This is a genomic window from Alphaproteobacteria bacterium (assembly GCA_016699305.1).
Classification (GTDB): domain Bacteria; phylum Pseudomonadota; class Alphaproteobacteria.
The window spans coordinates 114,545-172,215 of record CP064970.1; the positions used below are offsets into that span (position 1 = coordinate 114,545).

The 57,671-nt window shown below is 54.3% G+C and carries 56 protein-coding genes and 1 pseudogene (2 of these 57 running past the window's edge); 36 read left to right on the forward strand and 21 right to left on the reverse strand.

What is annotated here, in order from left to right; genetic code table 11:
- The 9 genes and pseudogenes from IPI58_00575 to IPI58_00615 form a co-directional block, all read left to right on the forward strand.
- Positions 1–790, forward strand: the final stretch of a protein-coding gene (locus IPI58_00575) for a DEAD/DEAH box helicase (protein ID QQR69214.1). The gene continues 872 nt to the left of window position 1, outside the view; the window shows 790 of its 1,662 coding nt (coding positions 873–1,662); its start codon lies beyond the left edge, outside the window; its stop codon occupies positions 788–790.
- Positions 787–984 (forward strand): hypothetical protein, encoded by a 198-nt coding sequence (locus tag IPI58_00580; GenBank protein ID QQR69215.1) that lies wholly within the window; start codon positions 787–789, stop codon positions 982–984. The genes IPI58_00575 and IPI58_00580 overlap by 4 nt, the downstream gene beginning before the upstream one ends.
- Positions 984–1,736: a PD-(D/E)XK nuclease family protein gene (locus tag IPI58_00585; GenBank protein ID QQR69216.1), complete on the forward strand. Its 753-nt coding sequence runs from the start codon at positions 984–986 to the stop codon at positions 1,734–1,736. Before IPI58_00580 ends, IPI58_00585 begins: the two co-directional genes overlap by 1 nt.
- A complete protein-coding gene (locus IPI58_00590) occupies positions 1,733–3,877 on the forward strand; it encodes an AAA family ATPase (GenBank protein QQR69217.1) in 2,145 nt (714 codons plus the stop codon). Before IPI58_00585 ends, IPI58_00590 begins: the two co-directional genes overlap by 4 nt.
- Positions 3,874–4,185: a hypothetical protein gene (locus IPI58_00595; protein ID QQR69218.1), complete on the forward strand. Its 312-nt coding sequence runs from the start codon at positions 3,874–3,876 to the stop codon at positions 4,183–4,185. The genes IPI58_00590 and IPI58_00595 overlap by 4 nt, the downstream gene beginning before the upstream one ends.
- The gene (locus IPI58_00600; GenBank protein QQR69219.1) at positions 4,182–4,664 is read left to right on the forward strand and encodes a hypothetical protein; all 483 of its coding nucleotides are present in this window, start codon (positions 4,182–4,184) and stop codon (positions 4,662–4,664) included. Before IPI58_00595 ends, IPI58_00600 begins: the two co-directional genes overlap by 4 nt.
- Positions 4,661–5,041 carry a helix-turn-helix domain-containing protein gene (locus IPI58_00605; GenBank protein ID QQR69220.1) on the forward strand — a complete coding sequence of 127 codons (381 nt, stop codon included), beginning with the start codon at positions 4,661–4,663 and terminating at the stop codon, positions 5,039–5,041. Before IPI58_00600 ends, IPI58_00605 begins: the two co-directional genes overlap by 4 nt.
- A gap of 252 nt (positions 5,042–5,293) precedes the next feature.
- A pseudogene (locus IPI58_00610) lies at positions 5,294–5,872 on the forward strand (DNA cytosine methyltransferase).
- A 680-nt stretch (positions 5,873–6,552) separates the two neighbouring features.
- A complete protein-coding gene (locus IPI58_00615; GenBank protein QQR69221.1) occupies positions 6,553–7,773 on the forward strand; it encodes a site-specific DNA-methyltransferase in 1,221 nt (406 codons plus the stop codon).
- A gap of 11 nt (positions 7,774–7,784) precedes the next feature.
- On the opposite strand, the gene IPI58_00620 is transcribed toward IPI58_00615, so the two are convergent.
- Together IPI58_00620 and IPI58_00625 are read right to left on the reverse strand one after the other, a co-directional pair.
- Complete coding sequence (locus IPI58_00620) at positions 7,785–8,009, reverse strand: hypothetical protein (GenBank protein ID QQR69222.1); 225 nt, start codon at positions 8,007–8,009, stop codon at positions 7,785–7,787.
- A 194-nt stretch (positions 8,010–8,203) separates the two neighbouring features.
- Positions 8,204–8,350, reverse strand: a complete 147-nt coding sequence (locus tag IPI58_00625) for a hypothetical protein (protein QQR69223.1) — start codon at positions 8,348–8,350, stop codon at positions 8,204–8,206.
- 106 nt (positions 8,351–8,456) lie between these two features.
- Between IPI58_00625 and IPI58_00630 the strand changes: the two genes are divergently transcribed.
- The 5 genes from IPI58_00630 (at position 8,457) to IPI58_00650 (ending at position 12,034) form a co-directional block, all read left to right on the forward strand.
- Positions 8,457–8,825 carry a DUF3489 domain-containing protein gene (locus IPI58_00630; GenBank protein QQR69224.1) on the forward strand — a complete coding sequence of 123 codons (369 nt, stop codon included), beginning with the start codon at positions 8,457–8,459 and terminating at the stop codon, positions 8,823–8,825.
- Positions 8,826–8,938: 113 nt separating this feature from the next.
- Positions 8,939–9,256, forward strand: a complete 318-nt coding sequence (locus tag IPI58_00635) for a hypothetical protein (protein ID QQR69225.1) — start codon at positions 8,939–8,941, stop codon at positions 9,254–9,256.
- Between the two features lie 9 nt (positions 9,257–9,265).
- The gene (locus IPI58_00640) at positions 9,266–9,574 is read left to right on the forward strand and encodes a hypothetical protein (protein QQR69226.1); all 309 of its coding nucleotides are present in this window, start codon (positions 9,266–9,268) and stop codon (positions 9,572–9,574) included.
- A 41-nt stretch (positions 9,575–9,615) separates the two neighbouring features.
- Positions 9,616–10,143 carry a hypothetical protein gene (locus tag IPI58_00645; GenBank protein ID QQR69227.1) on the forward strand — a complete coding sequence of 176 codons (528 nt, stop codon included), beginning with the start codon at positions 9,616–9,618 and terminating at the stop codon, positions 10,141–10,143.
- Position 10,144: 1 nt separating this feature from the next.
- Entirely contained in the window at positions 10,145–12,034 is a 1,890-nt protein-coding gene (locus IPI58_00650) for a phage terminase large subunit family protein (protein QQR69228.1), read from the forward strand.
- Here IPI58_00650 and IPI58_00655 read toward each other — a convergent pair.
- Complete coding sequence (locus IPI58_00655; GenBank protein QQR69229.1) at positions 12,002–13,159, reverse strand: DUF3800 domain-containing protein; 1,158 nt, start codon at positions 13,157–13,159, stop codon at positions 12,002–12,004. The genes IPI58_00650 and IPI58_00655 overlap by 33 nt on opposite strands.
- Here IPI58_00655 and IPI58_00660 point away from each other — a divergent pair.
- From IPI58_00660 to IPI58_00755, 20 genes are all read left to right on the forward strand, one after another.
- Complete coding sequence (locus tag IPI58_00660) at positions 13,158–13,364, forward strand: hypothetical protein (GenBank protein ID QQR69230.1); 207 nt, start codon at positions 13,158–13,160, stop codon at positions 13,362–13,364. The two genes, IPI58_00655 and IPI58_00660, sit on opposite strands and share 2 nt — an antisense overlap.
- A 59-nt stretch (positions 13,365–13,423) precedes the next feature.
- Positions 13,424–14,878 carry a phage portal protein gene (locus tag IPI58_00665; protein ID QQR69231.1) on the forward strand — a complete coding sequence of 485 codons (1,455 nt, stop codon included), beginning with the start codon at positions 13,424–13,426 and terminating at the stop codon, positions 14,876–14,878.
- Positions 14,875–16,116, forward strand: coding sequence for a S49 family peptidase (locus IPI58_00670; protein QQR69232.1), 1,242 nt, complete (start codon positions 14,875–14,877; stop codon positions 16,114–16,116). The genes IPI58_00665 and IPI58_00670 overlap by 4 nt, the downstream gene beginning before the upstream one ends.
- 3 nt (positions 16,117–16,119) lie before the next feature.
- Positions 16,120–16,761, forward strand: a complete 642-nt coding sequence (locus tag IPI58_00675) for a head decoration protein (GenBank protein QQR69233.1) — start codon at positions 16,120–16,122, stop codon at positions 16,759–16,761.
- A 12-nt stretch (positions 16,762–16,773) separates the two neighbouring features.
- On the forward strand, positions 16,774–17,790 hold the full coding sequence (locus tag IPI58_00680; GenBank protein ID QQR69234.1) for a major capsid protein: 1,017 nt from the start codon (positions 16,774–16,776) through the stop codon (positions 17,788–17,790).
- Positions 17,790–18,098 (forward strand): hypothetical protein, encoded by a 309-nt coding sequence (locus IPI58_00685; GenBank protein QQR69235.1) that lies wholly within the window; start codon positions 17,790–17,792, stop codon positions 18,096–18,098. The genes IPI58_00680 and IPI58_00685 overlap by 1 nt, the downstream gene beginning before the upstream one ends.
- Entirely contained in the window at positions 18,095–18,745 is a 651-nt protein-coding gene (locus IPI58_00690) for a hypothetical protein (GenBank protein ID QQR69236.1), read from the forward strand. The genes IPI58_00685 and IPI58_00690 overlap by 4 nt, the downstream gene beginning before the upstream one ends.
- Complete coding sequence (locus tag IPI58_00695; GenBank protein ID QQR69237.1) at positions 18,742–19,170, forward strand: acyl-CoA transferase; 429 nt, start codon at positions 18,742–18,744, stop codon at positions 19,168–19,170. The genes IPI58_00690 and IPI58_00695 overlap by 4 nt, the downstream gene beginning before the upstream one ends.
- Positions 19,171–19,196: 26 nt before the next feature.
- Positions 19,197–20,135, forward strand: coding sequence for a hypothetical protein (locus tag IPI58_00700; GenBank protein ID QQR69238.1), 939 nt, complete (start codon positions 19,197–19,199; stop codon positions 20,133–20,135).
- Positions 20,132–20,479, forward strand: coding sequence for a hypothetical protein (locus tag IPI58_00705; GenBank protein ID QQR69239.1), 348 nt, complete (start codon positions 20,132–20,134; stop codon positions 20,477–20,479). Before IPI58_00700 ends, IPI58_00705 begins: the two co-directional genes overlap by 4 nt.
- A gap of 137 nt (positions 20,480–20,616) precedes the next feature.
- On the forward strand, positions 20,617–20,832 hold the full coding sequence (locus tag IPI58_00710) for a hypothetical protein (GenBank protein ID QQR70111.1): 216 nt from the start codon (positions 20,617–20,619) through the stop codon (positions 20,830–20,832).
- Positions 20,829–23,354: a phage tail length tape measure family protein gene (locus IPI58_00715; GenBank protein ID QQR69240.1), complete on the forward strand. Its 2,526-nt coding sequence runs from the start codon at positions 20,829–20,831 to the stop codon at positions 23,352–23,354. Before IPI58_00710 ends, IPI58_00715 begins: the two co-directional genes overlap by 4 nt.
- Before the next feature lie 2 nt (positions 23,355–23,356).
- The gene (locus IPI58_00720) at positions 23,357–23,956 is read left to right on the forward strand and encodes a DUF2460 domain-containing protein (protein QQR69241.1); all 600 of its coding nucleotides are present in this window, start codon (positions 23,357–23,359) and stop codon (positions 23,954–23,956) included.
- Between the two features lie 3 nt (positions 23,957–23,959).
- Positions 23,960–24,802, forward strand: a complete 843-nt coding sequence (locus IPI58_00725) for a DUF2163 domain-containing protein (protein ID QQR69242.1) — start codon at positions 23,960–23,962, stop codon at positions 24,800–24,802.
- Positions 24,792–25,244, forward strand: a complete 453-nt coding sequence (locus IPI58_00730; GenBank protein ID QQR69243.1) for a peptidase P60 — start codon at positions 24,792–24,794, stop codon at positions 25,242–25,244. The genes IPI58_00725 and IPI58_00730 overlap by 11 nt, the downstream gene beginning before the upstream one ends.
- Positions 25,244–28,459: a phage tail protein gene (locus tag IPI58_00735; protein QQR69244.1), complete on the forward strand. Its 3,216-nt coding sequence runs from the start codon at positions 25,244–25,246 to the stop codon at positions 28,457–28,459. Before IPI58_00730 ends, IPI58_00735 begins: the two co-directional genes overlap by 1 nt.
- A 3-nt stretch (positions 28,460–28,462) precedes the next feature.
- On the forward strand, positions 28,463–29,185 hold the full coding sequence (locus tag IPI58_00740) for a hypothetical protein (GenBank protein ID QQR69245.1): 723 nt from the start codon (positions 28,463–28,465) through the stop codon (positions 29,183–29,185).
- Positions 29,186–29,198: 13 nt separating this feature from the next.
- Entirely contained in the window at positions 29,199–30,227 is a 1,029-nt protein-coding gene (locus tag IPI58_00745; protein ID QQR69246.1) for a hypothetical protein, read from the forward strand.
- A gap of 213 nt (positions 30,228–30,440) precedes the next feature.
- A complete protein-coding gene (locus tag IPI58_00750; protein ID QQR69247.1) occupies positions 30,441–30,719 on the forward strand; it encodes a hypothetical protein in 279 nt (92 codons plus the stop codon).
- An 82-nt stretch (positions 30,720–30,801) separates the two neighbouring features.
- Positions 30,802–31,779 carry a restriction endonuclease gene (locus IPI58_00755; GenBank protein ID QQR69248.1) on the forward strand — a complete coding sequence of 326 codons (978 nt, stop codon included), beginning with the start codon at positions 30,802–30,804 and terminating at the stop codon, positions 31,777–31,779.
- On the opposite strand, the gene IPI58_00760 is transcribed toward IPI58_00755, so the two are convergent.
- Positions 31,759–33,036 carry a DNA cytosine methyltransferase gene (locus IPI58_00760; GenBank protein QQR69249.1) on the reverse strand — a complete coding sequence of 426 codons (1,278 nt, stop codon included), beginning with the start codon at positions 33,034–33,036 and terminating at the stop codon, positions 31,759–31,761. The two genes, IPI58_00755 and IPI58_00760, sit on opposite strands and share 21 nt — an antisense overlap.
- Before the next feature lie 295 nt (positions 33,037–33,331).
- Here IPI58_00760 and IPI58_00765 point away from each other — a divergent pair, with 295 nt between their 5' ends.
- Positions 33,332–33,994, forward strand: a complete 663-nt coding sequence (locus IPI58_00765; GenBank protein ID QQR69250.1) for a structural protein P5 — start codon at positions 33,332–33,334, stop codon at positions 33,992–33,994.
- A complete protein-coding gene (locus IPI58_00770; protein QQR69251.1) occupies positions 33,994–34,233 on the forward strand; it encodes a hypothetical protein in 240 nt (79 codons plus the stop codon). The genes IPI58_00765 and IPI58_00770 overlap by 1 nt, the downstream gene beginning before the upstream one ends.
- Before the next feature lie 179 nt (positions 34,234–34,412).
- Here IPI58_00770 and IPI58_00775 read toward each other — a convergent pair whose 3' ends face one another.
- From IPI58_00775 to IPI58_00855, 17 genes are all read right to left on the reverse strand, one after another.
- Entirely contained in the window at positions 34,413–35,345 is a 933-nt protein-coding gene (locus IPI58_00775) for a cation transporter (GenBank protein ID QQR69252.1), read from the reverse strand.
- Between the two features lie 14 nt (positions 35,346–35,359).
- Positions 35,360–35,638, reverse strand: a complete 279-nt coding sequence (locus IPI58_00780; protein ID QQR69253.1) for a hypothetical protein — start codon at positions 35,636–35,638, stop codon at positions 35,360–35,362.
- Positions 35,639–35,641: 3 nt separating this feature from the next.
- On the reverse strand, positions 35,642–35,968 hold the full coding sequence (locus IPI58_00785) for a hypothetical protein (protein ID QQR69254.1): 327 nt from the start codon (positions 35,966–35,968) through the stop codon (positions 35,642–35,644).
- Positions 35,965–39,210: a CusA/CzcA family heavy metal efflux RND transporter gene (locus IPI58_00790; protein ID QQR69255.1), complete on the reverse strand. Its 3,246-nt coding sequence runs from the start codon at positions 39,208–39,210 to the stop codon at positions 35,965–35,967. Before IPI58_00790 ends, IPI58_00785 begins: the two co-directional genes overlap by 4 nt.
- A 5-nt stretch (positions 39,211–39,215) precedes the next feature.
- On the reverse strand, positions 39,216–40,157 hold the full coding sequence (locus IPI58_00795; protein ID QQR69256.1) for an efflux RND transporter periplasmic adaptor subunit: 942 nt from the start codon (positions 40,155–40,157) through the stop codon (positions 39,216–39,218).
- On the reverse strand, positions 40,144–41,547 hold the full coding sequence (locus IPI58_00800; protein QQR69257.1) for a TolC family protein: 1,404 nt from the start codon (positions 41,545–41,547) through the stop codon (positions 40,144–40,146). Before IPI58_00800 ends, IPI58_00795 begins: the two co-directional genes overlap by 14 nt.
- 773 nt (positions 41,548–42,320) lie before the next feature.
- Positions 42,321–42,680: a hypothetical protein gene (locus IPI58_00805; GenBank protein ID QQR69258.1), complete on the reverse strand. Its 360-nt coding sequence runs from the start codon at positions 42,678–42,680 to the stop codon at positions 42,321–42,323.
- Positions 42,681–42,812: 132 nt separating this feature from the next.
- Positions 42,813–43,715 carry a hypothetical protein gene (locus IPI58_00810; protein ID QQR69259.1) on the reverse strand — a complete coding sequence of 301 codons (903 nt, stop codon included), beginning with the start codon at positions 43,713–43,715 and terminating at the stop codon, positions 42,813–42,815.
- 11 nt (positions 43,716–43,726) lie between these two features.
- On the reverse strand, positions 43,727–44,230 hold the full coding sequence (locus tag IPI58_00815) for a hypothetical protein (GenBank protein QQR69260.1): 504 nt from the start codon (positions 44,228–44,230) through the stop codon (positions 43,727–43,729).
- Positions 44,231–44,397: 167 nt separating this feature from the next.
- The gene (locus IPI58_00820; protein QQR69261.1) at positions 44,398–45,900 is read right to left on the reverse strand and encodes a tyrosine-type recombinase/integrase; all 1,503 of its coding nucleotides are present in this window, start codon (positions 45,898–45,900) and stop codon (positions 44,398–44,400) included.
- 983 nt (positions 45,901–46,883) lie between these two features.
- Positions 46,884–48,311, reverse strand: coding sequence for an HlyD family type I secretion periplasmic adaptor subunit (locus IPI58_00825; protein ID QQR69262.1), 1,428 nt, complete (start codon positions 48,309–48,311; stop codon positions 46,884–46,886).
- 6 nt (positions 48,312–48,317) lie between these two features.
- Positions 48,318–50,480: a type I secretion system permease/ATPase gene (locus IPI58_00830; GenBank protein ID QQR69263.1), complete on the reverse strand. Its 2,163-nt coding sequence runs from the start codon at positions 50,478–50,480 to the stop codon at positions 48,318–48,320.
- Positions 50,481–50,631: 151 nt separating this feature from the next.
- On the reverse strand, positions 50,632–55,875 hold the full coding sequence (locus IPI58_00835; protein ID QQR69264.1) for a hypothetical protein: 5,244 nt from the start codon (positions 55,873–55,875) through the stop codon (positions 50,632–50,634).
- Between the two features lie 25 nt (positions 55,876–55,900).
- The gene (locus IPI58_00840) at positions 55,901–56,161 is read right to left on the reverse strand and encodes a hypothetical protein (protein ID QQR69265.1); all 261 of its coding nucleotides are present in this window, start codon (positions 56,159–56,161) and stop codon (positions 55,901–55,903) included.
- Positions 56,145–56,936: a hypothetical protein gene (locus IPI58_00845; protein QQR69266.1), complete on the reverse strand. Its 792-nt coding sequence runs from the start codon at positions 56,934–56,936 to the stop codon at positions 56,145–56,147. Before IPI58_00845 ends, IPI58_00840 begins: the two co-directional genes overlap by 17 nt.
- A 15-nt stretch (positions 56,937–56,951) precedes the next feature.
- Positions 56,952–57,371, reverse strand: coding sequence for a hypothetical protein (locus IPI58_00850; protein QQR69267.1), 420 nt, complete (start codon positions 57,369–57,371; stop codon positions 56,952–56,954).
- Positions 57,372–57,396: 25 nt separating this feature from the next.
- Positions 57,397–57,671, reverse strand: partial view of a hypothetical protein gene (locus IPI58_00855; GenBank protein ID QQR69268.1) — the end only. It continues 760 nt past the right edge of the window; the window shows 275 of its 1,035 coding nt (coding positions 761–1,035); the start codon falls outside the window, past its right edge; the stop codon is at positions 57,397–57,399.

Here is a 57,671-nt window from a genome sequence, read left to right on the forward strand (position 1 = left end):
CAACGTGGCCGTCCTGACGGAAGGCTGGGATCATCCGCCGACTGGCTGTGTCGTGCTGCTGCGCCCCAGTTCCTATAAATCCACCATGATCCAGATGATTGGGCGTGGCTTGCGCACGATCGACCCCGCAGAATATCCGGACTTGGTGAAGAAAGATTGCGTGGTTCTTGATTTCGGGACATCCACGCTGCTGCATGGATCGCTCGAACAGGACGTCAATCTTGACGACCAGATGGGCGAAGGTGATGCGCCGACGAAGGAATGTCCTGAATGCGGAGCGGAAGTTCCCGCCGCCGTCAAGGAATGCCCATTGTGCGGCTACGAATGGCAGCAACAGGCGGCGCAGCGTGAATTGGCGTCTGGCAGCTTCGTCATGTCGGAAATCGATCTTTTGAAACGATCAAGTTTCCTTTGGGTCGATCTGCAAGGCAACGACAAATATTACCTTGCCACGGGATTCAACGCATGGGGCGGCGTCTTTCTCAAGGACGGCGCATGGCATGCGGTCGGCGGCATTAAAAATCAACCGCCGAAACATTTAGCCGTGGGTGAGCGCATCGTTTGCTTCGCCGCTGCCGACGACTGGCTCAATCTCTATGAAAGCGATGAGACGGCGCACAAAACGCGCTCGTGGATTCATCAGCCCGCCACGTCGAAGCAGCTTCAATATCTGCCCGGACACCGCAACGACTACAACCTGACGCGCTACAAGGCGTCCGCGTTGCTCACGGCGCAGTTTAACCGTGACGGGATCAGCCGCGCCATGAACGCTGTCGGCGGTGCCGCATGATGGATCCGACAGATATCGAGAAACGTTGCATGGAGCGCGTGCTGAAGCCTCTTGGCGAAGTCGTTGCCGAGATCGGCATGGACAAACCGTTGTCGCATTACACACGCGCCCAAATTCTCACGCTGATCGAGGTCGTCGTCGGCAATTACCAGACGTACATGGCCGAGAACAAAGACACAGGGATCCCCTTTTAATGCTCGATTTTAATCACCGCCCCACGATCGCGGACACGATCAATGCGTTGATCGACGTTCGTTTGCAGGAAAAACGGAACGCTGAGCCGGAGCGCGATTATCTGGGCGCCTCGCGGCTCGGCGTGGCCTGCGCCCGCGCGCTTCAATATGAATATGCCAAGACGCCGAAGGATGAGGCCTTCTCTGGCCAATTGCTGCGTATCTTCGAGATTGGCCATGTGTTCGAGACGCTTGCTCTCGATTGGCTCAGGCTGGCTGGGTTCGAGATATTTGCGGAACGCCCCAATGGGCAACAGTTCGGCTTCTCTGTCGCCAAGGGACGTATTCGCGGCCATGTGGATGGGATCGTCAACGCTGCGCCCGCTGATCTTGGCATGACGTTCCCCGCGATATGGGAATGCAAGTCTATGAACGCCAAGTCATGGCGCGATACCGTAAAGAACGGTCTGCATAAGTCGAAGCCGATCTACGCCGTTCAGGTCGCCACTTATCAGGCTTATATGGAAGGCAGCGTCCCCGGCGTTTCACAAAATCCCGCACTGTTTACCGCCGTCAATAAGGACACGGCGGAAATCTATCACGAGTTGGTGCCGTTCGACGCCGCCTTGGCGCAGCAGGCCAGCGATCGCGCCGTCAATGTTATCCGCGCAACGGAGATTGGCGAGATTCTGCCGCGCATCGCCGCCAGCCCCGACCATTTCGAATGCGCCTTTTGTCCTTACCAGCAGCGTTGTTGGAAGGAGGTCGCATGACAGGCTCGTGGCAGGATTTCAGCGATGCATCCGATCAGGCGCAGGCAAAGCCAGAAGAACGGCTGACGGCAGAAGATATCAAGGCGCGGTTGTTATCGCGTCTGCGCGAGGTTTTGTATCATCTGCTGCCCACCGGCAAAATCCAAAACGGACGGTTCACCGTCGGGGATACGCAAGGCAGCAAGGGCAAAAGTCTTGTAGTCGATCTTGCGGGCGAAAAAGCTGGTGTCTGGCATGATTTCGCCACGGGCGAAGGCGGCGACATTCTTTCGCTGTGGGGAGCCGTCAACGGCTGGGATCATCAGGCGCAATTCCCTGCGATCATAAGTTCGGTGCAGGAATGGCTCGGCATGCCTGCACGTCCTGTCCCAAAGGCTCAACCACAGACGGAAAGCGACGACCTCGGCGCTCACACCGGAAAATGGGATTATCTCGACGCGCAAGGCAGTCTCATCGCCTGCGTCTATCGTTACGACACACCGGAAGGCAAAGAGTTTCGTCCGTGGGATGTCAAAGCCCGCAAGCGTAAGGCACCGGAGCCACGCCCGCTTTATAACCAACCAGCTATGTCGATCTCGCCAGCCATCGTGTTGGTCGAAGGCGAGAAATGCGCTGACGCACTGAACAAACTTGGCACCTGTGCCACCACGGCCATGAACGGTGCCAACGCGCCTGTCGACAAGACCGACTGGACGCCTTTGATCGGCAAGCATGTTGTGATCTGGCCGGACAACGACGAAGCCGGAAAACACTATGCAGATGCCGTGGCAAACCGCTTGCGAACTCTTGGCGTGCGGTCACTGGCCGTTATCGTCGTGCCTGACGGTAAGCCACAAAAATGGGATGCGGCGGACGCTGTCGCGGAAGGCATGGACGTTCCCGCCTTTCTGGCCACGTCACCGCGCATGGTCATTCCGCCAGCCGCTGCGCTTCCGGCTTTCACGGTCGGGCATCTGTTGGATGACGACAGCCCCATGCCCGACGATCTGGTGGCGCCGCGCATTCTCACACCGGGCGGGCTTATGGTCTTCGGTGGTGCGCCGAAAGTCGGCAAGACCGATCTTCTGATCAGTTGGATGGCGCACATGGCGGCGGGATTGCCTTTTCTCGGCATGAAGCCAGCCAAGCCGCTCAAGATTTTCTATCTGCAAGCGGAGATCGGCTATCACTATCTGCGCGAACGTCTGCGCCAGTTGCAGATCGATCCCAATTTCATGCCGCTCGTGCGCCAGAATCTCGTGGTCACGCCGCAGGTGCGGATGCTGCTCGACGACAAAGGCGTGGAGCTGGTGCGCGATGCCATCACGCGCTTCTTCGATCCGAAACTGTTGGATGTTATCGCCATCGACCCGCTGCGCAACGTGTTCGACGCAGGAGAAAACGGCAGCGAGAACGACAACACGGCCATGCTCGCCTTCCTGCAAGAACGGGTCGAAAAGCTGCGTTTTCTGGTCAATCCGGATGCGGGCGTCATTCTCGCCCACCACACGAAAAAGATCACCAAGAAGATGCTGGAGGATGATCCGTTTCAGGCTCTTAGCGGCGCGGGAAGCCTGCGCAGCTTTTACACCACAGGCGTCATCCTTTTCCGCCCCGACGAACAGCAGAGCCTTCGTCAGCTGATTTTCGAGCTACGTAACGGCGAAGGCGTTCCTTCCAAATGGGTTGATAAGATCGATGGTCGTTGGCGCGAGATGGAACAGCATTCTGCGCGTCTGGTGAACAAGGATTACGGCGAGAGGCTCGATAACGAGCGCCGCCGCCGTCATGACGTCATCCTGCAATTGCTGTTCGACGAAGGCCGCAAGGGCAGTCTCTACACCCCCACGCAGTTCTGTCAATCTTTCGAGAACAAGGGCGGTCTCGGCGGCAATCACTCAATTCGCGATCGCATCGATGTGTTGGCCACCAAGGGCTACATCAAGTTCAACAAGGAAGGAACGGCCAAAAGCAAATACGGCGTGATGTGCGTCGAGGGCATGGAAGTTCCCACCGGCGAGGAAGTCGTCGATCAGGAGACGGGCGAGATTTCTCCCGCCATGAAAGCGCTCCTGCCGACGCATTTCAAACAGTCGGGCGACGGCACCATTTTGCCCGTCGAGAACCCCTCCGTCTGGGTCTATGCGGAGGATGTGGCATGATGATTATTGCTCAAAACAGCGTCGTCATTCTGGCCAGAATGACAGAAATCTGGAACGTCCTGCATTCTGGAAATCTAGAATACGCCTTTGTTTTCATGGGCTTGAATCCCAATTCTAGAATGACACGCATTCTGGACGGCATTCTGGAAATCTGGAAACAAATTCATATTTTTCAAGCTCTTACCCCCATTTCTAGATTCACGGAAAACCCCCTCTCTCCCTACGGGAGAGAGAGCCACCTTTTGGTTGGCTCTCTCATCCTCGGTCGGAGGGTTTTCGCTTTCACCCTGACCGGAGGATGCCCATGACCACACCGACATTGCTTTGTCTCGACCTCGGCACATCGACCGGATGGGCGCTTCAAAACGAGTATGGCTCGATCATCAGCGGGACGGCGCATTTCAAACCACGCCGCTTCGAGGGCGGCGGCATGCGCTATCTGCGCTTCAAACATTGGCTCACGGAAACCAAGAACGTCACAGGCGCGATCGACGCCGTCTATTTCGAAGAGGTGCGTCGCCATCTGGGCGTGGATGCCGCGCATGCCTATGGAGGTTTTCTCGCGCACCTGACCGCATGGTGCGAACACCACACCATCCCTTACGAGGGCGTCCCTGTCGGCACCATCAAACAATTCATCACGGGCAAAGGCAATGCCGACAAGAAGACCGTGATTGCCGCCGTCACGCAGCGTGGCCATACGCCCGAAGACGACAACGAAGCCGATGCCTTGGCAATTCTTTATTGGGCGAAGCAACAACACCAAGGACAGCAGGAGGCGCAATGACGAAGTGGACGCCTACACTGGTCGCTGACCGCATGGAAGAAGCCGTGGCAACGCTGCGCAGACTCCCGCCCGTCAAGGTGCGCGGATACTTCAGCGTATGGCCGACGATCAAGTTTGCAGAACTGGAAGTCTTGCAGCAGGAGAAGCTTCCCATTCGCTTGCGCGCCCAGCCCGATGCCATCGATCGTTTGGAGGAAACCCTGACATGGATGCCGTGGCTTGAAGTCGAAGAGCGCAAACTGTTGTGGAAGCGCGGTGCGAAGATGCGATGGAAGGCCATCTGCTGGGAGTTCGGTTGCGACCGCTCGACCGCATGGCGCAAGTGGGTCATCGCGTTGACGAAGGTCAGCGCACAGTTAAACGCAAGCAAAGGTTAGGCAAAGATGTTGCAACACTTTAGCGCGAGACAAATGCAACATTTTCCGGCAAAGTGTAACACATGATCGCGGGACGTGCGCAGACAGCACACCGCCGTCAACCCCCACGACAGGCCTTTGAAATCTTTTGGGTCCTTCCTGCGCGATAGCGTATGCGGGCGGCAAGGGCGCGGGAGTTTTCTAGCGTCTGAAAGCAGAAACGGGTTACAGCCGGTTACAGGTTACGGCCCGTGTTACAGAACAAAACGGAGTATGAGTTTGGATGGTTTGGCTTTACCTGCCGCCGGATGCGATTGCGCATGGCCGATTGGCGGCGGGTTCTATCGAAGCCTGTTCGGACTTTCCCTCTGCGCCGGAGCCGGAGGTCTCGACCTCGGACTCCATCTCGCCGCTCGAAACTATCGAACTGTGGGTTACGTCGAGCGGGACGCCTATGCAGCGGCCACGCTCGTGGCGCGGATGGAAGACGCGGCCTTGGATTGCGCGCCTGTCTGGGACAACGTTGCCGACTTCGACGGCAGACCTTGGCGCGGCGTGGTGGACATCATCCATGGCGGCTATCCATGCCAGCCGTTTAGCGTCGCCGGACGAAAGCTCGGAGACAAAGACCCAAGACACCTCTGGCCGCACATCGCCCGCATCGTGCGCGAAATCGAACCGCCCATCTGCTTCTTCGAAAATGTCGGAGGGCATCTACGATTGGGGTTCGAGCAAGTCCACGATGACCTTCGATCAATGGGTTATCGCGTTAAGGCAGGCTTGTTTACGGCGGAAGAAATCGGCGCGCCCCACAAACGCGAACGATTGTTCATCTTGGCCTACCGCGAGGGTTTCTTCGGGGAACGAGGCTTCTCGAAAAGAGATCTTGGCTGGCAATCCCAAATGTCGTTTGGAAGTCAGCGCGCAGATATGGCTGACCCCTCGCGCGCAGGAGAGCGGCGAGAAACAAACCAGCTTCCTGAAACGAATGAACGACAGGACGGCTCGTTGCTACGGGTCGTTGACCGCGCAGACGGCGATGTGGCCGACCGCGACAGCGACGGATGCCAGAGTCAAATATGCTCGCCCGCCGGAGAAAATGATCCGCAAGGACGGACGCAACGTCCTTCGAACGCCGGGACTTGCGGAAACGGTGATGCAGCCGAACGCCTATCCTTACACCAAGCAGGATGTGGAAATGGCGCAGCGCGGGGAGAGTTACCGAACGGCTCGCGTTCAATGGCCGACGCCTCGCGCACGAGAACCGGGAAGCACGAGTTCGGATCATGGGATCAGTTTGAACGAGGCGAGCAAGACATGGCCGACCTCCCTCTCTGGCCACCAAGACCAGCAGATCACGAAGCATGGAAAGACGCCCCAGCCGACCTTAAACCCGCTGTTTGTCGAGTGGTTGACGGGGTGGCCGATCGTGTGGACAGGCTGCGCCTCTGCGGTAACGGAGTCGTCCCGCTGGCGGCAGCGTATGCATTTTGCACTTTGGCAACTGAAGCCATCGAACAAGTTGGAGAACCATGACCTCTTCGAACCATAAGATGGCCGAGCGCATCGAGCTTTGGCCCGTGGACAGGCTTGTTCCTTACGATAAAAATCCGCGCACGCATTCGGCGGAACAGGTCAGCCAGATCGCGGCAAGCATCGTCGAGTTCGGATTTCTCAATCCAATTCTTGTCGATAGGACTGATGGCATCATCGCCGGACATGGCCGACTGCAAGCGGCAAAGCAACTCAGTCTTGATCATGTGCCTGTTGTTGTTCTCGACCACCTGACCGAAGCGCAGAAACGCGCCTATGTAATCGCTGACAATAAGCTGGCACTCAACGCCGGATGGGATGATGACGTTCTGCGCAGCGAACTCGATGCGCTTGAGAACGATGGGTTTGATCTGAAGCTTACTGGCTTTTCAGATGATGAACTTGCCGATCTTCTGAACGATGGAGACGCGGCAGGCAACACAGACGAAGACGCTGTGCCGGAAGCACCCGTTGATCCCGTCACGAAACCGGGCGATGTTTATATCCTCGGCAATCATCGCTTGTTGTGCGGTGACAGCACGATCCTAGAAAACGTCGAGCGCGTCCTTGATGGATCGCTGGCCGATATGGTGTTTACTGACCCGCCTTACAACGTCGATTACGGCAACACAGCCAAAGACAAGATGCGCGGCAACAACCGCACCATCATGAACGACAATCTTGGCGAAGGATTTGAACAATTTCTCTATGACGCTTGCGTCAATATGCTGACCGTCTGCAAAGGCGGGATTTATGTCTGCATGTCGTCGAGCGAGCTGCATACGTTGCAAAAGGCTTTCGTCGCGGCAGGCGGCAAATGGTCGACCTTCGTCATCTGGGCGAAGAATACCTTCACGCTGGGGCGTTCGGATTATCAGAGGCAGTACGAGCCGATCCTTTACGGCTGGAAGCAAGGCACAGATCATTTCTGGTGCGGTGCGCGCGACCAAGGCGATGTGTGGTTTGTGAACAAACCGCGAGTCAACGATCTTCACCCGACTATGAAGCCGGTCGAGCTTGTCGAGCGCGCCGTTCGCAATAGCAGCAAAAGCCGCGACATCATCCTCGATTGCTTCGGCGGCTCCGGCACCACGATGATCGCCTGCGAAAAGTTGGGACGGCAAGCGCGATTGATCGAGATGGATCCCAAATATTGCGATGTGATCGTCAAGCGCTGGGAAGAGTTTACAGGCAAGAAGGCGGAGCTGGCGACGGGTTAGAATCCGCCATTTCAGTTCATCTTTTGCGTCGGCTGTGCTACGATTTGCCCATGGAACAGAAAACCTTGGAAGCTGTAAAATGCGCGATAAACGAGATACTGGGGAACATGCCCCATGCTCCGTTCCTGTGCTTGCCGCTTTCCGCCGCTCTTTACGCCATACTCAAAGATAAGCATGGGGTTGAAAGCTCTCTTGTTGCTGGCAACTTGTCCTTCAAAAACACGATTGTCTTTCAACACGACTTTTCCGTCTCAGGAACCAACAACACATCCCTTCAACATTGGGCTGGCCATGCTTGGGTAGAGCTTGACGGGTTCATCATCGACCTTTCGCTATTTAGAACGATCTATTCCGATTCTTTTACCAAGCTCTGCAAAAGCGAGATGATTTCCATGTTTGGCAAAGGCCGCGGAGCCATAATCGCTTCTCCTCAAGCCTTGCAAAAAGATGGGTTGTTGTACGCCTCGGTGGAAGTCCTTACGGATGATGATGCAACAGGTATCATCAAGGGCATTCCGCAACTACTGCAGACAATCAGTCCCGTGACGGCGGCGTAACCGAATCGATTGATAGACATCTGCGTCTAATCGACGGTTAACGCCCGTATTTATTGCAAAACAATCGACTTATTCACTGGATAAGTGCCACGAATGAAGCGTTCATGCTGGCGAAAGGGGACCATCATGAGTAAACCGAAATCAACGAAGACCAAGAAAGCAGCAGTTTCCACCGTCAAAACCAAGCCCGTTAAGAGCATCAAGACCAACGGCAAACATCCGCAAGAACCAAGCACCGCGATGAAGGCAGGTCTTGCCGCCGTTGCAGCAATGCCGCCCACACCGCCCAAGGAAACCAAGCTATCGCTGATCATAAAATTGCTGTCACGTCCCGAAGGGGCGACGATCGACGACATGGTCGCCGTCACTGGCTGGCAAAAACATACGCTGCGCGCCGCGCTGTCGCATGCGTTGGTCAAGAAACGCGGTTACCAAATCGTTTCCGATAAGCCTCAAGGAGGACAGCGGCTTTATAAGATCGTCGAACCCGTTTGATGTGATCATTTGATGATCGTCAGTGCGCGTTCTTCGCAAAGAAACAATCGCTTATCTGGTTGATAATAAACACGGAAAGAGCGTTCATGGTGACATAAACAAAGGAGGACACCATGGAAAACACCACGCCGCTACCCACAGCAAACCCTGACTGGGGGTTTTGGGGAACCAGCGTTCGCAGCGGCTATGACGCGCCTATGGTATGGGATGCCGCCAGCCGCGTTCTAGCCGAAGCCTTCAACCTGACGCAGGAACAAACGCGCGATCTATTGGATGCGCGCTTCGGACGCCATCTTGCGGACGAACTGAGTTTTATCAAAGGCGGGCCGACGACAGCGCAAGCGATTACCGACCACATCAAGATGCGCATCGCTGACAGAAAATGGCGCGGATATTTTAACAGCGCCCTGCGCGAAATCAAAGCAGCGTAGGAGGATCCCATGGCGAGAACCAAAATCGGAACCTGCTACCAAGCCGCCATCAAAGCCAAATACCAAGACCTTGTCGATGTCTTCGGCCAGCCACAAAAAGGCGATGGATACAAAACCGAAGCCGAATGGATCGTCACGCTGCCGGATGACAAGATCGCCACGATCTACAACTACAAAACAAGCCGCTCATGGGACGACCAATATCCCGATGTGACGGAAGTCACGGTCTGGCACATCGGCGGACATAAAAGCGAAGTCGTCGATCTGTTGCTCGGCATGATGGGCGCGCGCGCCACTTTGACAGACAGAGCCAGATAAACATCCAACGATCTGTGCATCAAACATGATTGCAGTTAACTATGGGAATGAACGTATCCGCTTACGCGCGGCATCGCGGTGTAAGTCATGTCGCGGTTTTGAAGGCCATCAAGGCCGGACGCATAGCCAAAGAACAGGACGGCACGATTGATCCCGCCAAGGCGGACGCTGGATGGAGCCGCAACACCAGTCCCGCCCAGCAACGCAAATCGGTAAAGGAAAAGACGGTAAGTGAACGTCCCGCAGAGCCGACCCCAAACCCCGTTGGCGTCAACAGCGGCCCCAGTTACGCGCAAAGTCGCGCGATCAAGGAAGCCTACAACGCACGTCTCGCTAAACTGGAATATGAAGAAAAGTCCGGCGCGTTAGTGCGTACCGACAACATCAAAGTGGCATGGTTCAACACGCTGCGTGTTCTGCGCGATCGCACCTTGAACTTGCCGGATCGGCTTGCGCCGCTCTTGGCTTCTGAAGCGGATCCGAAGCAGGTTCGAGAATTACTGGATACCGAATTGCGCCAAATCCTCAACGATGTAGCGGATACCACCGCCGGACTATCGAACGCCTGACATGGAAGCATTGCAAGAATGTCTGACGCACGCCGCCTTGGCGCTGCGACCGGATCCGCGTCTGAACGTCTCGGAATGGGCGGATGCAAACCGTTTCTTGTCGCAGACGGCCTCTGGCGAACCGGGGCCGTGGCGAACGGAACGGACGCCATACTTGCGCGAGATCATGGACTGCCTTTCTCCGTCATCGCCAGTGGAGAAAGTCGTCTTCATGAAGGGCGCGCAGATCGGCGGCACCGAGGCAGGCAATAACTGGATAGGCTATGTCATCCATCATGCGCCCGGCCCGATGCTGGCGGTGCAGCCGACCGTGGAAATGGCGAAGCGTTGGTCGAAGCAGCGCGTGGCCAGCTTGATCGACGGCACGCCCGTTCTGCGCGATCGCGTCAAGGAAGCGCGTTCCCGTGACAGCGGCAATACGGTGCAAAGCAAAGAGTTTCCGGGCGGTATTCTGGTCATGACCGGAGCCAACAGCGCGGTCGGCCTTCGCTCGATGCCGGTACGGTACCTGTTTCTTGACGAAGTGGACGCCTACGATTTCGACGTGGACGGCGAAGGCGATCCGGTTTCACTGGCTAGTCAGCGCACGATTACGTTCGGCAATCGAAAAATCTTTCTGGTCTCGACACCGACGATCCAAGGCTTAAGCCGCATCGAACTCGAATATGAACAGTCCGACAGGCGGCGCTGGTGGTTGCCATGCCCCGAATGCGGGGAGCATCAGGTTCTGGAAGAAAAGCAGCTGCGCTGGGAGAAGGATAAGCCAGAAACCGCAACGTATCATTGCATCCATTGCAACGCTTCCATTCCAAGTCACAAAAAGTCGTGGATGAACAGCCGTGGCGAGTGGCGTGCGGATAGTCCCGGCACAGGCAAGGCGGCAGGATTTCACCTCTCAGGTTTGAACAGCCCTTGGCTGACATGGCAACAAATCGCGGAACGTAAGATCGCCGCCAAGGACGATGCGGCGATGAAGGTTTACGTGAACACTATCGAGGCACGCACATGGACGGAGTCCGGCGAGGCGCCGGAATGGCAACGGCTTTATGATCGGCGGGAGGATTATCGGCCTAGCACCGTTCCCGCAGGTGGGCTGTTTCTCACCGCAGGCGTGGACGTGCAGAAAGACCGCATAGAGATCGAAATCGTCGCATGGGGCCGTGACCGTGAATGCTGGTCGGTCGATTATCGCGTGTTCGCAGGAGACCCTGCAAAACCTGATGTTTGGGCGCAGATGGACGGCCTGTTGGCAGAAACTTTTACCCATGCCAGCCATGTGGAACTATCGATTCTGAAATTGTCCATTGATACGGGCTATGCGACGCAGGAAGTCTATGATTGGGTGCGCCGCCATTCTTCGGATCGCGTCATCGCCATCAAAGGCGTCGATCGTCTGGGCGCCGCCATCGGCACACCGAGCCATATGGACGTGATGCAGAGCGGAAAGCGAAAGCGGCGCGGCCTTTTGGTCTGGCCGGTCGGAGCCTCTTTCTGCAAATCCGAACTTTATGGCTGCTTGCGCAAAGATAGGCCGACAGACGAACAACTTGCCAACGGTGATAAATACCCCGCTGGGTTTTGTCACTTCCCCAAACATGGCGAGGAATATTTCAAGCAGCTGACAGCCGAACGATTGGTAACGGTTAAAGACAGGCGTGGCTTTCCGCACCGCGAATGGCGAAAGCTGCGCGAACGCAACGAAGCGTTGGACTGCCGTGTTTATGCCCGCGCCGCCGCATCTGCGGTTGGTATTGATCGCTTTACGGATGCTGTGTGGCAGAAATTTGAACGCGCTTTGGGCCACGAGACGAGAAACGAAGAAAAGCCTTTGATTGCTGATCAAAAACCAGCAATCGCTTTACGTAGAACAATTCCTAGCAGCTATGTTTAGCCCTGACATCATAAACGGAACGGATTCTTTGAGGGTCTCATAATATACATGCATACCGCGCAACGGATCCAGCCCATTGTCCGCGCGATGTGCAAGCTCATGCAAAACAAGCATGTTAACAACGGCATGCTCTTTGGTAATGTCGATGAACTCATAATCCGGCATAATTCCGTCGTCCATAATATGGGGCACAAGTTCTATTGCCATTAATTTGAATACAGGATCGCCTTTTCTTAAAACTATCTTATTCATAGCACCAGCAACGATATCTGCTATTTGAATACACGGCTGTTCCTTGGAATCAACAAAGGCAATTGGTCTGGACATATTCCACGTCAGTCTTTGTTCTTTCCCAAAAAGCTCCATGTCAACGATGTCGGTTTGTCCGATCATGCCATTCAGTTCTGGTGCCGCAGCTTTAAGTGGTTTGGATGGATCACAGTCAACTTCGAGCACTGCATGACGTTTTGACCACATTGCAAGATGCGAAAACAGATTGTGTAGCGACATGTCAAGGATCCATCGTCCGCCATCACACATACTTTTGATGTCTTCCGTCTCTCGATGGATCAGATGTTGATATCCGTTGGCAAAGCGAATGATGGTGTCGAGTAATTCGTCCATTTGACCATGAGGAGCAAACAAGGATGGGGCAACAGAAGGATCGAATGTACGCATAAAACCAGAAAACTCGGTTACAATGGTCAGTGCGTCCTTTTTGGATGTAACAATCTGCATAAAAATGAACATAGCCACAAATCGGTGCAGATTGTGGTCGTAAAAGAGTTTGTTGTTTGATTGTAGTACTGGCTCATAAATGTATTCAAAAAACTTGCAAGCAAGCACTAGCATTTTATGGTCGATAGACACCATATAGCGGCCCCTAATTTTCTTTAAGAGGTCTAGAACTATGCGTTGGCCACGCTCCGTCGAAAGTAAGCTTGATGATTTGAGTTCCGGTCCCTGAAGAGAGGGATTGTCGTGCCTAATTTGATCAACAAGTTCCTGCCCTTCCTTTATGCATAGGTCGGTCGATGCAAAAGCGAAGTAAGGCTGGTCGGCATTGAGCAAGTCATTGCCAGTAAATCCAGCCTCATCACAAGATATTAAACGCGGAATAGACATGACCTACACACTAACTCAACGCGATGCCTTGCGGCAAGCCATCGTGAGCGGCGTTTTGCGCCTGACTTACGATGGAAAGACCGTGGAATACCGTTCCATGGCTGAGTTGAAGGCCGCGCTCAACGATGTCGAACAGGCTTTGGCGCGGGACAACGGCGAGGTTCAGACCCGCCGGATCAAGATTTACGCTGAGAAAGACCTCTGATGAACCTTTTTTCTCGTATCGGTGCTGCGGTTAAATACGCGGCGACTGGACGCTTATCCATGTCCACGCTTGTGGGCGGGTTCGAAGGCGCCATGACACAACGGCGCCTGATCGCGTGGAAGGCGACGCAGGAAAACATTAACGGATTGCTTTCCGCCGGAGGCGACCTCCTTCGCGCGCGGGCGCGGCAGATTGTCAGGTCTAATCCTTACGCATCAAATGCTGCCGACAGTTTTGTGGCAAATGCCGTGGGTGCCGGTATCAAGCCATCCAGCCTTGTTCAGGATCAAGCATTGAAGGATGAAATCCAGCGCGTTTGGCTGGCATGGACGGACGAAGCGGATGCCGATGGTCTGACGGACTTTTACGGCCTGCAAGCCCTTGTCGCGCGCGCAATGTTCGAGGCTGGCGAATGCTTCATTCGCTTCCGATCGCGCCGCCCAGAAGACGGGCTGACGGTGCCTTTGCAGCTGCAGTTGCTGGAAGCCGAGATGCTGCCTTTGTCTAAGACGGAGCTTGGCACGACAGGCAACCCCATTCGCTGCGGCATCGAGTTTGACGCTATCGGACGGCGCGTGGCCTATCATTTTTATCGTAAGCATCCGGGTGACAGTACCGAAACGGGGAACAAGGGCGATATCGTCAGAGTTCCGGCTTCGGAAATCCTGCACATCTACCGTCCCCAGCGTCCCGGTCAAATACGAGGCGTGCCATGGGTCGCGCCTGCGCTAGTTAAGCTGTTCCTGCTTGATCAATACGATGACGCAGAACTTGATCGCAAAAAGGTCGCGGCCTTGTTCGCCGGTTTCATCACCAAAGCATCGCCCGAAGATAATTTGTTGGGCGAAGGCGCTGCGGATGGTGCCGGATCCGCCATCGCGGGGCTTTCACCGGGAACTATGCAGGTTTTGCTGCCCGGTGAGGATATCAAGTTTTCTTCACCTGCCGATGTCGGCAATTCTTACGAGCCTTTTCAATATCGCACGACGCTTGCGGTTTGCGCCGCTCTGGGCATGCCGTACACAAACGTCACTGGCGATCTGAAAGCGGCCAATTATTCCAGCATCCGCGCTGGCACCGTCGAGTTTCGGCGGCGCCTTGAGCAGTTTCAGTTCGCCACGCTGGTTTTTCAGATGTGCCGCCCTATCTGGCAACGCTGGCTGCAAACCGCCGCGCTGTCAGGTGCGTTGAACATGCCCAATTTCGCACGCGATCCAAGCCGTTATACGGCGGTGAAATGGATCACGCCGAAATGGGAATGGGTCGATCCGCTCAAAGACCGTCAGGCCGAAAGAATTGCGCAAGAGCAAGGCTGGAAAGCACCCAGTGACATTATCGAGGCCGAGGGCAACGATGTTGACGAAACATATCGTCGCATAGCCGCCGATCAAAAGCGCATGGAGACGCTCGGTATCAAGTTGGGGCCGTTGGGAGATCGATTGCCAGCTTCCCAAGAAACCCCGCCAACGGACGCGCAACAAAACCAAATCAATAGCAACGATCAAACCCTATGACATTTCTCCCTCATCTTGCCGGACGGGTGTTCGACACGCCCGTGTTGATCGCGCGCGCCAAATTGGACGTCATTTTGGGCGTTCTCATGCCTCGTCTTAATGGCGAAGCTCTATCTTTTGCACAACCTACCGCGATGCGCGGCTATGACGTAACGCCCGAAGGCATCGCGATCATCCCCGTTATCGGCACGCTGGTACGTCGCACAGTCGGGCTTGAAGCGCAAAGCGGCCTGACGAGCTACACGAACATCGGACAGCAGTTGGCCGAGGCCGTAGCGGATCCCAATATCAAAGCCATTCTTCTGGATATCGACAGCCCCGGCGGCGAAGCTGGGGGCGCATTCGATCTGGCAGACCAAATTTATGCGGCGCGCAAGACCAAGCCTATCTGGGCCGTGGCCAACGAAGAGGCTTTTTCAGCGGCCTATGTCATCGCTGCAGCGACCAGCAAAATCTATGTCTCTCGCACTGGGGGTGTCGGTTCCATCGGTGTTATCGCCGTTCACCTCGATCAGAGCCAAGCGGAAGCGGATGCTGGCCTTAAATACACCGCGATCTATGCGGGGGCGCACAAAAACGATCTGTCGCCGCATGAACCGTTGTCCGATCCGGCAAGAGCCACGCTGCAAACGGAAGTCGACCGTGTCTATGAATTGTTCGTCTCCACGGTGATGCGCACACGCGGGATGACGCAAGAGGCCATTAAATCGACCGAAGCCGGATTGTTCTTCGGTGCCGATGCCGTCTCCGCCGGTTTAGCCGACAAACTCGGCACCTTCGACGATGCCTATGCCGATCTTCGTTCTCGCCTGACGCAGCAGCGTCTGGCGCTTTCACCCATTCGTAACCTAAAAAGAAAGGATAAAACTATGACCGACCCCATTGAAGCCTCTGCCGAGACGCAAAGCGTCGACGCGAGCCTTATCGATCCGGCTCCCGATGTCGAAGCGATTACGGCGCAAGCGAAGGCCGAGGCTCAAAAAGAAGCCTTGGCTTATGTCACGGAAGTCACCCAGCTTTGCCAAATCGCTGGCATGCCCGACAAGGCTGCGGACTTCATCGCCAAAGCGACGCCATCCGCCGAGGTGCGTAACGCCTTGTTGACGGCCAAAGCCGTCGCGGACGAAGCGACCGCCATCGCAAGTCAAATCCCAACCGCCAATTCCACAACATCGGCTGAAAACAAGATCGACGCGGCGGCGATCTATGCAAGCCGTAATGCACAAAAGGAGGACTAACCCATGACTGTTCTGACAGAAGGTCAACATAAAGCCGAGTTTATCGTATCTGAGGCCAACGGCAGCTTATCCCGCGAAGTCATCAAGGTGCTTGCCGGACAAGTCCTGCAAGCTGGCCATGTTCTCGGCAAAGTGGGCATCGGCACAGCGACCGGTGTTGCTGTTTCCGGCAATATTGGCAACGGCACGATTAGCGATGTGTCTGCAGGTACTGGCGTTAAAGCGGGAACCTATGGCGTCACCTGCATCGAACCGGCTGCGAACGGCGGGACATTCGCCATCGAAGAACCGGGCGGCGTTATCATCGGCAGTGCCATGGTCGGCACGCCCTATGTCGGCCAAATTAACTTCACGTTGAACGACGGCGCGACCGACTTTGCGGCGGGGGATCGCTTTACGATTGCCGTCAGCGGCGGTTCGGGGAAATACAAGGAATATAACCCCGCCAACACCGATGGGTCGCAAACCGCTCTTGTCGTTCTTCTTGATCGCACAGATGCCACGGCTGCTGATCGAGACGCCGTTGCGATCGTGCGTCAGGCCGAGGTCAACGCGGCGGAACTTTTCTGGTTCGCGGGCGCGACAAGCGCACAGAAAACGACAGGCGCCGCGCAACTCAAATCCCAATTAATCATCACTCGTTAAGGAGAACATCCCATGCCCACGCTCGATATCTTTAACAACGACGCCTTTTCCGTGGTGTCGTTGACCGATGCCATCAACAAACTGCCTTATGTGCCGGGTCAAGCCGGTCGCTTGGGGTTGTTTGAAGAAACAGGCGTCAGCACTACGACCGTTATGCTGGAGGAGATCGAAGGCGCACTCAGCCTGATCCCCACCACGCCACGCGGCGCGCCTGCCGTCCAGAACAAAGTCAACAAGCGCAAGGCGCGGTCTTTGGCCGTTCCGCATTTGACGCTGGAAGACACCATTCTGGCCGACGAGGTTCAGAACCGGAACAGCTTCGGCCAACCGGACGCTCTTGCCTCGGTGCAAACGGTCGTTTCGAACCGCTTGCGCGATATGGTCAAATGGCACGACATCACGCTGGAGCATCTTCGCATCGGCGCGGTCAAGGGTCAGATCCTCGATGCGGACGGATCGACGGTGCTTTATGACCTGTTCTCCGAGTTTGGGGTCAGTCAGCAGGCCGAGATCGATTTTGATCTTGATAATGCGAACCCTACGGCGGGTGTTCTTAAAAAGAAGTGCCATGATATCACCCGTAAGGTTGCGGATGAATTGGGCGGCGCATCCTTCACCTATATCCACGCCTTCTGTTCGGCCACGTTCTTCGATGACCTGACAACGCATCCGGATGTCGTGGAATCCTACCGTCGCTATCAGGAAAGTGCGTTCCTGCGAACGGGACAGGCTCGTAAGGCCGTGGAATATGCTGGCATCGTGTTCGAAGAATACTATGGCGGCAACTCCGGCGGCAATTTCATCCCGACCGACAAGGCACACTTCTTCCCTGTCGGCGTGCCGGGACTGTTCCGTCAATACAACGCGCCCGCCGATTTTGTTGAAACCGTCAACAGCCTCGGCCTGCCACGTTATGCCAAGCAAGCCGTCGATCAGGAGTTCGGTCGTTGGGTTAAATTGCATACGCAGTCGAACCCGCTTCCTATCTGCACGCGTCCGCGCGTTCTGCTCAAGGCGAAGCGCACCTAATGTCGTTTGCTTTCATGATCGCGGCGTTGTTCGCGGATCCCGTCTTATCCAAACCGGCTGTTTATCAGCCGCAAGCGGGATCTGTGCTCACGCTGCGTGTCATGGCGAAGCAGCCTGACGTTCTAACGGGCTTTGGCGATGGCCAAATTCATACGGCAACGGCTCTGTTCGATGTGCAAACAGCGGAAGTCGCCCAACCTATGGTCGGGGATCGTCTAACGGTCGATGGTTCTACGTTCATCGTCCAATCCGAACCGACTGCCGATCGTGACCGCTTGATCTGGACATTGAACACGAGACCGGAATGAGGCTTTTGGCCGCATTGCAAGGTGATCTCAAAAAGATCATGGCGGATGAGGTCAGAGCAGCGGAAGGCGCCGTCACTTCCGGCGTCCGACAAGCGACCGATGGCTTGAAGCTTGAATTGCGTGGGCAAGTGACCGGTGCTGGCCTTGGCCAGAAACTGGCCAACACATGGCGCGGACAGGTTTATCCCAAAGGAGGCTTGAGCCTAAACGCCGCCGGATATGTGTTCAGCAAGGTGCCACAAATCGTCGGTGCTTTCGGTCAAGGCGTCGTGATCCGCTCAAGCAAAGGCTTTTACCTCGCCATCCCGATGCCTGCCGCAGGAAAATCTGCTATGGGCAAAAGGATCACGCCCGGACGATGGGAGCAAGCCAACGGCAAGCGCCTGCGCTTCGTCTTTCGTCGAAACGGGCCGTCTTTGCTGGTGGCAGACGACATGCGCGCGCGAACTGGAAAACGCGGTGGGTTCTCAGCGGCAAGCGCCTCGGCGCTGCGAACGGGTCGCGGCCTCACCACGGTGCCGATCTTTATTCTCGTGCCGCAAGTCAGTCTTAAAAAACGGTTCGATATCGACAGCGTTGGCCAAAAGTGGATCGGCCAACTGCCGCGTCTGGTCATTCAGAATTGGAAAGAGGTTTCAGACAAATGACGACACGCGAAACCGTCCTGCAAGCTTTGTTTGAACAGCTGCAAACCATCGTCGGCCCCAAGGTTCTGCGGAACGATGTTTTGCCGGAGAAGGTTCCTGCTGGCGGGCTTCTTATCCTGCGCGATGGCGATCCCGGTGAACCGGAAACGTTGCTTTCGCCGCTTTCCTACTATTGGGAACACCACGCCTCGCTGGAGGTTCTTGTCCAAGCGGGTGAAGCGACACAGCGCGATCAAATCATGGACGCGCTGTTTCAAAACATTGCCGACGCAGTTGCTGCCGATCCGACGCTCGGCGGTCTGTGCGACCGAGCAACGCCGCTTGCAGCCGACACAAGTTCCGTTGTCGTCGAAGGCGCGGGGAACGTCAAAGCGGCCATCGTGCCGATTGAGTTGATTTACACGACCACCAGCCAACTCGGCTGAGGTTTCTTTAACATTGGAGGGTTATCATGGCACGTGCCTATGGCGCGAACGCGCATCTATTGGGTGATTTCGAGAGCGTTTATGGAACGCCGCCCGTTGGGAACTTTATCAAGTTTCCGTTTGTGTCCTCAAACCTCGGTTCGGAACAAGGTCTTATTGCCTCGGATCTTTTGGGCACAGGTCGTGATCCGGCGCAACCGATCCGTGATGTGATCAAGGTCGAGGGCGATGTAGTCGTTCCCGTCGATCTGCGAAACTTTGGCCATTGGCTGAAGGCTCTTTTAGGCGCGCCCAACACCACGGGCGTGGGGCCGTATGTTCATTCGTTCGTGTCCGGTGCGACAAGCCTGCCCAGCCTCTCGTTGGAAGTCGGCATGCCGGAGGCTTCGGCTTTCTTCATCAACATGGGCGTGCGCGTCAATTCGATGCAGCTTTCCTTTGCCCGCTCTGGCGGTGCAAGCGCGACGTTGAATTGTATCGCCCAAGGTGAAAGCCGCGCAACGGTAAGCGCTGATAGCACGCCGACCGAAGCTGTCATCACGCGCTTCAACCAGTTTCAAGGCTCGGTCAAAAAAGACGGCGCGCAACTTGGCAACGTCACGGGGGCGCAGCTGACTTACAGCAACAATCTGGAGCGCATCGAGACGATCCGACCTGACGGCAAGATCGACGGCGCCGATCCTACCATTGCCGCGCTAACGGGTTCGATCGACGTGCGCTTTGCGGATACCACGCTCATCGACGCCGCGACGAACAACACGCCTGTAGAGCTATCGTTCGGATACGTCATCGACGCAAGCCGTTCGATCCTGTTCACGGCGCACCAAGTCTATCTTCCCAAACCCAAACTCGCCATCAGCGGCCCCGCCGGTGTGCAAGCCAGCTTCAACTGGCAAGCCGCAAAACCTGATAGCGGCCAGATGCTGACCGTAACCCTTACCAACGATGTGGAGGACTACACATGATCCGTCTTGATCTGAAACGAGAACCTTATTGGCTTGACCTTGGCAACGGGGTGCGCGTCAACGTGCGTCCTGCTACCACGGCGCTTGTTATGGCCGCGCGCGTGACCGCGCTTAAAGCTGCCGATGAAGTAACGGACGCAGGAACGCGCAGCGCAACGCTCATCAAAAAGCTGGCCGAGCTTTCTATCCTTGAATGGGAAGGCGTCGGTGATAGCGAAGACAAACCCGCCGAGGTCTCGCCGGAAGCTGTTTCAGCACTGATGGATCTTTGGCCTCTCGCGGATGCCTTCGAGCGTTTGTATCTCGCGCCGACGCTTATTTTGGATCAGGAAAAAAACGGTTAGAGGCTCGCTGCAAATGGCACTTCGGCGGCGGGCCTGAATATTGTGGTTCTTGTGCGGACGCAGGTCTTTCTTGTAGCAAGGGCAAGCCGAACGCCAACGGCGAGCTATGCCCCTACTGCGCTAACGAGCCTCAAACGATGGAAGGCTGGGAAGCGTGGGATATCGCCCTGCGCTGCGCAGGTCAGCTTCGCATGGCGCAATTTGTCGTGATCGGGATCGACATGAACGCCGCGCTGAAGATTGCAGAAGCCTTGAATATTGATCCCACCAGCACCGCCGAACTCTTGCCTTCCTGCGAGTCCGGCATGGTTTCCGCAATCAACACAAAGATTAATGAGGGCTTAAAGTCGTGACCGAACGTAATCTCGCCATACGCCTTTCCGTCATGGAAGGCGGCAAGGTCAAGGCCGAGCTAAGGGAGATCGGGGAGTCCGGCGAGAAGTCGCTCAAGAAGATCGAGCTTGCCGGACAGCCCGCATCAAAAAGCCTTCTTGCCTTAAATGCCGCCGCGAATGACGTGCGCGGCTCTGCCATTGGCCTCACCAGCCAGATCGGGCCGCTTGGCTCGGCCATGGCGGCGTTGGGGCCAGCGGGGATCGCTGCTGGCGCAGGCTTGGGTGCGATGGTCATCATGCTCAAGAAGAGCTTCGATGAAGCTGCTTTGGCTGAACAGGCACAAAACCGTTTGCAGGGCGTGCTTCGCGCCACAGGCTACGCGTCCGGCCTGACAGGCAAAGACCTAGCCGAAATGGCCGAGGAGATGGAGCATTCGACGCTGACCAGTGCCGAGTCCGTCAAGAACGCGTCGGCTATCTTAGCGACCTTCCGCTCCGTCTCTGGCGACACCTTCAAGCAGGCCATCCACCTCGCGCAGGATATGTCCGCCGTGTTCGGGCAGGATCTGACGTCCTCCGCGACGCAACTTGGCAAGGCGCTCGAAGATCCCGTTGAAGGGCTGACCGCCTTGAAGCGTGTTGGCGTTTCGTTTTCGGATTCGCAGCGCGACGTGATCAAGAGCCTCGTCGAAACAGGCGATAAGGCGCAAGCCCAAAAGCTGATCCTCGCGGCGTTAGAACAGCAGGTCGGCGGCGCCGCTGCAGCTGAAACGCAGGGTCTGACGGGAGCCGCGCATCGCATGGCGGTGGCTTGGAGCGACATGCTCAAGGCCATCGGCCAGACCGAAACCGTTTCTGGTGTCGCAGGCGCGGCTTTGCGCCAGCTTGCGACGACCTTCGAAGTCACGACCGAATGGTTCAAAAAAGACCCAATCGCTCTCCAGCTGCGCGATGCGAAGAACGAACTGGCAGAAGTTCAAAAGCAACTGGATTGGCTTCAAAATCTTCCACCCCTCGTTCAGCCGCTTTATAAAGGCAACACGGAGTTTCGGCAGAAAAAAGCCGCCGAACTGCGGGCGGAAATCGAAAAGCTGACCAAAGCCGAAGAAACCGAAGCGGCGGAACGCGCCAAGGCAGATGCCGGACGCCTTTCCGCCGAAAAGGAAGGTCGCGCCGATCTGTTGATTCAGCAGCGCAAGGGTATCGACGAAGCTCTGGCCAAGCTGGTCGACAATCCTGCAGAAAAGATAGCCAAGATCAACGACGAACTTGGAAAAACCAAACAGCGTTTGGAAGGTCTGCGAGAAAAAGACAGCAGCACCGATACAGGTATCAATGCGGCGATCAAGCAAGCGGAAGAACTGGCCCACCGTCAAATCGAAGTCATTCAAAAACCTATTGCCGAAGCGGCGCAGAAAGAAGCCGAGGCCAATCAAAAAGTCATCGACGATCTGAAACAGAAACTCCTTGGTCTTAGCAACGAACGGCAGGCATTTATCGATCAGGCCGTCAGCCGCCTTTCCAGCAAAGCAGGCGATGCCGAGAAAAACCAGACACGCAATCTAGCCGCGCAATTGTTCGATCAGAAGTCTTTTGCCGAGGCGCAGAAGATCATCGACGATCTCGGCAAACAAATGGACAGGCTTGGCGACAAGCGCAAGGCGTTCATATCCGATGCCGTGGCAAAGCTGCCCGAAACGACATCGCAGGAACAAGTCGAACGCGCCAAGCAAATGGCGGCTGCGCTTTACGATCAGACCCAAGCACAGGAAAAACTCGACAAGCTCAAAGAAGAAGGCAAACAAATCACAGAAGGCGTGCGAACCGCCGAAGAAGCCTACACGGATCAAATCGCACGCCTGACTGAGATGCTAAATGCGGGCGCGATCAGCCAAGACATTTTCAATAAATCAAAAGACAAAGCCTATGACGAGCAACTAACTGGACGCACGGATGCGCAGGCCGGAGCAATCCGTGCCTTCCGCGCCTATCAAAAAGAAGGTGAAAACGCGGCGGGCGCGGTCGAGAAAGCCTTTTCGTCAGCCTTAAAGGCGACCGAGGACGCCATTGTAACCATGGTCACGTCCGGCGAGATCAGTCTCAACAGCCTTGATGACCTCGCCAACAGCATCGTCGCCGACATCACGCGCATGGTAGTGCAGCAATCGATCACAGGGCCGCTTGCCAAATGGATGGGCAGCAGCATGGAAAGCGGCGGCTTTATGTCCGATATCTTTGGCTCGATTTTCCATGAAGGCGGCATGGCTGGAGAAACGGCGCCATCGCGGCAGGTTCCTGCCTTCGTTTTTGCCGGAGCGCCGCGCTATCACTCCGGCGGCATCGCTGGGCTGCGTCCCGACGAAGTTCCCGCTATTCTCCAGCGCGGGGAAACAGTTATCCCGAAGAATGGCCGGACATCCAGCCCGATCAACCTTGTGATGAACATCTCAACGCCGGATGCCAACAGCTTTCGCGCAAGTCAGGCACAGGTCTCGGCAGAAGCCGCGCGGGGAATTAGTAGAGCAAGACGGAATCTGTAACCATGACCTTCCACGAAATTCGCTTTCCTGACGACATCGCCTATGGGGCGACGGGCGGGCCGGAGTATCTGACGACCGTTGTTTCAATGGCTTCGGGGTATGAGCAACGTAATGCCAACTGGTCGGCGGCGCGGGGTAAATGGAACGTGGCCTCTGGGTTGAAACACCAAGCCCAGCTTAATACCTTGATCGCGTTCTTTCGGGCGCGGAAAGGCCGCGCCTATGGGTTTCGGTTCAAAGATTGGACGGACTACCGCGCCACGAGCCAAGCCATTGGCGCAGGCGATGGGACGACGAAGGCTTTTCAGCTTGTCAAAAGCTATGTATCCGGCGCTGGCAGCGAGACACGCACGATAACAAAACCTGTGCAAGGCACCATCGCGCCTTATCTCGCGGGCATCAAACAGACATCGGGCTGGTCGGTGAACACGACAACCGGCGTCCTGACCTTTTTAACGGCGCCTGCACAGGGCATCGCCGTCACCGCAGATTTCGAATTCGACGTTCCTGTGCGTTTTGACACCGACAGCATGGCCGTGACCATCGAGCAGATCGATTTGCACCAATGGTCTGACATCCCCATCATAGAGATCCGCGTTTAACCCATGAAAACAGCCACCACCCAACTTGCCGCGCATGTCGCGGGCGAGACGACCACGCTTGCGACCTGCTGGAAGGTCACGCGCAAGGATGGCGTTGTCTTTGGCTTTACGGACTTTGACCGAGATTTGACGATCGATAATGTGGTTTATGCGGCGCGAACGGGATACACGCGCTCGGCCATCCATGCGATCTCGGATTTGTCCGTCGACAATCTCGATATCGAAAGCGCGCTGGATAGCGAGGCTTTGGCTGCACCTGATTTGCGTGCGGGCATTTGGGACAATGCCGAAGTGCTGATCTTTCTGGTCAATTGGGCGGCGCTCTCACAGGGCAAGATTATCTTGAAGCGCGGGACTATCGGCCAAGTGGAACTGAAGGACACGATATTCAAAGCCGAACTGCGCGGCCTGACGCAGGCGCTGTCACAACAAATCGGGGAACTCTACACGCCGGACTGTCGTGCTGACCTTGGCGACACGCGCTGCAAGATCGATTTAGCGGCTCTGACAATTTCCAGCACAGTTACGGTAGCAGAAGATCGTTACGGTTTTACGGATACCGCCAGAACCGAGGCGGACGACTACTGGACGGGCGGGCTTGTGACATGGACAAGCGGCGCAAACACAGGTCGCAAGATGGAAGTCCGAAGCTTTGCGGCTGGCGTGTTTGATTTGTTCCTGCCCATGCCGTCCGAAATCGCGGTTGGCGATGGCTATGCCGTCCAGCCGGGATGCGACAAGTCGTTTTCGACTTGCTGTGGGCGTTACAACAATGCCGTGAACTTTCGCGGCGAACCCCATGTCCCCGGTACGGACGCCGTTTTGAGTTATCCCGATGGAAAATAAGATCACACGATCCGATGCCGTTGCCGAAGCACGCGCATGGCTTGGCACGCCGTTTCATCATCAGGCCTCTGTCAAAGGCGTAGGCTGCGATTGTATCGGCCTGATTAAGGGCGTCGGCGTTGCGTTAGGGTTGGTGGATTACGATCCTGCCTCGCCGGAGGCGCAGGCCTTCGCCAATTACTCCATGCTGCCCAACAGTCGCCGTATGCGCGAGGGTCTGACGACTTGGCTTGTTTCCATCCCCGTTTCAGAGGCCACGCTGGCTGACATTTTGTTCATGGCATGGGGACGTGAACCGCAGCATGTTGCGCTGATCACCGACAAAGGCATCATCCACAGCTATTCCGGTGTCGGCAAAGTGGTCGAACACGCGCTTGACGAAGATTGGAAACACCGAATCGTTGCCGCTTATCGCTATCCGTATTTTATCGAGAATCCGTAATGGCTGTTCTTGCTCTTGGCCTCGTTGGCGCCGGTCTAACCTCCGCCATAGGGATTGGCGCGTCCATCGGTTGGATGGGCGGCGTGGTTCTGGGCAACCTGCTGTTCGGCGGCAACAAAGGATCGAACACCGAAGGATCGCGTATCAGCGATTTATCCGTTCAGACTTCCACCTATGGCGGCACGATCCAGCTTGTCTATGGCACGATGCGCGTATCGGGCAATGTGATCTGGTCGACGCCGCTTAAAGAAACCCGCCATGTCTCGCGCCAAAGCGGCGGCAAGGGCGGCGGTGGAGGAAGTTCGACCCAAACGACCTATACCTATTCGGTATCGTTCGCCATTGGCTTGTGCGCGGGGCCAGCGGCAACCGTCCGGCGCGTATGGGCGGACACAAAGCTCATTTACGATGCGACGGCCAGCAACACACAGGCCACGGAAAAATATCCGGGCGTGATCCGCATCCATACGGGCGGCGAAGACCAACAACCGGACAGCACGATGGAGATGCATCTCGGCTCCGGCAACGTGCCGGGCTATCGAGGGCTTTGCTATCTGACCTTCACAGATCTGCAGCTGGCCGATTTTGCCAACCGCATTCCCAATATAAGCGCCGAAGTTGTCGCATCTGGTGCGATGGATTGCGATGCCGTGATACTACCGAAGATCCCCAGCATGTTCCGCGATGGCGGCATCATCGATCCCGCGCGTGGAACGCTTATCGGCCTAAATGCCTCACGCATCTATAAATATGATCTCGTCAATAACAGCCTGCTGCTCAATGCGCCGCTTGGCGACGATGTTTATGGTGATCTTCAGGGATATGATAGCGAAGGCTATTTTTATCATGCGACAGACGCTTATGGCGTGGGCATGCATCTGGCGAAGCGGCATCCAGACACACTGGCTGTTGTAGCTAAAACCAAAAAGCGCATCGATTTTAGCGTGAGCGGCAAAGTCATGGGCGATAAGATTTTCGTCCATCGTTTTCGCAAGGTTTATGATCTCGATTTCAACATCATTGCCGATCTGTTGGATTACTTCCCCCTGTTGAGCGGCCACGAAGCGCCGATGTGCGCCGATCCGGATGGCCGTTATTGGCAGGCGGCAAGCGACAAAATTCGCCGCGTCAGCCTCGATATGTTCAATAACGGCGAACTAGCCGAATGGGACATCTCGGCATGGACGGAGGGACAGACACCGGACGCCTTGTTCTGGGACGACACGACAGGCCACCTATTTTTCAAGATTAACATTTTGAAAAGAATCGTGAAATGGCATCCCGACAACGGTTTCGCGGGCCACGTGGATAACGTTGCGCTCTCGGCTGGCTGGACGCTTCAATCCGATTGTGCCTTTCCGCAGAAGGGTCGCCTCTGGTCGGCGGGAGACTTGAAAGCCACGCTGGTCGATCTGGTGAGCATGCGGATCGAGAAGACCATCGACCTGATGCCGTTCTTGCCGACCTATGCGACGCATTTCAGCGGCTGCTATGAAAAGTTCACGCACAGCGTGATCATCATGACCAACGATGGCGAGGTCAAATATCCCCTCGAACGCTATGGCTCGGATCAGGTGCCTTTGTCGTCCATCCTCACGGATCTGTGCGAGAAGGCAGGACTTGCCCAGACGGACATTCTGACGAACGAAGTCAGCCAATCTGTTCGGGGCTACGTCATGAGCCGTCGAGCCTCGGCAAGGAACGCTATCGAGCCGCTTCTGGGCGCGTTCTTCGTGGACGCGGTAGAAACGGACGGTGTTTTGCGCTTTATCCCGCGTGGACAGGATGCGGCGGCGACCATTCCTTATAACGATCTAGGCGCCGTCGAAGGCTCCTCGAATGACGAGCCGCTGCGCGTGACAGAAACGCGCACGCAGGAACTCGAATTGCCGCAGCGCATGGATTTGACGCACTATGATCCAGCCCGCGACTATCAGACCAACACGCAAAACGCAGCCCGCAACAGCAACGCCGTCACGACTAAAGACCAGCAGACTGTCGAGCTATCGATCGTTCTGTCAGCGGATGAAGCCGCCCAGATCGCGGATAAGACACTGACCAGCGCATGGGTAGGACGTAACGCCTTTACGCTTAACTTGCCGCCCAAATGGCTGCGGCTCGACCCCACGGACGTCATTAAAGTGGCGTTGCCGGATGCGACGCTGGCGCTACGCCTGACGCAGGTAGATTTTGGCGGCAACAATATCGTAGCCTGCAAGGCGGTGGCGGAAGACGAGATCGCCTATACGTCCTCGGCCTCTGGCACAGGCGCGGCTCTGTCGGCAACGATCATTCCCATCGCTACGCCCATTTCGGCTTTTATGCTGGATCTGCCCATGCTGCGTGCGGAAGATGATGGGCTTGGTCTGTATTACGCTTTCGGCCTGAGAGATGGCGGCAGCGCAAGCCTTTACCGTTCACAAGACGCTTTGGCGTGGAGCATCATCGCGACAGGATCAGCGGCTCCGGCCTTTGGCTGGGCTGCAAGCGTTCTGGCCGCTCCACTCAGTCCATGGTCATGGGACGAGACAAACAAAATCCAGATCGCTTTGAGCCACGGAACCCTCGACAGCAAAACGCCGCTCGAAATCTTGAATTGGAACAATGTCGCTGTCCTTGGCGATGAGGTCATTCAATGGCGCGATGCAACGCTTCTGGCCGAGAACCTTTATGAATTGTCCGGTCTTCTGCGCGGGCGGCGCGGCACCGAATGGGCCACGGCTTCGCATGCGATCGGTGAGCGGTTTGTAGTTCTTGCAACGGATGGCTTTTACCGCACCGCCATGGCCTCGACCGAGATCGGGCAGACTTCCTATTACAAGGCCATCATTTCTGGCGGAGACTGGGACGATGCGGCTCAGACGAGCCTGAAATACAACGCCGCAAGTCTGCGCTGCTTCTCACCCGTTCATATCGTCGGATCCCGCGACGGTTACGGCAACCTGACCCTTTCGTGGGCGCGCCGTCCGCGCTGGAACGGCGAATGGCTGGATAGCATCGATGTGCCGCTTTTTGAAGACATGGAAGCCTATGAGATCGCCGTCTTGAACGGCGACACGGTTGTTCGGACTCTTTCATCCAGCGCGACAAGCGCAACCTATAGCACCGCCGACCAGACGATCGACTTCGGCGCGGCGCAGAGCGTCTTGTCTATCGCCGTTTATCAAATCAACAGCACCATTGGACGGGGTTACCCCGGAAAGGCCACGGTTTAAGTCATGACGACAACCCCCAATCTTTTGATCGACCATATTGCCGCCAGCCAAGCCCAGAAGGAAGTCACGGCCAACACGGCTTTTGACGTTCTGGACAAGGCCTTATGCCAGTTTACGAGCATCGCGCTGACGGACGCCAATCTGACGCTGACCGATGCGCAGATGATCGGTAATATGACGTTGAAGTTTACGGGAACGCTGACGGCGGCGCGAACGATTACGGCTCCGGCACGCGCCAAGTTTATCTATGTCGAGAACGGAACAACGGGCGGTTTTGCCATCTCGATCAAAACGCCGTCCGGCACAGCGATATCGGTAGGAATTGGCGAGAGAAAGCTCCTCTACTGCAACGGGACGGACTTTTCGATTGCGGCGGAGTCTGGCGCCGCACCTTATGACATCGGCGGATCCTTCGTCGGCAAACCCAGTGCGGGGGCAACCATTATGCGCTTTCCGATGCCTCGCGCAGGCCGGTTCCTCTCCGGCATGGCGCTTAGCAAGGGCGTGGCAGCGGCCGCCGCCACAGCAGCCGTCTCTTTCTCAATCCGCAAGAACGGGATCGAATTTGCCACTATGAACTTCGTTGCGGCGGCGACGAGCGCGACCTTCATCTGTGCTGCCACGACCGACTTTGCCGCAGGCGACATCTTTACGCTTGTGGCATCGGCCACGCCTGACGACACGCTCGCCGATATCGGTTTTGCGTTTGCCGGACTTCGTATCTAAAGGAGAACATCTCATGGCTTTGCGCTTTATGGACGGCTTCGATCACTACACGACCACGGCATCTTACGGCTATAAGTACAGCACTTACACCGTTTCGGCGGCTCCTTCGACTGGACGTAGAAGCGGAAGCGCTGCAGCGAGGCTTGGAAACTATGGTGGCGATTACATCCAGAAAGTTATGGACGATCAAACGACATGGATTGTGGGATTTGCCTATAAACGAGAGGCCGCAGGAAATTCTGAACTGCCGCTTGTTCAGCTCAAAGACAGCACAGGATCAGTACAAAGCGGTCTTTATATGCATTGCTCTGATGGCCTTTTAAGGCTTTGGCGAGGAGATATGTCGACTTTGTTGGCAACATCATCTTCGGCTATCCCGCTAAACACTTGGTGCTACATCGAACTGAAAACCTTTATCAACGACACGACCGGAACGCTTGAGCTTCGTGTTAATGGCACGACTGTCGCAACATACACGGGCGATACAAAACAATCGTCATCGCTTAACACTGCGCGCACAATCCGTCTTGCTGGCGGAGTCTATTCTTCTTCCTATTACGGGTTCATCGACGATCTCTATGTTTGCGATGGTGCCGGAACGACCAACAACGACTTCTTGGGCGACTGCCGCGTTGACACGCTTTATCCGAACGGGGTCGGCAACAGTGCACAATTCACGCCGACAGGCAGCTCGGCCAATTGGGAAAACGTCAAAGATACGACCATCGACGAGGACACGACAAACAACGCCAGCGCAACATCCGGCCAGATCGACAGCTTTGCTTTCGGAGACCTTTCGAACCTCGGCAGCAGCGTCTTCGGCGTTCAGAACAATCTTGTAGCAAAGAAAGATGACGCTGGCACACGAACCATGCGCTCCGTCACGCGGATCGGCGGCACAAATTATGAAAGCGCCGATTACTCTTTGGGAACAACTTATCTCGACTATGTGCAATTGCAGGAACAAAACCCTGCGACCGCCGTCGCATGGACGGTTGACGCGATCAACGGAGCCGAGTTCGGCTACAAGGTACAGGCATGAGTGCCTTTGTAACACAAGTCGCTGTCGAGACGCTTTCAAAGCCATCAAATGCAAATCTTCGGGTCACGCAGTCTGCACTTGAAATCCTGCAGCGACCAACCGTTGCCAAAGCATGTCTCAGCCAAGTCACAGTCGAGGTTCTGCGTCCGAGCGCCGCAGCATCAACAGGTTCGATGCAACAACCGCTCATTATAATTATCGCAGGATAAGCCCATGCATCAAACACAGCCCATTCTTATCGAGCCGGAGAAATCTGCCATGAACGAACCAGAGTATTTTCGCGCCATAGGCAGATTGGAAGCCCAAGTGCAGGCTCTAACCACCGCTGTCAGCGAATTGAAGACAAAGCTGGATGGCATGGACACCCGCCTGATCGACCTCGACCGTCTTGCCAGCCGATGGAAAGGTGGCTTCGCCGTTGTTCTTATGCTCGGTGCGTTAGCGGGATTCATCCTCGACAACGCTTTGCGGTGGGTCTCATCGAGACAATAGCCAATGATTTCAATTTATTACCGATAATAGGATGCTGATATCTATTAGACTGCCTTGAAAAAATGAAAAAAGATTGTTTGGGGTGGTAAGAATCTTTCTCCACATCTATAATTTAGCAATGCAAGCTAAAGGAAGAGATATCATTGAGTTGTTTGGTTTTAGCCCAGACGATACGAGCGTCCAAGCCTTAAAAACTTGGAAGCAAAAAAGCTGCCCATTTGTCAGCTTTCCCTGCACAAAGACCAATCATGACCAAACGGCGGTCTATGGTACATGCTCCGTGTCTTGTGGCGCAAGCCACGAAGATGGTTCTGAAATCATCATCTGTCCCAAGCGACTTTACGCCGACCAATACAAAATCTTTAATCACGTTCTGAAAGATGCGTGGCCTAAAGGCGATAAGGCTCTGATCCTCGGAGGCTCCCCGAAAGAGTTACAAACAAAAGCATTAAGCACACCTAGGCCAGTTGTCGCTTTCGGGCAAGGATCCGGCAAAGAGATCCAAATAAACGCGAACGGTAACATGAGTATGGACTGGGTTCTTCAGTCATATACAAAAAAGGGAGACGCTCTGATCCCAGAAGATTTTATCGGGATGGAAATTCAGAGCATCGACATCACAGGCAATTACAGAGCGACTTGGAACGCTTACCGCAAAATCAAAGAAGGAGAAACGGTTGCGGACATCCCTAATTCAGGACACGGTCTGAACTGGGCTAACGTCCACAAACGTCTCATTCCGCAGATCATTCGCAAAGGCAATATCTATCGGCGAATGGAACGCTGCATTGGCTTTTACTTCCTCCTGCCTGATGCCGTTTACAAGAAGTTCGAGGAAGTCATTGGCGACATCAAAAAGGCAGATGGCCCCAGTCGAACAAACCTCTCCGTTCTGACCTTTAAGCTAGGCGCGCCTGTTTCGCAGGGCAAACAACGAGAACTGGTTCTCGTGCGGCGAGTCCATTATCCACTGGCGGAAATTGCCGCTGCTTTTATCGGAAATTCAACGGCTAATGCGCCGGACAAACTGGATGAGACGTTACGCTCTCTTCTTGATTAATTCGTACTCTTCAAAATCCAGATCGATCTGCGGATAAGCCCAGACATTTTCTGTTGGAAGAACGCTAACAGTTTGTTCGCTCAACCCTGCGTATATGGCGTTACCAATGGCCTTTGCAAGCAAAGGGGGAACGGCATTTCCAACTTGAGCGTATTGCTCGATGAGCGTCCCGTAAAAATGGTAGCGATCTGGGAAAGACTGAATTCGCGCCGCTTCACGAACGCTGATAATCCTGTCTTGCTGAGGATGAATATAGGTTCCCCAATGAGGATCGCACTTAGTCAGAATTGTACTTCCCAATCCATCAGGGTGCAGACGCCCGTAGCGCTTTGTATGATCGGACCGACGCGCACGCTTCATCCCCTTAGGGAGTAAGTCGAAAGGAATATCGCGCCAAGATCCACCGGGCGGAATATGTGGCAACCTCTCAAGGTTCGCCTTTCCAAGTCCAGCTGCCGTGTGGTTATACAGCTTTGAGCTGCCCTGTCTCACAAACTTTTGATAGGCGTTCTGCACCGTGCAGGCGTAGGACATGACATCATCGCCACCGCCGTTCTCAATTTCCGGCAAATCTCCTAGCGCATCGGCTACCGTCGTGTTGCGCTTTAGGCCCTTCAGCTTGCTTTGGTCCAAGATCAGGCTTCTTCCAAGATATGTCGTGGCAAAATTCGCACGTCCTTCTGCAACGCAAGTCGGGGTGGGATACAAAGAGGCAGAATCCAAACCAACGCGATTTGCGATGAAGATTGTGCGCCAACGCATTTGCGGAACGCCATAGTGAGCCGCAAAAAGAATCCTAACTTCCGGGGCATATCCGAGCTGTCTCAAGCTCGTTAAAATCGCAGCAACCGTTTCCCCACGTTCAAACGACAACATGCCGGGAACATTTTCGATCAATACAACCTTCGGAGAAAAGGCCTCAACAAACTTAAGGTACTCAAGAAACAGGTGATTGCGGGCATCATCTACGGATCTTACGGGTGCGTTGACGCTAAATCCCTGACAAGGGGGGCCTCCGGCAAGAAGATCCAATTCTCCTTTTTTCAGTCCAAGCTGTTTTCTAATTTTTTGAGCATGTATGGCCCGAATGTCGTCGGTTCGGATGATGGCTTCGGGGTGGTTCTTTTGAAGCGTGACGGAGTAAGCCGGAGAAATCTCATTTGCGAAAACGGTATCGAACCCGGCTTGCCTGAGTCCTTCGCTTAAACCGCCTGCTCCGGCAAAAAGATCAATGCATGTTTTTCGCTGTGTGATCATAGGAGCAAGTCTTTCAATACCCAATTACGTCGTCGTTGCCGATTTTTCCAAACAGATTAGCCGAAATGCGTTGATTCGGCCTCTTTAATGTCAAAAGACGTTATATCACCAGTTCTGAGCAGTCCAGTTTTATTCTGGTTTTGTTCTCATTCTTTGGGCGCGCCTTCTTAACAGAAGCATCCTTTTTCTATTTTTATTTCAACAAGAAACCATCCACGCCCTCAACAACCACGCCCTCAACAACCACGCGTCTCGTCCTGTCCTAGGAGGAGAACATAAACCATGGAGAAAAACAATGACCTCTTCCACGACCTCTCGCGGTATCCGCAACAATAATCCGGGCAATTTGCGTCGAACGGACGACCCATGGCAAGGTCTGACCGAAACGCAGGGGGACACGAACTTTTTTGTCTTTCAATCCCCGATTTACGGGATCCGTGCGCTGGCCCGAACGCTTATCCAGTATCAAGACGAGCATGGTTTGCGAACAATCCGTCAAGTCGTCGGTCGTTGGGCCCCAAGCGTAGAAAATGACACTGTGGCCTATACGAAAGCCGTTTTCGAGGACACAGGCTTTGCACCCGATGTCGTTCTCAATATGCACAAATACGAACACCTGAAGGCGGTGACCCTCGCAATAATCAAACATGAAAACGGCCAGCAGCCTTACACGGCAGCACAGGTCGACAAAGCCTTGGTTCTGGCTGGTGTAGAGCCTCCGTCCAAGAACCTGCAGCGGTCGCGCACCGTAAAGGGCGGACAAGCCGCTACGGCGGCTACCGTTGGACTTGGGGCGTTGGAATCCGTTCGCGATAGCCTCGACCCTGCGCGTGACACTCTTCAAACGCTGGTGCCTTACCTCGACATCGCGAAATGGCTCTTGCTGGCGATCACGTTGATCGGCATCGGAGTGATGATCTGGGCGCGTATCGATGACAGCCGGAAGGGTCTGCGCTGATGTGGACACTTTTAACAAGCTGGTTTTCTAGCAACTTAATCAAAATCGTCGGCTGGGGCGCGATTGCCGCGTCTGTGGCCGCAATTTTGTTCGGCGCAAGGCAATCTGGCCGCACCGCCGAACGCTATGACCAACTCAAGAAAATCGTGGAGATCAAAGATGCCCAACTTCGTGCCACGCTGGATGCTCCTCGCACTCGCGCTGATCTCGTTAAGCGCCTGCGGGACGGCAAGTTCTAACCCCGCCTGCGTCTGCCCACCGATCAAGGAATACAGCCGAGATTTTCAAAACAAGCTGGCCAAGGAAATTGCAGTATTGGATGAAGATGCCGCTGTGATTTTGGCGATGCAAGATTACGCTTCGGTTCGAAAACAGCTAGAAAAGTGTCGATAACAGAGTTTAGGGCAAGATTTTGTCGTCAAGCGCAAGTCTTGCATTGGGTTCTCCCATTGCCCAGCTCAATCTGGATAGTGACATGTCCAATACTATAGTCATCGCGCAGTTTTTCTCTCAATTCCGAGAGAAAATCGTCTCCGGGATGCGCGCCGCAAAAAATCAGGTGAACCGACAGCGCGGCTTCTGTAGTGCTCATGCCCCAAATGTGCAAGTCGTGCACTTCCTTCACGCCGGGTAATCCGGCAAGATATTTTCTGACTTTCTCATGATCGATATTTGCCGGAACGGCATGCAGGGCAAGATTGGCAGAGTCGCGCAAGAGTCCCCAAGAACTCCATCCAATCACGATGGAGATCGCCAAACTGACGACCGGGTCAACCCAGAGCCAACCCGTTTGCGTCATAATCAACCCGGCAATGACCACGCCCAAGGATACCGCAGCATCGCTTGCCAAATGCATGAAAGCGGCTTTGATGTTTAAGTCATTCTGTCCCTTGCTGAACATCCATGCGGTTACGCCATTTATGAGAATGCCTAATGCCGCAACCCACATCACTACATTGCCGTCCACTTGCTGGTGAACACCCAGCCTTTGAACGGCCTCCCAAGCAATGATGCCAGTCGAGATCAGCAACACGATGACATTAACCAGCGCTGCCATAATGGACGAACTGCGCAATCCATAGGTATAGCGGCCAGATGGCGCTCGTTTTGAAAGCCGCCATGCGCCCCATGCAAGCAGCAGCCCTAAAACATCGCCAAAGTTATGCCCCGCATCGGCCAGCAACGCGAGAGAGTTCGCCTTAAGGCCATAAACAATCTCCGCAATGATGAATGCGGCGTTGAGCGAGGCGGCTACAAGGAAGCTTCGTCCGAAGTTTGTGGGAGCATTTGCGTGATTGTGCCCGTGGTTACAGTGATCATGGCTGGACATTGGTTGTTGACACCCTAACATCGCGAAAGAATGCGTTATTTTACTGTTTCATTTTCCGGTAAAGCAACCCCGACTTTTTTGCCTGTCATTTCCTCACAGATTTGCTTCATGGCTTCGACGTGACGCGCGTTGGATGGATGTTTGTCCTTTAATCCTTTGGCAATTTCGCTTCCGCACTCTTGTGCGAGAATTGCGCGTTTTTCATCCGGCGTCCTTCCCTGCATTTGGTTCTCGACGGTCGTTCTATAGCTGGTGCAACCGCCAAGAACGGCCAGCAGCGCAGTAGCAACAAATATGGCTTTAGAGTTCAGCATGATTTACTCCCGTGTGTCAGGCGCTGAAATTGTCGATTTGCGCTGGTTTGGATCGTAGTTTTCGTCAATTAACTGGCAGAGCGCTTTAAGGCGTTTTGTTTCCTCTGTCGTGCCCAAGCGATGGCGCATAAAGCTGCCACGGTAGCGATCTTTCCTTCTGATTGTGCTGTCCCGCGCTTCATCCAGACAGGCTTCGCGCAAGATTTCCTTCTTTTCCTCCAGCGTTTTCCCTGCCAATCGTTCAGAAAGCGGCAAAGACGGGATTGCCGGGTCTGAGGCACATGCGCTCAGCAGCACGGCAAGAAGGCCGATACAAAATACCTTTCTCATAGTTCCTCCTTTTCGGTTACTTCTTCAGCAAGGTGAAAATACTTATAGAGGGCGGGCAGCACCAAAAGTGTCAGGAAGGTCGCCGTCATTAGTCCGCCGATTACGACGATAGCGAGCGGCTTTTGCACCTCAGCTCCCGCGCCGTGGGAATACGCCATAGGCACATAGCCGAGCGATGGAACGACGGTCGCCATAATCATGGCGCGCAACCGATTCAGCGTGCCTTTGCGAACGGCTTCTTCTTCCGGCATTCCTTCCTGCACCAGTTGATTGATGCTGTTGACCATGACCAGCCCGTTCAAGACCGAGATGCCGGAGAGCGCGATAAAACCAACGCCAGCCGATATCGAAAAAGGCATCCCGATCAAGAGCAGCGTGAAAATGCCCCCGATTACAGATAAAGGGATGCCGCTGAAAACAAGCAAGGACTGTCGTACCGAATTCAGCGCGGTAAACAGCAGCAAGAAGATAAAGAAGAAACAGGCCGGAACGACGATCAGCAGACGTTCGCTGGCTTCCTTAAGGTTCTTAAATTGTCCGCCCCACTCAACCCAATAGCCTGCGGGCAATTTGACTTGTGCTCCGATTTTGGCTTGCGCCTCGGCTACAAACGACCCCATATCGCGTCCGCGTATGTTCGCCTGCACGACCATGCGGCGCTTACCGTTATCGCGGCTGATTTGGTTGGGGCCGTCCGTGATCTTAAGGCTGGCGACTTCCTTCAGCGGCAAATAACGCGGACGAACATGGGGGATGCCTTCCTTTTCATCTGCGGTTTCGCTTTCTTCCGGCAACAGAATCGGCAGGTTTTCGATGGTCGCCATATTGCCGCGAAGGCTATCAGGCAGACGAACCATGATATCGAAACGTCGATCCCCTTCAAAAACAAGTCCGGCTTCGCGCCCGCCGACCGCAATCGCAATGACGTCGAGCACATCGCTGACATTAAGGCTATAGCGTGCGATAGCGGCTCTATCGAGCACAATTTCCAAGAAAGGCAATCCCTCGGTTTGCTCCATTTTAACGTCGGCTGCGCCGTCCACACTTTGCAGAACACGCATCATCTCGCTTGCCGTTTTGCTCATAACCGAGAAATCATCACCAAAGATTTTCACAGCGACGTCGCCGCGCACCCCCGCGACAAGTTCATTGAAACGCATTTGAATGGGCTGCGTGAACTCATAGTTATTGCCCGGAATTTTACTCACGGCCTCTTCGATGCGTTTGATGAGTTCCGCTTTAGACAGCTTAGGATCGGGCCAGTCTTTGTTGTCCTTTAAGATGATAAAGGTATCCGTCGCATTTGGCGGCATGGGGTCGGCGGCCATCTCCGCCGATCCCGTTTTGCTGTACAAGAAAGCGACTTCCTTGAACTTGCTAACCGCTTTTTCAACTTCGAACTGCATTGTTTGCGACTGCGAAAGCGACGTGCTTGGAATGCGCAGCGCCTGCATGGCGATGTCTTTTTCATCAAGCGTCGGGATGAATTCCCGCCCAAGAAAACTGAATGTGATGAGTGATAGAGCGAACAAGCCCGTGACAATGCCGGTCGTCAAGAGAGGCCGCTTTAAGGCTCTTTCCAGCCAAGGAAGATAAAGACCCTTGGCCTTTTCCACGATAACTCCTTCGCCTTCTTTCACTTTGCCCGTCACAAAGAGAGCTATCATCGCCGGAACGAAAGTGATCGAGAGCACAAAAGCGAAAACCAAGGCAAGAATGACGGTCACAGCCATCGGCTCGAACATCTTACCTTCAATGCCGGTAAAGGTAAGCATGGGGACGTAGGCCATGATGATGATGGCTTGGCCGAAGACGATGGGCTGGATTATTTCCGTTCCGGCCAACCTCACTTCGTGCAGTCTTTCTTTGAGCGTAAGAACGTGGCCTTTTTCGTTTTGCGCGCGCCCCAGTCGATGCAGACAGTTTTCTGTCAAGATAATAGCGCCATCGACAATGAGGCCGAAGTCGAGCGCGCCCAAGCTCATAAGATTTGCGCTAACGCCGAGTTTCGTCATGCCGATAAAGGTCATCAGCATGGTGATCGGGATAACAAGCGCCGTAATCACGGCTGCCCGTATGTTGCCGAGCATCAAGAACAGCACAACGATAACAAGCAAAGCGCCTTCGGTTAGGTTTTTTTGAACTGTTGAAACGGTGCGATTGACAAGGTTGGTTCGATTAAGAACTGGTTTGGCTTCTATATCAGGCGGAAGCGATTTTCCTATCTCCTTCAGTTTCGTATCCACCGCTTCCGAAACCGTTCTGCCATTCGCGCCGATGAGCATAAGTGCTGTACCCACAACAACTTCCCGACCGTTTTCGGAAGCCGAACCTGTGCGTAATTCCTTGCCGATGCCGATTTCAGCAATTTCTTTCAGATAAATGGGAACGCCCCGTCTTGTAGCCACGACGATATTGCCGATATCCTTTTCGGAATTGATACGCCCGTCCGAGCGCACCACATAGGACTCGCCGTTTTTCTCGATGTAGCCCGCACCTACACTTTTGTTGTTCTTTTCCAACGCTTCAACGATATCTTTGAAGCCCAAGTCCAACGCCACCAGCTTTTCAGGATAGGGCTGGACATGGTACTGGCGCACATAGCCGCCGATGCCGTCTACGCCCGCCACGCCCGAAACGGCCTTAAGCTGAGGGCGAATAATCCAGTCTTCAACAGTGCGCAAATACGACGCCAGCTCGACATCTCCCTTGAGCTTCTGCCCTTCAGGCGTCAAATAGCTACCCTCGCTTTGCCATCCCGGTTGCCCGTTCTTGGCTTCCGCGCCTTTGCCGTTAGGGTGCAGGTAGCTCACTGTCCACATATATATTTCGCCAAGCCCCGTCGAGATCGCGCCCATGCGCGGTTCGGCTTCGGCAGGCAAATTTTCCTTGGCCTCTTGCAGGCGTTCGTTGACCTGTGCGCGCGCGAAATAAATATCGACATCGTCACGAAATACAGCCGTCACTTGGCTGAAGCCGTTGCGTGAAAGCGAGCGCGTACTGTCAAGTCCGGGAATGCCCGACAAGGCCGTTTCGACTGGAAATGTTACCTGCTTTTCGACTTCCGCCGGTGAAAGGGCAGGCGCTGTCGTGTTGATTTGAACCTGCACGTTCGTGATGTCAGGCACCGCATCGATTGGCAGGTTTTGCAGGGAATAAATCCCAAATGCCGCAACAGCGACAGTCAGCAACCCAACGAGATAACGATGGTGGAGAGAAAAGCCTAAGATTCGTGCAATCATTGTTTTTAATCCTCTTCTTTCGCCCCGGCTTTGCCGATATCTGCCTTGATAAGAAAACTGTTTTCGGTCACATAAGACTCGCCGGATTGCAGTCCATCCAATATTTCCGTCCACTGATTATCGCTGATGCCCGTCTTGATTGGGCGCATGACATAACGGTCTCCCATTTGCGCAAACACCGCCGTGTTGTTTTCCATGCGTTGGATTGCTGAAGTTTTCACGGCAACCAGCACTTCTTTTGCGTTCACTTCAACATCGCCGCGCACCGTCATGCCGGAATGCCAAAGGCCATCGGGATTAGGTAGCGTCACGCGCGCGACAATGGTCTGGCTCGATGCTTCGGCAATAGGCGACATGGTGGCAATTTGCGCTTTGCCTGTGTGCTCGCCCTCAAAACTCGTTACATGCACCATCTGGCCACGTTTGATCTGGTCAATATCGCGCGGGAAGATATGAAACTCAGCCCAAACATCGGAGACATTGGCAATAGTAAACAGCGGCTGTTCTCCCGCCACATCGCCAATATTCGTATTGCGCGCCAGAATAACCCCGCCTATAGGTGCTTTAACGGGATAAACCTGAAGGCTGTCGTTGCTTTCCACAAGTGCCAGCACATCGCCCATCTGAACGCTCTCGCCTTGACCTTTCTTGACCTCACGCACGATTCCGGGGAATCTGGCTTTTACCTGTGCCGTTGTGTTCTGGTTAAGCGTAATGCGGCCAGTTAGCGTAATGGTCTCACGCACAGTTGCGCTGCCGACTGTTTCAGTCCTGACACCCGCCGCTTCAGCGACATCCTTTGCAATCTGAGTGCTGTCCGCAGGCGCGGCTTCCGCCTCTTTTTGAACTGAAGCATCGGCTTCTTTGTCGCGGCTGCTCCAGTAAAGACCGCCGCTAAGGAGAAGGCCGGTAAGTGCCAACAAAAGAACTGGTTTATTCTTGATCATGGGGTTCCTCTAATGCGTTTTTTGTGGGGAGATGTGTTGCAGTCAGGCGTTCCACATTCGAACGTTGGATGTGGAATTCTTTCAGCGCTTCGATGTATTGCAACCGCGCGTCGGCCAACGTGCGCTGGGCATCCAACACTTCCAGATATCCAAATTTTCCCGCCTGATAGCCTTGGCGCGAAAGATCAAACGCATGCTCGGCTTCAGGCAAAATTACGTCTTTCAGTGTCGTCGCTTGGACATATGCCGTTTTCTGGGCTTGCAGGTTTTTTGTAAGCTCCGAGTTGAGCGCCAACTCGCTAACTCTTTGATCGACCGATGCCTTCGTTACCTCGGCCCGAGCCTTGGTGATGTTGCCCCGATTACCGTTCAGGACGGGAATTGGAATGGAAATCCCCACAAGAAAGGCCCTGTTGTTGCTCTCACGGAAATCACGCACGCCCGCATTGATGCGTGGGTCGGGTATCGCATTGGCTCTTTCTAACTCAAAGGCCGCTTCGCTTTTTGCAACCGCTGACTTCCAACGAGTGACATCAGGATTGCGTTCAAGCATTTCCTTGACAGCAGCCATCGTTGCTGGGGAAGAGATCGTGTAAAATCCGCTCGTATCGAGTTTGGCGACAGCGCCGCTATCATCCACGCCTATCAGGTTGGCCAAGACCTTGAGGGCAGCATCATGGTCACGCTCCGCTTTCTCCAAAGCGATGCGGCTGGTCGCCAGCGCCACGTTCGCCTTGCTTTTTTGTATCAGTGGCTCCCGTGCCGCTTCAACGCGACGCGAAACGGATTGCAAAACATCGTTGGCAAGGACTTGTTGTTCCCGCGCTTGCCGCACTTCTTCGGATGTCGCCACGGCTTCTACAAAAGCCTGCGTAACGTCTTGGATCAAATCGAGCTTCGCCGCCTGATGATCATAATTGGCAAGATCGACTCCGCGCTTGGCCATCTCAATACGGGCATCGCGTTTTCCGCCGATTTCCACCAACTGCGACACGCCATAGGTCACTTCGGCGGAATCAAACCCTTTATACTGGCCTTTCCCGGCAATATTTTCGGCGGCCACTTCCAATTCGGGATTTTGCCAGACTCCGGCTTGACGAAGCTCGCCTTGGCTGGATTGGCGCGCCGCATCGGACGATCTTATCTTCGGCGACTGTGTTAAGGCTCGCGCAATGGCGGCCTCAAGCGTCAATCCGCCTTCGGATTTTGGGTGAGTTAGCGCGTCAGGTGTTGTTGACTCTCGCTTGGCCGAACCACGATCCTGATCATCTTGCGTGTATTGCGGGTTGTCTCCAGCAAAAGCGCTATTGGACACAATCATTGCGCAGACAAGTACTGCGAAAAGTCTTCTCGTCATTACGAATCTCATTCGTTTGGGAAAAATATGCACACGACACACTCGACACCTTCGCAGGTGGGGTGACGTCAAATGCCGGAAACGGCAGAAATTAAACGTGCATAGGGGGCTTTAAGGGGGGGCGCGCACTGAACGAAATCACAACACTGTCGGCCATAACAGGCAGTTTACCGGCCTTCTTGGAAATATAGGTAAAGTAACCCGTTGGAAATCGAGATATAACGCTATGTTGGCAGGAACAATGTCCGCAGTTCACGTCATTCTGATTTTGAGTGTTCCCGTCCTTCTGGACATCTCCCCTAATCTCACTGACATGAGCCGGAGAAGCAGGAGCAGCAATCAGACATGCGTCAGCAGCCAAGGCTGGTGAAACAACCAAGCTAAAGAGGATCGCAATCAGCACACCGATTTTCTTCATGTAGGCGGGTCTATCATAAGAATTTTATGAAAGCAAATGATTTTGGAAATTTGAAACAACCATTTGTCAAAACAATTTAAGACGCCTTATTTTCGCCTTTTTCTTCGCGCGAATCCCGAAAGATTCGCCTTGTAGTTCAAATCTCACATTCAAGCTGGCCACAGCAACATGAATACCTAGCGGGATAGAAATTGTCGTAAGGGCTTCGTATCCACATTAATGCCCCGATGCCCCCTTATCGCGGCGTGCGACATTTCGCATAGGCCGGAACGATGAAGTCAGGGCGCGAAGCTGGGAGCATAAGGGCAATTTCGGTTTCAATAAGCAGCAGCACCTTCGTCGCAAACTGATCAACACTCGACATAGCCATTCTCCGTGAATTGGAAAATTAGCCGAGCGTATGGGCGATCAGAGAGGATGCCTTTTGATCACCATAGTAATCCCCAAGCATTTGACGCCGATCTTCGGCGTCGATTTCGGCACCGAGAGATCTGACTTCAGACCAGCATACGGTTTCTTTCTCCCCGCTTTTGAGAACATCGTCGGGAGATACCGGAACATACTGAGCTTTTAATGCCGTTGGATCACGAGTTTCGTTGTGCCAGTAGATAACTCTCTGGCGATCAGGGGTGATGTAGACTTGCCCCATAAGATCATCTGGGCGCACAGGAGGTTTTCCATCCACTGTTACATCGTGGAAGTGCTGCGCTCGCTCTTGGGCGCTTAATGAACGCGAGGGCTTGGACACTCTTAAAAACTCCACATCTTCCCAAAATTTAGCGTAGGGATAAAATCACAAGTGCGCATTAGCGCGACTGATCCAACCATAACTTCCTCCCATCGTTTTCTCAAATAGTTTCAGAATTACCCAGAGGGTCTGCTAAATTTTGTAGGCTTTTTTACCGACATGCGCCGGAAAGGAAACCACGGTCGGGCAAAGCGGACGAACCTCCGTGAGCATATTTTTCAGGGCGTCATTGCAGATCAATCCCGCATAATTCGAGAAGATTTCTTCGCGCTTTTCTTCCCGTTTATGCTCCCATTTTTTCGAGAGAGGCACAACTCTGGATGCCATCAACTTTCTCTCACCGTTCAAGAAATACTGCCGTTGATGGAAATCACGCCTTGTGTCCTCGTTATCGTTTGCTTCCATCCGGCCTTTCGACAAAAGAAGCTCAGCCCAGCAAATAACCTGAAAAGCTTCGTCTTTGCTGATTGCATAGAAATCATGCACCATTTTGCGCGGCAGTTCATTGACGGCGACAATCTTATCGTTGTTAACAAGCGCAGGCATCTCATAGTGATAAAAAATACGTTTGTGGTCGGCCCCGCAAACTGCAGTAGCGCCATATCCAAAAGCAGACTTGATATAAGAGCGGGAAACCCGCGACATCACATAGTCGCCACCCGCCTTAATTACATTTGGATCCGTCACGCCTTGTGACAGGAAGTATTCCTTTATGCCTACGTAGAGCTTGTTTTCAATAAAGAGAAACTTGCCAATTGGAGACCCGTCCAACCAAACTACGGGGATTCCTTGGCGCAGCAATTCCTGAACCATTTGATCGGTTCGTTTCAGGTTATCTATTCTCGGAGCATACGGTATAAATAGATCTTTTTCTGGTGAAACGATAACATCTGGGCCTGTGTATGAAAGGCTATATCCTTTGTGATCAAAGGCCAAAACACCGCCATGCCGAGCGGTAATTTCGCATCGAGCAATACGCCAAGCCTGTTCAGGGGACTTTCCTGAGAAAATATTGGATGGTGATGGAGTAGACATTGGTTCGTCCCTTACTGGTCGAACCGCTTGTCCCTTCGCGTTTTAGGTGGTGTTTTAGGAGAAGATGGGTTTTTATAAACAACTTGATCTTCTGCTGAATAATAACTTCCAACGATGCGTTGCTTGATCGGGCGCATATCCTTCTGTTTACGGTATTCAACGCCGGTAAGTTGGTCTTTTACGAGTTGATCAATGAGCAGTTTTTCGTCTTCGGGCGAAACTTCAAGATATTGCCCTGTTTTCGCATCCGTCTCAAAAGAAGCCGGGTATAAATAGCCACGGCGTTTTTCGAGATCCTTCACATAGACGTTAGGAATGGTCGTGATAAAAAGATCGTCACGAGCAAAATCCTCGCCCATCGTGATGTACATCATTTTTTGGCCAACGCGGTACACCACGGTTTCCTCTCCGAAACCGTTGTCGATCATTTCGACAGGTGTTTTGCTCGTTGACGGCATTACAAAGGGCATCCAAACCAAAGGCGTTTCATAATTTAAAGCTACGGATCCCAACATAACGCCCTCCAATGGCTTTCTCAAATAGTTTCAGAAATATTAACGGGTTAAAATGCCCTGCCGATGAACCCGAACACGAGGGGTATCTTACCAGAAAATGGCAAGCAAAACAATTTCATCAATACTTTCAACCACATAGTTACTTTTGTGTTAACAGGTTTTGGACGTTAAGGAATATGCGCAGAAATTATTGCGTTTTTCTCGGGCGGATTAACCATACCGCCTTCTCTTGCTGTGTTGGCGTTGCCATTTTCCACAAAATCATCCAAGTCCGCGCTCGTGTATCGCACGCTGTTTCCAACTTTGACATGCTTCGGGCCGGTTTTTCGCCAGCGCCAATGATCCATTAGGCGTGGGTTCACGCTCAGGTATTTGGCGGCCTGTTCGGACGTCATGAAGCGCGGCAGGTCATTGGTATTTTCGATGCACAGCAAGCCCGCAAGAGGAGCTAAGGCTGGTGGATCGACGGGAACGGCTTCAACATCGATGATCATTGGATTACTTGGTGGGGGAAGCGCTAAGAGGCATCCAAGTTCGTCGGTGATTTTGCTGGCGGCTTCAAGCGCCGGATCGGTCGCAAGGTGTGCGTAGCGCGCCGTCGTTTGCGTTTGGGTGTGGCCGAGCAACTTTCCGATCATGGGAAGGCTCATGCCCATTGCTACGGCGTTTGAGGCGAAGGTGTGCCGAAGATCATGAATGCGGACATCTTCAATCTCCGCCCATTTACGGATTTTTTGCCACGTGGATTGCAAATCATAGATGGGTTCCTCCGGCTTGCTGTCAGAGCAAATCAAATACGGGTTGCCGTTCTTGTGCGGCAGATGACGCAACAGGTCGATAGCCGTCCGACCGAGGTGAATGAACTTCGGGCCGGTTTTGGAATCCGGCAATCGGATGATCCCGCGATCAAGCAGCACATATTCCCATTTGCAGCACCGGATCTCTCCAAGACGAGCACCGGTCAAAATCAGCAGACGGAAAGCGGCAATGGCATAAGGCGAGCAGAGCGTCGCTTCTTCCGCCATGCGAAGCGTTTCGCCCAGTCGACGCATCTCGTCGGCGGAGAGATAGCGCTCGCGTTTGACCTCCTTAAACTTTTTCAGGTGGCGGCAGGGGTTTGATCCGTCCTGACGCAGACCCCACAGCTCCGCGAGATTGAACATCTTGGAAAGCACAACCATGACTTTGTTCGCTTTGTCGGGGCTACTCGCAAGTTTGTGTTGAAGATTGGCGATGTCCGCGCGTGTGATGCTGGCGACCTTTAGGTGGCCAAGTTCTGGGATGATGTGTTTGTTCAGGAGATGCGTGTACTGAGCGCGGGTGCTTGGCTTCAGATGATCCTTGCAATGTACATCCTGAAACCTTTGCCCCAGATTGCGCACATCTGGAGCGGCGGCAAGCGCCTGCTTATCGCCGGAGGGATCGCCGCCGCCCCGCACAATGGCCAGAGTCTTTGTTGCCTTGACGCGCGCCTGCTCGACAGTGAGGACGGGATAATGACCAAGTGTGCAACGTCTGGCTCTGGTGCCCACGCGGTATTGCAGGACGAAGATCCTCTTTCCCGATGGCATGATGCGCACACCGAAGCCCGGCAATTCATCGTCAAAGATGAAATAGTCCTTGGCCTTGATCTCGGCGGATTCCAATGTGCGTTTCGTCAGTCGTGCCACAGCGTTCGAGCCTGTCGTTATTATGGTTCTCGTCAGCCATGCGCGCCGTTTCATGGAAGCACTGTGGAAGCAAGAGGCTTCAAACCGGTGCGTAAAGCTGATAACCAGACAGTCGCTCTATAGGTCGCTGGAAGTCAACTAACACATTGATATAGCGTAATAAAAAGCGTTTCTTCGCATTCCTGCGAAGTTGTGCAAAATAGGCCGAGCGCAGTTTGGTAAGGACGGGGTCGGAGGTTCGATTCCTCTCAGTAGCACCATTTTTTCAATGAGTTATCCGCATTACCTCCATGAGTTGGGCAGTCTCGGCGGGGATGAAAGAATTATGAATATATGTCATTTGTTGTTACACTCTGAGGCGTTGCTGTAGATATCTTTGGTAGGTAGCCATGAAAAATTCATCCATCATCGTCTTAGGTTTAGCTTTGGCCTGTTCTGTGGCTACGTCTGCCATGGCAGCGCAGGATCGCTTGAGTGCCGAGCGCGGCTCATTGCAGCGTCAATGGGATAGAATACAGCCTCAATCTCAGGTGCTCCACGCTGAGCAGGATGATGTTGCAGTCGGGGGTGCCACGTCTCTGGGCGCCGGGCGTACGTCCATAGGCAGAAGCGGGACGCCGCTGGCTGCGGGAGGGAGTCCGCTTGGAATGCGGGGCAGTCCTCTGGGTACGGCGCAATCTAATCTGGGTTATGGTGGTTCTCGGGTGCAAAATCCAGGCGGCGTGCTTAGTTCGCAGACAGCACCGCTCAGCAGTTATCAAAACGGCCTACAGATTGCTCGCTAATGCTGTGAGACGCTCGCTCTCGTTCATGACCTTGTAGGCCCCGCAGTATTTCCGGTTTGTAAGACGTATTTTCGGGGCTATGCTGCTGTTCTTCCGCGCACACTACGTCTTGCGTTTGATGGTTTTGGCTGGATGAACGCGGTCTGCAATGCAGTTTCGGTCGGCCTGATATCTGCATTCCGCATTTTGCCACAGCGCCTATCTTTCCCTCAAGCTTTCATGCCCATATTGTAAGAGTGGGCTAAGGAAGTATTCGATCACGCGGCGTTTGCCGGTTTTGATCTCCACTGTCACGGCCATGCCGGGGCCAAGATGCACCTGTGTGCCATCGACCAGGATCGTAGAGCGTTCCATTCGGACGCGGGCGGTATAGATGAGGCCGCGTTTCTCGTCATTGATGGCATCGTGCGAGACGGAAAGCACCTTGGCATGAAGGGTGCCGTATTTGGTGTAGGGAAAAGTTTCGATCTTAATCTCGGCGTTCTGATTGGCTCTGACGAATCCGATATCCTTATTCTCGACGAAGGCTTCGATTTCCAAAGCGTCGTCGCGCGGCACGACGACCATCAACGCCTGGGCCGGCGTGACGACGCCTCCCACGGTATGCACCGCCAATTGCTGAACTGTGCCTTCCACCGGCGCGGTCAGAGTCATCAATTTGCCGCGCGTGTCGGCTTTGAGCAATTCTTGCTCGGTCGCTGCGGCTTTTTGCATGCCGTCATTCAGGCTGTCCAGATGCGTGCGGCGTGTCTCGGCGGTAAGCTGGGATTTTTGTCCCTCGGCCTCACGCAAAGCGGCCTCGATCTCGTTCAGGCGACTGCGCTGCGCGGCCAGATCCGACTCCTGTTCGATATGGGCCTGTTGCTTTTCTAGATAGGCATGCTTGGATACCGCGCTGCGTTCCAGTAACTCCTTAAAGTCCTGGGCGCGCTGGCGCGCGAGGGGAGCCGTTTGCTCTAATTTATGCACCAGTTCCCGAGTTGATTCCAACTCCGCCTGACGCTGCGCAATGGAGGCATCCATGCGTTCCAGTTTGGCCAGATACTCGCCATGCTGGCCCGATAGCCAGGACAGCGCCTCTTGCCAGCGTGATTCATCCAAATGAGCTGGCCGTTGTGGCAGTTCCAGCTTGCCTGAATCCAGCGCCGCCAGCATGGCTTTCGAACGCGCGGCCTGCAATTGGGAGAAACCCAAATCGCCCGTTAGGCGGTCACGGTCTGCCTGGGCGTTTGTGGCATCCAACTCGATCAGCACATCTCCGGCTTTGACAGATTGCCCATCATGAACATGGATTGCCTTAACCGTGGCGGTTTCGATCGGCTGGATGGTCTTGGTGCGGTCTCCTGGCACGATGCGTCCTTGGGCGGTGGCCACCATGTCAATCTGTCCGAATGTCGCCCATAGCACAGCCAACAAGGCAAAGCTCATGATAAGCCACATCGCCATGCGCGGCGCAGGGGATGGCGGCGTTTCCTGCAACGCCAACGCAGCGGGTAGAAATTGCGCTTCATGCGGCAAACGCGCCGGGCTATCCAGCTCTTGCCGATGCCGCCAAGCGTGACGTAGCACCGCCGCATAGCGCTTCCACAAATCCCCCCAAGCCTTGCTGTGTAATGTCCAGGTCATGGCGGCCTATCCCTGCTGCAATCGGTGCAGCCGTGCATAATGTCCGGCTTGACGCTGCATCAATTCGGCATGTGCCCCAGCTTCGACGATGCGGCCCCGGTCCAGCACAATGATCCGATTGGCGTCCCGCACAGCGGACAAACGATGCGCGATGATGATCACCGTACGGCCCTGGCAAATGACTTTCATATTGTTTTGAATCACGCGCTCGGATTCATAGTCCAACGCGCTGGTGGCCTCATCAAAGATCAGGACACGCGGATTGGTCATCAACGCGCGGGCGATGGCGATACGCTGACGCTGTCCACCCGAAAGGGTCGCGCCATGCTCGCCCACCATCGTGTCATAGGCTTCGGGAAGCTCCAGGATGAACTCATGCGCACCCGCCATCTTGGCGGCGCGCATCACGGCTTCGAGCGGCGCTCCTGGATCGGACAAAGCGATATTGTCGCGGATCGATCGGTTGAACAGCACATTTTCTTGCAAGACCACGCCGATCTGCCGCCGCAGTGACGATGAATCGGCCAGAGCCAGATCCATCCCATCGATCAGCACGCGCCCACGTTCAGGCACATACAGCCGTTGCACCAATTTGGTCAGCGTGCTTTTACCCGACCCCGAACGACCAACGATGCCCAGTATCTCACCCGGTTGAATAACCAGTTCGATCCCGCACAACACTTCTGGCCCATCCGGGCGATAGCGAAAGGTCACATGATCCAGTTCGATCCGCCCCTTCAGTGCCGGAAGGCTGCTTTTCGCCCCCGCCGTCTCTCGATGCGTGTTCAGGATATCGCCCAGGCGCTGCATGGAGATACCGACCTGCTGGAAATCCGTCCATAACTGCGCCAAGCGCATCACGGGCTGCGCCACTTGTCCTGCCAGCATGTTAAAGGCAATTAGCTGGCCGACCGTCAGATGGCCTTCCATCACCAATCGTGCCCCGACATACAGCGTTGCCACCGTCACCAGTTTTCCGATCAACGAAACGCCATTGCTGGCGAAGTTACCCAAAGCAGTGGTGCGGAAGCTGGAGGACACATAGGCCGCCAATTGGTTATCCCATTTGCGCGTCCATTGCGGCTCGACCGCCATGGCCTTGACCGTATCAATGCCGCTGATGGTTTCGACCAAAAAGGCTTGGTTCTCGGCACCACGATTAAATTTCTCGTCCAGTCTCGCGCGCAATAAAGGGGTAACGAAAGCCGACAAAATGCCATAGCACGGCAAGGACAACACCACGATCAAGGTCAGCCAGCCGCTGTAGCACAGCATTACCGCGATAAAAACCACCGAGAACAGCAGATCAAGGACCAAGGTAATGGCGTTGCCCGTTAGGAAAGAGCGGATATTCTCCAACTCCCGTACACGCGCAACGGAATCGCCCACGCGCCGCGCCTGAAAATAGGCCAAGGGCAAGCCCAGCAAATGGCGAAACAGCCGTCCCCCCAATTCCACATCAATGCGGCTGGAGGTATGGGCAAAGATATAACCACGCAGGGTATTCAACGTGACCTCGAACAGCACCACCACGCCAAGCCCTACGGCGATCACATCCAGAGTCGTCATGCCTCGATGCACCAGAACTTTATCCATCACCACTTGAAAAAACAGAGGCGTGATAAGCGCGAAGATTTGCAGCACAAAACTGACCAGAAGAACCTCACCCAGCAAACGGCGATATTTGACAACGGCGGGGATGAACCATGAGAAATCAAATTTTGCCATCTCTCCCGCCAGCGAAGCGCGCGAGGTGAATAGAATCAATTCCCCCGTCCAGCGCGCATCAAGTTCTGCGCGGCTCACCGACTGAGGGCGACCAACAGCAGGATCCTGGATCAACACTTGATCCTCTTGTGCGCGCGCCACGATAAAGAATCCGCCCGCCCGATCTACGGCGATAGCGGGCAGCGGCGCGCGATCTAAACGTTCGATCTGCGTGCGCGTCAGCTTGGCATGCAGGCCCAATTGCTTGGCCGCCAAAAGAATCTCGGCTTGACCCAGCCTATGACCGTCAGATGCATGCTCATGAAGGATTTGATCGGGATCCGCCGCTACGCCGTGAAAGCGCGTCATCATCACAAGGCATGCCAGCCCCGAATCCACCACCGCCCCCGCAGTAGCTGCAGGATTGATTGTTGGTTTCTTGACGGAATCTTGCTCGGACATGCCTGTGCTCGTATCAAATAGAAAGAGGTATATTATTTCATAATCGTTTTAATATTTCGTGACCAACGCCACCGAAACACACTATAAGTCACGAAATACTCTACCCATTTAGGGGGGGGGCAAACGAAGCCCCCCCATTCCAACCCCCTACTTACGCCCAATTCGCGGCGATCACGCTGGCTAACGCCGCTTGGTAATTGCCGGGCAAGGTCGTCTGACCCATCACGGGTGGCGTGAAGCCCGCCATAGCGCTAACCAGATTCTCGACTTGGCTGTCCAGCAGAGTCTTGGCGTTAGAGGATTTGATCTGCTCGACATGATAGGCCTTGCCTGAATACCAGTTGCTGACAGTGACCTTATCCGCAGTGCCGATTAAGCTGACTTCCAGATTGTTCCCCACATGACGGAACCAGATTTGATCGCTGTTTGCTCCCGACAAAAAGGACAGAACATCCACATTGCCCGTGGTAGCGTCATTTTCCGTTAGAATGTCCGAGCCATCTCCTGCGGCAAAGTTATAAGTGTCATTACCCGAACCGCCCGTGAGCTGATCATTATCAGCATTACCAACCATAATGTCATTTCCAGCCCCGCCGCTGATGATGTCATTCCCAGCCCCGCCACGCAGCACATCAGCCCCTGTGCCGCCGAAAAGACGATCATTGCCGTTCTCGGCCCACATTTCGTCATTGCCCGATCCACCGGCCAGCATATCGTCGCCCTCGCCGCCGACCAGCTTATCGTTGCCGCCATTGCCAAAGATCTGATCATTGCCGCCATAAGTGCGGATGGTTTCCGCCTCGGCATCGCCCCAATAGATATCCGCCGCCGTGTTCGTCGTAGCCGTGCCCAAGGTGATATTCGTGCCGTAATTGCCACCCCACACCCAAGAGTCATAGGCGTAAAGACCCGCATAAGACCCATCATCGAATTGCAGCCAATCGATCGGACGATAAGCCGAATACTGATATTTCAGCAGCACATCATCGGCCGCGTTCAGCTTGATCAACACGTCATTCGTGGCTCCGGTCACCGAGAATCGTAGCGCATCGGTATCGGCCAGCCCTTGGATCAACAGCGTGTCCGTCCCCGCGCCGCCACCGCTGGCGTCATCGAGCACATCATGACCGTAACCGGCGGCAAAGACATATTTGTCATCGCCCAGACCGCCATAGAGGACGTCGGACCCAGCCTCGCCATAAAGCTGGTCATTGCCATCATTGCCCTGAATTTGGTCATCGCCCGCCCCGCCATACAAGGCGTCGGCATCTCCCTCGCCATAGATTCGATCATTGCCAGCGCCGCCCCATATGTGGTCAAGCCCTGCGCCACCACGGATCGCATCATTCCCTGCATCACCGTTCAACTGATCCGCGCCGTCTTCGCCATAGAGCGTATCATCGCCATCGCCGCCCCAAGCTTTGTCGTTGCCGGTGCCGCCTTGGATAAGGTCCACCCCGGCATCGCCGTTTAGTTGATCGTCGCCGTCTTGACCATAGAGCTTGTCATCGCCGAGGCCGCCCCAAGCTTTGTCGTTGCCGGTGCCGCCTTGGATAAGGTCCACCCCGGCATCGCCGTTTAGTTGATCGTCGCCGTCTTCGCCATAGAGCGTATCATCACCATCGCCGCCCCAAGCCGAGTCATTGCCGATGCCGCCTTGGATAAGGTCCACCCCGGCATCGCCGTTTAATTGATCGTCGCCGTCTTCGCCATAGAGCTTATCATCGCCGGTACCGCCCCAAGCTTTGTCGTTGCCGGTGCCGCCTTGGATAAGGTCTAACCCGGCATCGCCGTTCAACTGATCCGCGCCGTCCTCGCCAGAGAGCGTATCATCACCATCGCCGCCCCAAGCTTTGTCGTTGCCGGTGCCGCCTTGGATAAGGTCCACCCCGGCATCGCCGTTTAATTGATCGTCGCCGTCTTGGCCATAGAGCTTATCATCGCCGAGGCCACCCCAAGCTTTGTCGTTGCCGGTGCCGCCTTGGATAAGGTCTAACCCGGCATCGCCGTTTAATTGATCGTCGCCGTCTTGGCCATAGAGCTTATCATCGCCATCGCCGCCCCAAGCGTTGTCGTTGCCTTCTCCACCGGAAACTCCGTCATTTCCATCACTGCCCCAGCATGTATCGTTGCCGTTGCCGCCGGATATCCCGTCATTCCCCGCTTCGCCGTTCAGCTGATCATCGCCATCGCCGCCCGAAATTGAATCATTCCCATCACCACCCCAAGCTTTATCATTGCCGGCCTTACCTTCAAGATTGTCATCCCCAGCATCGCCGAATAGCTGGTCATTGCCATTGTCACCTGAAATCATGTCATCCCCAGCATTGCCGTAAAGCTGGTCATTGCCATTGTCACCTGAAATCATGTCATCCCCAGCATTGCCGTAAAGCTGATCATCGCCGTCTTCGCCAAACAGCCTGTCATCGCCATCGCCGCCCCATGCTTTGTCATTGCCCACGCCGCCGAATATCCAATCATTCCCGGCATCGCCGTTTAGTTGATCGGCACCGTCTTCGCCATTGAGCGTATCATCCCCGTCTCCGCCCAATATTTTGTCATTGCCGGCACCCCCTAACACAGAATCGTTACCTTCCCCCGCATCGATCACATCATCCGTCGCCGCACCTACAATGCCTGTTATATTGTCATCCCAATCCGTCCCGAACGTTTTCATTGAAAGTCCCGCCAGGGATATCATCTGTCCGTTTGACAACTTGATATAGTCTAACCGATTGCTTACAGCATGATAGAACTGACCCATCACCGTAATCAGATCAAGCCCCGCGATCACAATCGCCAGGTTCTGGTTGCCATCATGGTAATAGGACACCTGCGCTGCCGTAATGCCGGCCGGAGCCAGCAACACATCCTGCAGATCGTTGCCCTCCTCATAAATGCGGTCATAGCCGGACGAGGCAACATAGATGTCATTGCCGACCCCACCTTCCAACACATCCGTCCCAATGCCGCCGTCTAATTTATCATCAGACATGCCGCCATATAAAGAATCATCCCCGCCGTAGCCATATAAAGCCATCTTAAAAGTAGGAGAAGTCCAGGTAAAGTCGTGTCCATAAGAGAATATACTGTCATTTCCCTCAGTCCCATAGGATGAAACCGTGATGCGATTGTCACCTTTCATAGAATAGACCACACCATTCGCCAAACGTAAATTATCTATATTTGTGATGCGTCTATCATTTATGGGAATAGTGGAAAATTCCACATACTGATTTTCTTTTAGAGCTATTTCTCCTAAATTAGCTACATGAATCTTTAATGCATAACTATCAGAATATGAGGCATGATAATGATCAGTATATTCAAAATTTAAATTAGATAGAGTCACGCCAGTCGGCATAACTATCGTATCATTACTGTTATAAAAATAGGGTGTGTTATTGACACGATATGTTGAATTATCATCATAGCGATCATAACCACTTGTATAAATATACGTATCATCCCCGCTTCCACCATAAACATCATCATCGCCATCTCCACCTTTAAAAGTATTATTTCCAGAGATGCCTAGAATATCGTAAGAACCTACGTCTCTTAGAACATCATTTCCGGCGCCGCCATCCAGTATATCGTTGCCTACGTCTCCATATAATTCATCTCTCCCCTCACCGCCGTATAACGTGTCATTACCTTCACCCCCATATAATGTATCGCTTCCCGTCCCGCCGTATAATGTATCTTTGCCTAAACTTCCTGCCATCCAATCATCGTCTTCATCGCCATAAATAACATCATTGGCAGATCCCCCAATGATATGGTCATATCCTGTATTGCCATGAAGCGTGGCATTTACCATCAGGCCGGATATACTGATAAGGTCATTCCCGCCCATGCCATTGACGCTGACATTTTGCGTCCATGCACCCGATGACGAGTATATCGTGTCATTATAATTGGTGCCGTAAGAGATGGGGACGTACATATTGGTGTACACGCCGCCGGCATCTGTCCCATACCCATAGGTATGCTGCACAGGGGGAGGCGCAGGCTGATTCATGTGAATCAGATATGTGCCGCCTGCCGCGCTGGCCGTAGGCGTAATGGTAAAATCCGTAAAAGCCCATCCCCCGGAAGACGGATAGATCCGAAAGCCAGGGTCCGATGAACCGCGCAGCACCACCAAAGCGCCGTCAAGGTCGTCGTCCAGCTCGCTGGGCACGACATAAATCATCTTGGTTGTCGTGTCGAAAATATAGGCGCGGTTTTTATTGGGCAGGAAAGGCAAAGGGGTGTCCTGCGCGCCGATGGCGATGGCCTGGATCGGCACGCGGATCATGCTGCCCACGGCCACAGAACAAACTCCCGCGTCCCAGTAAACGCCATCATCCTCGGTCACGCGATCATTCAGCCGCCCTAACAGATCGGCGCTATATCTCACACTGGCGGCGATAGAGGCCAGGGTTTCTCCCGGCTGCACCAGATGAAACCCCGTGCCCGGCACATTCACCGCGTCCCGCGCGCTGGCCAGCAGATTGGCGCGAATGGCTGTTAAGTCCGTCACCGCCGTACTGCCCGCCGGAAATGTTTTGATATGATTGGCGATATTCGCGGCCTCCTGCTTCAACGCCAAAGCCACAAACACCCCCGCCAGCGGATTGGCGGTAAAGTTGATGCTGGTTGCGTTATCGTCAGTTTCCACAGCTGTCACGCCCAGCGCTGCCGCCAGGTCACGGAGGCGGCGGCTTTCCAGGCCCTGTTTATAAACGCCCTCGGCTTTATTATTAAAGAACAGCACATCGGCCAGGAATGCGCCGATATTGCCTTGCTGAATATATTTTCCCTGCAAATCCCCATAAACCCCGTTATACTTTTCGCTGATCAACAACGCATGCAGGCCGTTATTCGCCAATGTGTGGCCCTCATCACCGGCGTTCAGCTTCGGATCCGTGATCTTACTGATCAATTCAGGCTCGTATCGGCGCTTCATCGCGGCGTTCAGCAAGGCCAGGCCTTGAGCCTGCGTTAGGCCCTTGGGTGGCTGGTCCGTGACCGTCCCTGCATAATCATTCTTGAAAGCGGTATTGAGTGCCGCCAATGTCTTTTCGTCCCCAGACTTAATATAACTGACCAGCAATTCGCGCGTACTATACATTGTGCCGCCGACATCATTTGTCTTAGCATCACTGATGGCAATCCCCGCCGCCGTGAAATCGGCAATAATCCCCGCACCCGTCTGCTTGCTGATGTCATAGCCATAGCCGATAGTGTAGTCCAGATTCCCCGGTTTCCCATACTTTCCTGCTGCGGGAAGGTTACTTCCTCCCAAATAAAGAGGCCTGTTCTCTCCCTCCTGGAGCATCTTGTTACGCACGGCCAGATAGGCGGCGTTATCAGCATAGTTTGGAAAAAGAACGGCGAATTTCGACATGTTGGTTACTCCCGACTTGTGTGGATCAGTGGTGGCCTGGTGCGAATTTGATTTTATGCGTGATGCTGGATTCGATGTAACACAAGTCATCACCGGGTGGTCGTGCCGCATCGGCCACGACCATCAGGTCATGCGGGGTAGTGCTCATCAATATAAGGTAATATTTGCCGTGAATATTCGCAAAATGGGCAAGACTCGGCCCCCGATCAAAATTACTCCATGGCATTTCATCCTTCTGCAATTCAGCAGAAATCTTAGGAAATACCAGCTTACCTTGATACCCCAAGAGACTCCTTATACCATTGACGGCAACCCTTACCGATTTTTCCATCATTTACCTCTTCATATGGCAGGTATGATTTGTAATAAGACCAGTCTTCCATTTTCAGTTTATCTGCAGGAATATCCCACTCCAAAAGCATGAATGGTGGCTGGATTACAGAGCGATACTTATCCGACGGATTCGTATGGATCGTCACCAACCGATCCACGCCGTCATTCTTATAGGGCAGGATTTGCCAGTATTCCAAAGGTGCATCACCAATTGCAAAGCGACTGCCGTTATCGCCAGATGTCCCGCCTTGAATAAAATTCCACTGGGTGAAGATGGGATCGCTGAACAGCGGGTTTTGGGAACGATAGAAATCGTGATGCCCCCAGCGGAGGTTTTCGATCTTATCCGGTCGCGGCATCGGATGCGTGACTCGCCGGATGGCTTCCTTAGGATCCATACGCAGCGTGTCGTTCAGCGTCTTCACGATCACCTTGCACACCGGATCGCCATCATAGACCAGCTTATAGGTGCGGCGTGGCCGCAGCCCCCAGCCGCCCAGGCAGTCGGGCGCGTAGCAGCCCAGTTTGTCGCAGGCCTGTGCTGGCACGGTGCTTCTTGCTCGCCCGCACGCGCCACCCCATGAGACTTTGGGCACGCCTTCTTCAGCATCGGCCTGCGCCGCACCGCTGGGCGGCGTTTGCGCATACACCGCGCTTGGCATCATGCCCATCAAGGCCGATCCCAAAAGAAAGACGGAGAGGACAGAGCGCGAAGCGGAAAAGGTCATCAAATCACCTCGAAGTTAAGCGGCCAGCGCAGTTGCAAATATGTTTCTTGTCCTTACACGCCCGGATATAGCGCATCCGCGCGTGCCGTGCAATGGAAATAATGTCGATTTATTACATACCCTTGGTTGGTTAATGCGCCGATCGCGCGTGCTATACAGCACACCGCCAACATTGTTTGTCTTGGCATCGCTGATGGCGATCCCCGCCGCCGTAAAATCGGCAATAATTCCTGCACCCGTCTGCTTGCTGATGTCATAGCCATAGCCGATAGTGTAGTCCAGATTCCCCGGTTTCCCATACTTTCCTGCTGCGGGAAGGTTACTTCCTCCCAAATAAAGAGGCCTGTTCTCTCCCTCCTGGAGCATCTTGTTACGCACGGCCAGATAGGCGGCGTTATCAGCATAGTTTGGAAAAAGAACGGCGAATTTCGACATGTTGGTTACTCCCGACTTGTGTGGATCAGTGGTGGCCTGGTGCGAATTTGATTTTATGCGTGATGCTGGATTCGATGTAACACAAGTCATCACCGGGTGGTCGTGCCGCATCGGCCACGACCATCAGGTCATGCGGGGTAGTGCTCATCAATATAAGGTAATATTTGCCGTGAATATTCGCAAAATGGGCAAGACTCGGCCCCCGATCAAAATTACTCCATGGCATTTCATCCTTCTGCAATTCAGCAGAAATCTTAGGAAATACCAGCTTACCTTGATACCCCAAGAGACTCCTTATAC

Coding starts and splice junctions, on each gene's coding strand:
- IPI58_00740 (QQR69245.1), top strand. CDS start 28,463: ATGACGACAACCCCCAATCTTTTGATCGACCATATTGCCGCCAGCCAA.
- IPI58_00825 (QQR69262.1), bottom strand. CDS start 48,311: ATGACCTGGACATTACACAGCAAGGCTTGGGGGGATTTGTGGAAGCGC.
- IPI58_00770 (QQR69251.1), top strand. CDS start 33,994: ATGTGGACACTTTTAACAAGCTGGTTTTCTAGCAACTTAATCAAAATC.
- IPI58_00745 (QQR69246.1), top strand. CDS start 29,199: ATGGCTTTGCGCTTTATGGACGGCTTCGATCACTACACGACCACGGCA.
- IPI58_00725 (QQR69242.1), top strand. CDS start 23,960: ATGAAAACAGCCACCACCCAACTTGCCGCGCATGTCGCGGGCGAGACG.
- IPI58_00660 (QQR69230.1), top strand. CDS start 13,158: ATGACCTACACACTAACTCAACGCGATGCCTTGCGGCAAGCCATCGTG.
- IPI58_00710 (QQR70111.1), top strand. CDS start 20,617: ATGGAAGGCTGGGAAGCGTGGGATATCGCCCTGCGCTGCGCAGGTCAG.
- IPI58_00850 (QQR69267.1), bottom strand. CDS start 57,371: ATGTCGAAATTCGCCGTTCTTTTTCCAAACTATGCTGATAACGCCGCC.
- IPI58_00605 (QQR69220.1), top strand. CDS start 4,661: ATGACGAAGTGGACGCCTACACTGGTCGCTGACCGCATGGAAGAAGCC.
- IPI58_00685 (QQR69235.1), top strand. CDS start 17,790: ATGTCGTTTGCTTTCATGATCGCGGCGTTGTTCGCGGATCCCGTCTTA.
- IPI58_00835 (QQR69264.1), bottom strand. CDS start 55,875: ATGTCGAAATTCGCCGTTCTTTTTCCAAACTATGCTGATAACGCCGCC.
- IPI58_00675 (QQR69233.1), top strand. CDS start 16,120: ATGACTGTTCTGACAGAAGGTCAACATAAAGCCGAGTTTATCGTATCT.
- IPI58_00830 (QQR69263.1), bottom strand. CDS start 50,480: ATGTCCGAGCAAGATTCCGTCAAGAAACCAACAATCAATCCTGCAGCT.
- IPI58_00790 (QQR69255.1), bottom strand. CDS start 39,210: ATGATTGCACGAATCTTAGGCTTTTCTCTCCACCATCGTTATCTCGTT.
- IPI58_00795 (QQR69256.1), bottom strand. CDS start 40,157: ATGATCAAGAATAAACCAGTTCTTTTGTTGGCACTTACCGGCCTTCTC.
- IPI58_00705 (QQR69239.1), top strand. CDS start 20,132: ATGATCCGTCTTGATCTGAAACGAGAACCTTATTGGCTTGACCTTGGC.
- IPI58_00775 (QQR69252.1), bottom strand. CDS start 35,345: ATGTTAGGGTGTCAACAACCAATGTCCAGCCATGATCACTGTAACCAC.
- IPI58_00595 (QQR69218.1), top strand. CDS start 3,874: ATGATGATTATTGCTCAAAACAGCGTCGTCATTCTGGCCAGAATGACA.
- IPI58_00760 (QQR69249.1), bottom strand. CDS start 33,036: ATGATCACACAGCGAAAAACATGCATTGATCTTTTTGCCGGAGCAGGC.
- IPI58_00680 (QQR69234.1), top strand. CDS start 16,774: ATGCCCACGCTCGATATCTTTAACAACGACGCCTTTTCCGTGGTGTCG.
- IPI58_00615 (QQR69221.1), top strand. CDS start 6,553: ATGACCTCTTCGAACCATAAGATGGCCGAGCGCATCGAGCTTTGGCCC.
- IPI58_00765 (QQR69250.1), top strand. CDS start 33,332: ATGACCTCTTCCACGACCTCTCGCGGTATCCGCAACAATAATCCGGGC.
- IPI58_00640 (QQR69226.1), top strand. CDS start 9,266: ATGGCGAGAACCAAAATCGGAACCTGCTACCAAGCCGCCATCAAAGCC.
- IPI58_00700 (QQR69238.1), top strand. CDS start 19,197: ATGGCACGTGCCTATGGCGCGAACGCGCATCTATTGGGTGATTTCGAG.
- IPI58_00585 (QQR69216.1), top strand. CDS start 984: ATGCTCGATTTTAATCACCGCCCCACGATCGCGGACACGATCAATGCG.
- IPI58_00650 (QQR69228.1), top strand. CDS start 10,145: ATGGAAGCATTGCAAGAATGTCTGACGCACGCCGCCTTGGCGCTGCGA.
- IPI58_00815 (QQR69260.1), bottom strand. CDS start 44,230: ATGTTGGGATCCGTAGCTTTAAATTATGAAACGCCTTTGGTTTGGATG.
- IPI58_00845 (QQR69266.1), bottom strand. CDS start 56,936: ATGACCTTTTCCGCTTCGCGCTCTGTCCTCTCCGTCTTTCTTTTGGGA.
- IPI58_00780 (QQR69253.1), bottom strand. CDS start 35,638: ATGCTGAACTCTAAAGCCATATTTGTTGCTACTGCGCTGCTGGCCGTT.
- IPI58_00625 (QQR69223.1), bottom strand. CDS start 8,350: ATGTCTATCAATCGATTCGGTTACGCCGCCGTCACGGGACTGATTGTC.
- IPI58_00720 (QQR69241.1), top strand. CDS start 23,357: ATGACCTTCCACGAAATTCGCTTTCCTGACGACATCGCCTATGGGGCG.
- IPI58_00670 (QQR69232.1), top strand. CDS start 14,875: ATGACATTTCTCCCTCATCTTGCCGGACGGGTGTTCGACACGCCCGTG.
- IPI58_00810 (QQR69259.1), bottom strand. CDS start 43,715: ATGTCTACTCCATCACCATCCAATATTTTCTCAGGAAAGTCCCCTGAA.
- IPI58_00580 (QQR69215.1), top strand. CDS start 787: ATGATGGATCCGACAGATATCGAGAAACGTTGCATGGAGCGCGTGCTG.
- IPI58_00630 (QQR69224.1), top strand. CDS start 8,457: ATGAGTAAACCGAAATCAACGAAGACCAAGAAAGCAGCAGTTTCCACC.
- IPI58_00785 (QQR69254.1), bottom strand. CDS start 35,968: ATGAGAAAGGTATTTTGTATCGGCCTTCTTGCCGTGCTGCTGAGCGCA.
- IPI58_00665 (QQR69231.1), top strand. CDS start 13,424: ATGTCCACGCTTGTGGGCGGGTTCGAAGGCGCCATGACACAACGGCGC.
- IPI58_00600 (QQR69219.1), top strand. CDS start 4,182: ATGACCACACCGACATTGCTTTGTCTCGACCTCGGCACATCGACCGGA.
- IPI58_00690 (QQR69236.1), top strand. CDS start 18,095: ATGAGGCTTTTGGCCGCATTGCAAGGTGATCTCAAAAAGATCATGGCG.
- IPI58_00645 (QQR69227.1), top strand. CDS start 9,616: ATGGGAATGAACGTATCCGCTTACGCGCGGCATCGCGGTGTAAGTCAT.
- IPI58_00735 (QQR69244.1), top strand. CDS start 25,244: ATGGCTGTTCTTGCTCTTGGCCTCGTTGGCGCCGGTCTAACCTCCGCC.
- IPI58_00635 (QQR69225.1), top strand. CDS start 8,939: ATGGAAAACACCACGCCGCTACCCACAGCAAACCCTGACTGGGGGTTT.
- IPI58_00730 (QQR69243.1), top strand. CDS start 24,792: ATGGAAAATAAGATCACACGATCCGATGCCGTTGCCGAAGCACGCGCA.
- IPI58_00695 (QQR69237.1), top strand. CDS start 18,742: ATGACGACACGCGAAACCGTCCTGCAAGCTTTGTTTGAACAGCTGCAA.
- IPI58_00655 (QQR69229.1), bottom strand. CDS start 13,159: ATGTCTATTCCGCGTTTAATATCTTGTGATGAGGCTGGATTTACTGGC.
- IPI58_00590 (QQR69217.1), top strand. CDS start 1,733: ATGACAGGCTCGTGGCAGGATTTCAGCGATGCATCCGATCAGGCGCAG.
- IPI58_00750 (QQR69247.1), top strand. CDS start 30,441: ATGCATCAAACACAGCCCATTCTTATCGAGCCGGAGAAATCTGCCATG.